Annotated in this window: 71 protein-coding genes and 1 tRNA gene (2 of these 72 running past the window's edge); 64 read left to right on the top strand and 8 right to left on the bottom strand. The window is 69.0% G+C overall.

Going from position 1 to position 54,401, the window contains the following annotated elements:
- Positions 1–455, top strand: partial view of a DsbA family protein gene (locus GB932_RS07305; protein WP_197517368.1) — the 3' portion only. It extends 457 nt beyond the left edge of the window; only the last 455 of its 912 coding nucleotides appear in the window; the start codon falls outside the window, past its left edge; the stop codon is at positions 453–455.
- Between the two features lie 26 nt (positions 456–481).
- Positions 482–554, top strand: a tRNA-Thr gene (locus tag GB932_RS07300).
- A 119-nt stretch (positions 555–673) separates the two neighbouring features.
- Here GB932_RS07300 and GB932_RS07295 read toward each other — a convergent pair.
- Both GB932_RS07295 and GB932_RS07290 read right to left on the bottom strand, forming a co-directional pair.
- Positions 674–1,981 (bottom strand): tyrosine-type recombinase/integrase, encoded by a 1,308-nt coding sequence (locus GB932_RS07295; RefSeq protein WP_156760023.1) that lies wholly within the window; start codon positions 1,979–1,981, stop codon positions 674–676.
- A 342-nt stretch (positions 1,982–2,323) separates the two neighbouring features.
- A complete protein-coding gene (locus GB932_RS07290) occupies positions 2,324–2,560 on the bottom strand; it encodes a hypothetical protein (protein ID WP_156760022.1) in 237 nt (78 codons plus the stop codon).
- A gap of 95 nt (positions 2,561–2,655) precedes the next feature.
- On the opposite strand from GB932_RS07290, the gene GB932_RS07285 reads away from it, so the two are divergent.
- From GB932_RS07285 to GB932_RS07275, 3 genes are read left to right on the top strand one after another with little or no spacing between them, the layout of a single operon-like run.
- Entirely contained in the window at positions 2,656–2,922 is a 267-nt protein-coding gene (locus tag GB932_RS07285; RefSeq protein WP_156760021.1) for a helix-turn-helix domain-containing protein, read from the top strand.
- The gene (locus GB932_RS07280; RefSeq protein WP_156760020.1) at positions 2,919–3,200 is read left to right on the top strand and encodes a helix-turn-helix transcriptional regulator; all 282 of its coding nucleotides are present in this window, start codon (positions 2,919–2,921) and stop codon (positions 3,198–3,200) included. The genes GB932_RS07285 and GB932_RS07280 overlap by 4 nt, the downstream gene beginning before the upstream one ends.
- On the top strand, positions 3,197–3,382 hold the full coding sequence (locus tag GB932_RS07275; protein ID WP_156760019.1) for a hypothetical protein: 186 nt from the start codon (positions 3,197–3,199) through the stop codon (positions 3,380–3,382). The genes GB932_RS07280 and GB932_RS07275 overlap by 4 nt, the downstream gene beginning before the upstream one ends.
- Positions 3,383–3,490: 108 nt before the next feature.
- Here GB932_RS07275 and GB932_RS07270 read toward each other — a convergent pair whose 3' ends face one another.
- The gene (locus GB932_RS07270) at positions 3,491–4,030 is read right to left on the bottom strand and encodes a hypothetical protein (RefSeq protein WP_156760018.1); all 540 of its coding nucleotides are present in this window, start codon (positions 4,028–4,030) and stop codon (positions 3,491–3,493) included.
- Between the two features lie 25 nt (positions 4,031–4,055).
- On the opposite strand from GB932_RS07270, the gene GB932_RS07265 reads away from it, so the two are divergent.
- From GB932_RS07265 to GB932_RS07030, 50 genes are all read left to right on the top strand, one after another.
- Positions 4,056–4,283, top strand: a complete 228-nt coding sequence (locus tag GB932_RS07265) for a hypothetical protein (RefSeq protein ID WP_156760017.1) — start codon at positions 4,056–4,058, stop codon at positions 4,281–4,283.
- Positions 4,284–4,343: 60 nt separating this feature from the next.
- On the top strand, positions 4,344–4,661 hold the full coding sequence (locus GB932_RS07260; protein ID WP_156760016.1) for a hypothetical protein: 318 nt from the start codon (positions 4,344–4,346) through the stop codon (positions 4,659–4,661).
- Entirely contained in the window at positions 4,658–5,017 is a 360-nt protein-coding gene (locus GB932_RS07255) for a hypothetical protein (protein ID WP_156760015.1), read from the top strand. Before GB932_RS07260 ends, GB932_RS07255 begins: the two co-directional genes overlap by 4 nt.
- Entirely contained in the window at positions 5,014–5,181 is a 168-nt protein-coding gene (locus GB932_RS19195; protein WP_197517367.1) for a hypothetical protein, read from the top strand. The genes GB932_RS07255 and GB932_RS19195 overlap by 4 nt, the downstream gene beginning before the upstream one ends.
- The gene (locus tag GB932_RS07250) at positions 5,178–6,179 is read left to right on the top strand and encodes a PDDEXK family nuclease (protein WP_197517366.1); all 1,002 of its coding nucleotides are present in this window, start codon (positions 5,178–5,180) and stop codon (positions 6,177–6,179) included. Before GB932_RS19195 ends, GB932_RS07250 begins: the two co-directional genes overlap by 4 nt.
- Positions 6,176–6,913 (top strand): hypothetical protein, encoded by a 738-nt coding sequence (locus GB932_RS07245; protein WP_156760013.1) that lies wholly within the window; start codon positions 6,176–6,178, stop codon positions 6,911–6,913. The genes GB932_RS07250 and GB932_RS07245 overlap by 4 nt, the downstream gene beginning before the upstream one ends.
- Entirely contained in the window at positions 6,910–7,350 is a 441-nt protein-coding gene (locus tag GB932_RS07240) for a hypothetical protein (RefSeq protein ID WP_156760012.1), read from the top strand. The genes GB932_RS07245 and GB932_RS07240 overlap by 4 nt, the downstream gene beginning before the upstream one ends.
- Entirely contained in the window at positions 7,347–7,973 is a 627-nt protein-coding gene (locus GB932_RS07235) for a hypothetical protein (protein WP_156760011.1), read from the top strand. Before GB932_RS07240 ends, GB932_RS07235 begins: the two co-directional genes overlap by 4 nt.
- A complete protein-coding gene (locus GB932_RS07230) occupies positions 7,970–8,317 on the top strand; it encodes a hypothetical protein (protein WP_156760010.1) in 348 nt (115 codons plus the stop codon). The genes GB932_RS07235 and GB932_RS07230 overlap by 4 nt, the downstream gene beginning before the upstream one ends.
- A gap of 155 nt (positions 8,318–8,472) precedes the next feature.
- Entirely contained in the window at positions 8,473–8,727 is a 255-nt protein-coding gene (locus GB932_RS07225) for a WhiB family transcriptional regulator (protein ID WP_231916055.1), read from the top strand.
- The gene (locus GB932_RS07220; RefSeq protein ID WP_156760009.1) at positions 8,724–9,116 is read left to right on the top strand and encodes an HNH endonuclease; all 393 of its coding nucleotides are present in this window, start codon (positions 8,724–8,726) and stop codon (positions 9,114–9,116) included. Before GB932_RS07225 ends, GB932_RS07220 begins: the two co-directional genes overlap by 4 nt.
- Positions 9,117–9,470: 354 nt before the next feature.
- Positions 9,471–10,151, top strand: coding sequence for a hypothetical protein (locus GB932_RS07215; protein WP_197517365.1), 681 nt, complete (start codon positions 9,471–9,473; stop codon positions 10,149–10,151).
- Between the two features lie 27 nt (positions 10,152–10,178).
- Positions 10,179–10,385 (top strand): hypothetical protein, encoded by a 207-nt coding sequence (locus GB932_RS07210; RefSeq protein ID WP_156760008.1) that lies wholly within the window; start codon positions 10,179–10,181, stop codon positions 10,383–10,385.
- The gene (locus tag GB932_RS07205; RefSeq protein WP_156760007.1) at positions 10,385–10,894 is read left to right on the top strand and encodes a single-stranded DNA-binding protein; all 510 of its coding nucleotides are present in this window, start codon (positions 10,385–10,387) and stop codon (positions 10,892–10,894) included. The genes GB932_RS07210 and GB932_RS07205 overlap by 1 nt, the downstream gene beginning before the upstream one ends.
- 195 nt (positions 10,895–11,089) lie before the next feature.
- Positions 11,090–11,929 carry a hypothetical protein gene (locus GB932_RS07200; protein WP_197517364.1) on the top strand — a complete coding sequence of 280 codons (840 nt, stop codon included), beginning with the start codon at positions 11,090–11,092 and terminating at the stop codon, positions 11,927–11,929.
- The gene (locus GB932_RS07195) at positions 11,926–12,105 is read left to right on the top strand and encodes a hypothetical protein (RefSeq protein WP_156760005.1); all 180 of its coding nucleotides are present in this window, start codon (positions 11,926–11,928) and stop codon (positions 12,103–12,105) included. The genes GB932_RS07200 and GB932_RS07195 overlap by 4 nt, the downstream gene beginning before the upstream one ends.
- A 2-nt stretch (positions 12,106–12,107) precedes the next feature.
- A complete protein-coding gene (locus tag GB932_RS07190) occupies positions 12,108–12,311 on the top strand; it encodes a helix-turn-helix domain-containing protein (RefSeq protein WP_156760004.1) in 204 nt (67 codons plus the stop codon).
- A 231-nt stretch (positions 12,312–12,542) separates the two neighbouring features.
- Complete coding sequence (locus GB932_RS07185; RefSeq protein ID WP_231916054.1) at positions 12,543–12,839, top strand: HNH endonuclease signature motif containing protein; 297 nt, start codon at positions 12,543–12,545, stop codon at positions 12,837–12,839.
- 266 nt (positions 12,840–13,105) lie between these two features.
- The gene (locus GB932_RS07180; protein ID WP_156760002.1) at positions 13,106–13,576 is read left to right on the top strand and encodes a hypothetical protein; all 471 of its coding nucleotides are present in this window, start codon (positions 13,106–13,108) and stop codon (positions 13,574–13,576) included.
- A gap of 75 nt (positions 13,577–13,651) precedes the next feature.
- A complete protein-coding gene (locus tag GB932_RS07175; protein WP_156760001.1) occupies positions 13,652–13,822 on the top strand; it encodes a hypothetical protein in 171 nt (56 codons plus the stop codon).
- On the top strand, positions 13,822–14,040 hold the full coding sequence (locus tag GB932_RS07170) for a hypothetical protein (protein ID WP_156760000.1): 219 nt from the start codon (positions 13,822–13,824) through the stop codon (positions 14,038–14,040). The genes GB932_RS07175 and GB932_RS07170 overlap by 1 nt, the downstream gene beginning before the upstream one ends.
- 71 nt (positions 14,041–14,111) lie before the next feature.
- A complete protein-coding gene (locus GB932_RS07165) occupies positions 14,112–14,948 on the top strand; it encodes a TIR domain-containing protein (protein ID WP_197517363.1) in 837 nt (278 codons plus the stop codon).
- 124 nt (positions 14,949–15,072) lie between these two features.
- Entirely contained in the window at positions 15,073–15,549 is a 477-nt protein-coding gene (locus GB932_RS07160; protein ID WP_156759998.1) for a hypothetical protein, read from the top strand.
- A 34-nt stretch (positions 15,550–15,583) separates the two neighbouring features.
- Entirely contained in the window at positions 15,584–17,035 is a 1,452-nt protein-coding gene (locus GB932_RS07155; RefSeq protein ID WP_156759997.1) for a terminase large subunit domain-containing protein, read from the top strand.
- Between the two features lie 18 nt (positions 17,036–17,053).
- On the top strand, positions 17,054–17,263 hold the full coding sequence (locus tag GB932_RS07150; RefSeq protein ID WP_156759996.1) for a hypothetical protein: 210 nt from the start codon (positions 17,054–17,056) through the stop codon (positions 17,261–17,263).
- Positions 17,264–17,273: 10 nt separating this feature from the next.
- Positions 17,274–19,280 carry a phage portal protein gene (locus GB932_RS07145; protein WP_156759995.1) on the top strand — a complete coding sequence of 669 codons (2,007 nt, stop codon included), beginning with the start codon at positions 17,274–17,276 and terminating at the stop codon, positions 19,278–19,280.
- Positions 19,281–19,356: 76 nt separating this feature from the next.
- Complete coding sequence (locus GB932_RS07140) at positions 19,357–20,142, top strand: HK97 family phage prohead protease (RefSeq protein ID WP_156759994.1); 786 nt, start codon at positions 19,357–19,359, stop codon at positions 20,140–20,142.
- A gap of 15 nt (positions 20,143–20,157) precedes the next feature.
- Positions 20,158–21,483: a phage major capsid protein gene (locus GB932_RS07135; RefSeq protein WP_156759993.1), complete on the top strand. Its 1,326-nt coding sequence runs from the start codon at positions 20,158–20,160 to the stop codon at positions 21,481–21,483.
- Between the two features lie 16 nt (positions 21,484–21,499).
- On the top strand, positions 21,500–21,766 hold the full coding sequence (locus tag GB932_RS07130; RefSeq protein ID WP_156759992.1) for a hypothetical protein: 267 nt from the start codon (positions 21,500–21,502) through the stop codon (positions 21,764–21,766).
- Between the two features lie 18 nt (positions 21,767–21,784).
- Positions 21,785–22,315, top strand: coding sequence for a hypothetical protein (locus GB932_RS07125; protein ID WP_156759991.1), 531 nt, complete (start codon positions 21,785–21,787; stop codon positions 22,313–22,315).
- Positions 22,312–22,653: a hypothetical protein gene (locus GB932_RS07120; protein ID WP_156759990.1), complete on the top strand. Its 342-nt coding sequence runs from the start codon at positions 22,312–22,314 to the stop codon at positions 22,651–22,653. Before GB932_RS07125 ends, GB932_RS07120 begins: the two co-directional genes overlap by 4 nt.
- Positions 22,653–22,907, top strand: coding sequence for a hypothetical protein (locus GB932_RS07115; RefSeq protein WP_156759989.1), 255 nt, complete (start codon positions 22,653–22,655; stop codon positions 22,905–22,907). Before GB932_RS07120 ends, GB932_RS07115 begins: the two co-directional genes overlap by 1 nt.
- A 2-nt stretch (positions 22,908–22,909) precedes the next feature.
- Complete coding sequence (locus tag GB932_RS07110; protein WP_156759988.1) at positions 22,910–23,305, top strand: hypothetical protein; 396 nt, start codon at positions 22,910–22,912, stop codon at positions 23,303–23,305.
- A gap of 70 nt (positions 23,306–23,375) precedes the next feature.
- The gene (locus GB932_RS07105; RefSeq protein WP_156759987.1) at positions 23,376–23,963 is read left to right on the top strand and encodes a phage tail tube protein; all 588 of its coding nucleotides are present in this window, start codon (positions 23,376–23,378) and stop codon (positions 23,961–23,963) included.
- A gap of 91 nt (positions 23,964–24,054) precedes the next feature.
- Complete coding sequence (locus tag GB932_RS07100; protein WP_156759986.1) at positions 24,055–24,354, top strand: hypothetical protein; 300 nt, start codon at positions 24,055–24,057, stop codon at positions 24,352–24,354.
- Complete coding sequence (locus GB932_RS07095; RefSeq protein ID WP_156759985.1) at positions 24,297–24,755, top strand: hypothetical protein; 459 nt, start codon at positions 24,297–24,299, stop codon at positions 24,753–24,755. The genes GB932_RS07100 and GB932_RS07095 overlap by 58 nt, the downstream gene beginning before the upstream one ends.
- A 4-nt stretch (positions 24,756–24,759) precedes the next feature.
- Complete coding sequence (locus GB932_RS07090; protein ID WP_156759984.1) at positions 24,760–27,192, top strand: phage tail tape measure protein; 2,433 nt, start codon at positions 24,760–24,762, stop codon at positions 27,190–27,192.
- Positions 27,189–27,965 (top strand): phage tail domain-containing protein, encoded by a 777-nt coding sequence (locus GB932_RS19190; protein WP_197517362.1) that lies wholly within the window; start codon positions 27,189–27,191, stop codon positions 27,963–27,965. Before GB932_RS07090 ends, GB932_RS19190 begins: the two co-directional genes overlap by 4 nt.
- 20 nt (positions 27,966–27,985) lie before the next feature.
- Positions 27,986–31,015 (top strand): phage tail spike protein, encoded by a 3,030-nt coding sequence (locus GB932_RS07085; protein WP_197517361.1) that lies wholly within the window; start codon positions 27,986–27,988, stop codon positions 31,013–31,015.
- Positions 31,012–31,194: a hypothetical protein gene (locus GB932_RS07080; protein WP_156759982.1), complete on the top strand. Its 183-nt coding sequence runs from the start codon at positions 31,012–31,014 to the stop codon at positions 31,192–31,194. The genes GB932_RS07085 and GB932_RS07080 overlap by 4 nt, the downstream gene beginning before the upstream one ends.
- A complete protein-coding gene (locus tag GB932_RS07075; RefSeq protein ID WP_156759981.1) occupies positions 31,191–31,691 on the top strand; it encodes a hypothetical protein in 501 nt (166 codons plus the stop codon). The genes GB932_RS07080 and GB932_RS07075 overlap by 4 nt, the downstream gene beginning before the upstream one ends.
- Positions 31,692–31,708: 17 nt before the next feature.
- On the top strand, positions 31,709–33,838 hold the full coding sequence (locus GB932_RS07070) for a glycosyl hydrolase family 18 protein (protein ID WP_156759980.1): 2,130 nt from the start codon (positions 31,709–31,711) through the stop codon (positions 33,836–33,838).
- A 68-nt stretch (positions 33,839–33,906) separates the two neighbouring features.
- Positions 33,907–34,764, top strand: coding sequence for a peptidoglycan-binding domain-containing protein (locus tag GB932_RS07065; protein WP_156759979.1), 858 nt, complete (start codon positions 33,907–33,909; stop codon positions 34,762–34,764).
- Positions 34,761–35,108, top strand: a complete 348-nt coding sequence (locus tag GB932_RS07060; protein ID WP_156759978.1) for a hypothetical protein — start codon at positions 34,761–34,763, stop codon at positions 35,106–35,108. The genes GB932_RS07065 and GB932_RS07060 overlap by 4 nt, the downstream gene beginning before the upstream one ends.
- Positions 35,109–35,144: 36 nt before the next feature.
- A complete protein-coding gene (locus tag GB932_RS07055) occupies positions 35,145–36,035 on the top strand; it encodes a M23 family metallopeptidase (protein ID WP_156759977.1) in 891 nt (296 codons plus the stop codon).
- Complete coding sequence (locus GB932_RS07050; protein WP_156759976.1) at positions 36,035–36,286, top strand: hypothetical protein; 252 nt, start codon at positions 36,035–36,037, stop codon at positions 36,284–36,286. Before GB932_RS07055 ends, GB932_RS07050 begins: the two co-directional genes overlap by 1 nt.
- A gap of 231 nt (positions 36,287–36,517) precedes the next feature.
- The gene (locus tag GB932_RS07045) at positions 36,518–37,519 is read left to right on the top strand and encodes a hypothetical protein (protein ID WP_156759975.1); all 1,002 of its coding nucleotides are present in this window, start codon (positions 36,518–36,520) and stop codon (positions 37,517–37,519) included.
- A gap of 11 nt (positions 37,520–37,530) precedes the next feature.
- Positions 37,531–37,749 carry a hypothetical protein gene (locus GB932_RS07040; RefSeq protein ID WP_156759974.1) on the top strand — a complete coding sequence of 73 codons (219 nt, stop codon included), beginning with the start codon at positions 37,531–37,533 and terminating at the stop codon, positions 37,747–37,749.
- Between the two features lie 502 nt (positions 37,750–38,251).
- Positions 38,252–39,973, top strand: coding sequence for a nitrite/sulfite reductase (locus GB932_RS07035; RefSeq protein ID WP_156759973.1), 1,722 nt, complete (start codon positions 38,252–38,254; stop codon positions 39,971–39,973).
- Positions 39,970–40,716 carry a phosphoadenylyl-sulfate reductase gene (locus GB932_RS07030; RefSeq protein ID WP_156759972.1) on the top strand — a complete coding sequence of 249 codons (747 nt, stop codon included), beginning with the start codon at positions 39,970–39,972 and terminating at the stop codon, positions 40,714–40,716. Before GB932_RS07035 ends, GB932_RS07030 begins: the two co-directional genes overlap by 4 nt.
- A 44-nt stretch (positions 40,717–40,760) precedes the next feature.
- Here the strand turns inward: GB932_RS07030 and msrB are convergent, their stop codons facing one another.
- A complete protein-coding gene (msrB, locus tag GB932_RS07025) occupies positions 40,761–41,162 on the bottom strand; it encodes a peptide-methionine (R)-S-oxide reductase MsrB (protein WP_156759971.1) in 402 nt (133 codons plus the stop codon).
- A 42-nt stretch (positions 41,163–41,204) separates the two neighbouring features.
- Between msrB and GB932_RS07020 the strand changes: the two genes are divergently transcribed.
- The 9 genes from GB932_RS07020 to groL all read left to right on the top strand — a co-directional run bounded on the left by GB932_RS07020 (position 41,205) and on the right by groL (position 50,643).
- Complete coding sequence (locus GB932_RS07020; RefSeq protein WP_156759970.1) at positions 41,205–42,179, top strand: DUF2332 domain-containing protein; 975 nt, start codon at positions 41,205–41,207, stop codon at positions 42,177–42,179.
- Between the two features lie 175 nt (positions 42,180–42,354).
- Positions 42,355–43,674 (top strand): ABC transporter substrate-binding protein, encoded by a 1,320-nt coding sequence (locus GB932_RS07015; protein ID WP_231916053.1) that lies wholly within the window; start codon positions 42,355–42,357, stop codon positions 43,672–43,674.
- A 131-nt stretch (positions 43,675–43,805) separates the two neighbouring features.
- Complete coding sequence (locus tag GB932_RS07010) at positions 43,806–44,660, top strand: carbohydrate ABC transporter permease (RefSeq protein ID WP_231916065.1); 855 nt, start codon at positions 43,806–43,808, stop codon at positions 44,658–44,660.
- A complete protein-coding gene (locus GB932_RS07005; protein ID WP_156759968.1) occupies positions 44,657–45,493 on the top strand; it encodes a carbohydrate ABC transporter permease in 837 nt (278 codons plus the stop codon). The genes GB932_RS07010 and GB932_RS07005 overlap by 4 nt, the downstream gene beginning before the upstream one ends.
- 25 nt (positions 45,494–45,518) lie before the next feature.
- Complete coding sequence (locus GB932_RS07000) at positions 45,519–46,859, top strand: NosD domain-containing protein (protein ID WP_156759967.1); 1,341 nt, start codon at positions 45,519–45,521, stop codon at positions 46,857–46,859.
- A 35-nt stretch (positions 46,860–46,894) separates the two neighbouring features.
- Positions 46,895–47,935, top strand: coding sequence for a LacI family DNA-binding transcriptional regulator (locus GB932_RS06995; protein WP_231916052.1), 1,041 nt, complete (start codon positions 46,895–46,897; stop codon positions 47,933–47,935).
- Between the two features lie 88 nt (positions 47,936–48,023).
- A complete protein-coding gene (locus GB932_RS06990) occupies positions 48,024–48,308 on the top strand; it encodes a DUF3263 domain-containing protein (RefSeq protein WP_156759965.1) in 285 nt (94 codons plus the stop codon).
- A gap of 23 nt (positions 48,309–48,331) precedes the next feature.
- Positions 48,332–48,880: a LytR C-terminal domain-containing protein gene (locus GB932_RS06985; RefSeq protein ID WP_197517360.1), complete on the top strand. Its 549-nt coding sequence runs from the start codon at positions 48,332–48,334 to the stop codon at positions 48,878–48,880.
- Positions 48,881–49,020: 140 nt separating this feature from the next.
- Complete coding sequence (gene groL / locus GB932_RS06980; RefSeq protein ID WP_156759963.1) at positions 49,021–50,643, top strand: chaperonin GroEL; 1,623 nt, start codon at positions 49,021–49,023, stop codon at positions 50,641–50,643.
- 69 nt (positions 50,644–50,712) lie between these two features.
- Here the strand turns inward: groL and GB932_RS06975 are convergent, their stop codons facing one another.
- The 4 genes from GB932_RS06975 to GB932_RS06960 form a co-directional block, all read right to left on the bottom strand.
- Complete coding sequence (locus GB932_RS06975; RefSeq protein WP_156759962.1) at positions 50,713–51,000, bottom strand: WXG100 family type VII secretion target; 288 nt, start codon at positions 50,998–51,000, stop codon at positions 50,713–50,715.
- 129 nt (positions 51,001–51,129) lie between these two features.
- On the bottom strand, positions 51,130–52,845 hold the full coding sequence (locus GB932_RS06970; RefSeq protein WP_231916051.1) for a HAMP domain-containing sensor histidine kinase: 1,716 nt from the start codon (positions 52,843–52,845) through the stop codon (positions 51,130–51,132).
- A 108-nt stretch (positions 52,846–52,953) separates the two neighbouring features.
- Positions 52,954–53,646 (bottom strand): response regulator transcription factor, encoded by a 693-nt coding sequence (locus GB932_RS06965; RefSeq protein ID WP_156759960.1) that lies wholly within the window; start codon positions 53,644–53,646, stop codon positions 52,954–52,956.
- A gap of 56 nt (positions 53,647–53,702) precedes the next feature.
- On the bottom strand, positions 53,703–54,401 hold the 3' portion of the coding sequence (locus tag GB932_RS06960) for a LacI family DNA-binding transcriptional regulator (protein ID WP_231916050.1). Its footprint extends 399 nt past the window's final position; only the last 699 of its 1,098 coding nucleotides appear in the window; its start codon lies off the right edge, out of view — the gene reads right to left on this strand; its stop codon occupies positions 53,703–53,705.

Raw genomic sequence — 54,401 nt, 5'->3', positions numbered from 1 at the left:
TGCTGTCCGGCGAATCGAACGGGACGCAGTATTCGACGCGCGCCGCGGGAGCCGTGCTCTGTGTCGTCACCGAGTCTCCCGAGGCGTTCCGCGACGTCAACTCCGAGCTGCTCACGAACCAGCCCGCGGAGGCGAGCGACGGATTCACCGACGCCGAGCTCGCCGAGAAGGCGGCTGACGCGGGCGCGGAGGGCGTGTCGGACTGCATCGAGAACCGCACCTTCGCGCCGTGGGTGAGCGACGCGACGGCCCAGCTCCTCGATGGCGACCTCGAGGGAACGGACGGCGTGCAGCTCACCTCCGACGCCATGGTGCTCGTCGACGGTCTGCCGTACGAGGGCGCCCTCGACAACGCCGCCGAGTTCAGCCAGTTCCTGCTCACCGTGCAGAGCGAGCAGTACTACGGCGGCACCGACCCGAGCACCGAGCCCGACGCAGAAGACGACTCCGAGTAGGGTGGATCCCGGCCCCTCGGGGCCACGCCGGCTTAGCTCAGTTGGTAGAGCACCTGTCTTGTAAACAGGGGGTCGTGGGTTCGAGCCCCGCAGCCGGCACCGTCAGCCCCTCGACTCCCGCGGAATCACGCGGAAGTCGAGGGGCTTTTTCGTTTCCACAGGCGTCTCACACGGCCACCGTCTCACATTCGTCTCACATTGCATCGCAGGTCCGCCCGTCATGAGGCCAGGGCGTGGAGCTTCGCGAGTGCCTCGTCGCGGTCCTTCTCGATGGCTGTGACGACCTCGTCGACGCGGTCGGGCCACAGGTGCGCGTAGGTGTTGAGCGTCTCGGTGGCGTCCTTGTGGCCGAGCATCCGCTGCACGAGCTTCACGTCCGCGCCCGACGCGATCGCGTTGGACGCAGCGACGTGCCGGAGATCATGCACGGCGAGCGGCGCAGCGAGGCCTGCGGCGGTGCAGGCGGGCGTCCAGACGCGGTTGCGCCACGCGTCGCCGGTGACGGCCATGCCTTGGATGCTGCGGAAGACGAAGTCCTCGCTGTCGCGGCCGTCGATGATCTGTCGCAGGCTGTCGACGACGAATGCCGGCAGCGGGAGCCAGCGCTTCTCCCACGTCTTCACGGGACCGAGCGTCCGCTTGCCGTTGCGATCGGTGGTCCAGGTGCGGTGAATGCGCGCCCGCTTCCCATCGAGATCGAGGTCCTTGATCTTCAACGCGGTCGCTTCGCCGATCCGGGGGCCGGAGTACGCCAGGGTCTGCACGAGCGCGCGGTCTGAGGCGTTGCCGGTCAGCTCGGATGCCATGTCGGCGAGCTGCTCGATCGTCGCGTAGGTGAGCGCGGGGAGGTCGGCCTCGATGTCGCCGGTGACGCGCGGGAACTCAACGTTCTGCAGAGGGTTGCGTCCGATCCACTGCTCGTTCACGGCGAAGCGGAGCGGGCCGCCGAACGTCGCGCCTGCCACGTGTCGCAGATAGGCAGGGCTCATCGGCTTCGGCTTCCGTGGCTTCTTGAGGTGCCCCTTCGTGTCGAACACGTGCACCGCCGTGCCAGCACGCAGCTGAGTGATCCATGAGTCGACGTCCGCGCGCGTGATCGTGCCGATAGCGCGGTCACCCCACTGGGGGAGCACGTACATGTCGAGCTCGCGCCGGTAGCGGTAGTAGCTCGACCCCTTGATGCGGTTCTTCGACGCGAGCCACGCCTCGGCGACGTCGCGATAGGTGCGCTCGCGTGCGGAGGGGTCGATGTAGCGGTCGGATCGGATGTCGTCCTCGATGCCGGCGATGAACGATTCGGCGTCCGATCGGCGTGCGAACAGTCGTTGGCGCTGGGTCCCGTCGGGCTCGTACCAACCGGCCACCCAGCGCGAGCCCTGACCGAACTTCGCCGTCCGGAAGTGCTCGGGGAGCGTCTTCATCGACCGGAGCTGTGCGCTCGAGGGGCTGATCTTCGTCGTCGTGCCGTCAGACATCTCGACGCGGGAGTCCTTCACCCAGCGGTCGCTGATCCATGCGCGAGCCATTGTGCGTCCTTCCTGTCGCTTCGGCCGACACGCCCGGAGTGTCGTGTATCGGGCCAGTTTGTTCGGACCGTTGCGTCCTGGTGACCCCTTGTAGGTAGGGGACACGTGAACGACTTGCCGTAGAGCAGTTGGTGGGATCTGGTCCGCGAGAGCGGTCCGGGCGGGCCTATATGAGTAGATCGCCTCCGTGACGCGATCGTGACCTCAGCTACCCGGACCCTCCGGGTAGCGTGAAGATCGAACATAAGTTCGAGGAAGCAGGGGAGAGCATGGACCAGATGACGGTCGCTGAGGCCAGCGCCTACGCGCGAGCAAACGGGATGTCTCTCGAGGAGCTCGTGGCTACATTCGTTGGCGCGCTCGCCGAATGATCTCGTCGGGTGCAACGTCGAGTGCGGAGCTCATCTCGAAGAAGATGCCGAACGGCAGCGCTCGTTCCTTGCGTAGATAGTTGCGCGTCGAGTCGTACGGGCGTCCCATCTTTGAGGCGAAAGCCTTCATCGTGAGGCCGGAGGCGCCGAGTTCTGCGTTGATCTGATCGACAACGGCAGCTTGCAGTCGCTCGTCTTCCTGGGTCATGCGCCCCATCATATACACCGTTTGACCAACTGAGTAGGGGCAATTGGCCAACTTGGGTGCTTGTGATTGGTCAAGTGACCATCTAGAGTTGTCGCATGACCAACCCAGAGAGCGCCGTCGACGAGGCGGCACAGATGGCCAGGCGCATCGAGCAGGCGAGGGAAGGCCAGGACCGTTCCGTCGCGTGGCTCGCTGAGAAGTCTGGCTTCGCCTACAAGACACTGCGTACCCGCCTGTACGGCAAGCCCGAGAAGTTCTCCATCGCCGAGCTCAACAGCATCTGTGCGGCCCTGGACGTGCCCCTCGAGTGGGTCGTCGCCGGCGTCGCGGCCGTGAGCGATCCGCAACGGAAAGCAACATGAGTGCGCAGCTCGCGGCCGTGGCGCCGCTGAACAACGCCGCGTCGCAGGACACGCCGGCGCACGAGGCGCTCGCCGGGTTCGAGGACATGCCGATGGTGATGTCTCCGAAGACTCTCGCCGAGATCCTCGACGTCACGCCGACCACGCTCGAGCGTTGGCGCGCGTCGAAGCCTCGCCGCGGCCCCGTCCCGCGACGTCTCCCCGGATCGAATCTCATCCGGTACATGCGAGCCGACGTCCTCGCCTGGCTCGATGAGTGCGCGGAGGCAAGCGCATGAGCACGCACACCCGAGGCGCGCTCTCCATCATCGGCGGGATCGTGCTCCTCATCGTCGCTGGCGTCGTTCTCGTCGGCCTGATCGTCGCTCTGTTCGCGGTGCTTGTGGTGCCTTGGCTCGGGCCGCTCATTGATCTGAACGGCGTGACGAGCACCGGCAACTACCAGTGGTGGGGGATGTGAGCATGACTGTCGAGATCCTCGTGCTCCTGGGCATCCTCGCCGTGAACAGCGTCCTTCACGCGATCAGCCAGGTGCTCCTGGTGCGACGAGTGAACGCGCTTGGCGAGCTCAGTAGCGTTCGGTCCACTCGAACCGCTGCTCACCCGCGGCCTTCGACGGATAGCGCCAGGTGATGACCGTGTGGATGTCGTCACTGAACCCCATCGGCGGGATGTTGGGGAGTTCAAGCGCGGTCGGGTCGAATCCCTGCAGGATGCCGCCGTACCGATTGGCCTGTTCCTCGCGTCGTTCTTCGGCTCGTCGAAGTCGCGATTCTTCCTCTTCGCGGTACTCCGTCACCGCATCCTCGGCACGGCGGACGTTCTCCGCGTGCCCCGAGCTCGCGACGAACACCTCTTCGCCTGCCGGCACTCGGTCCACTCGAACTGTCGAGACCTGCCCGTCGACGGTCACGACGGCCTGCACATCGCGCGCAATCGCGGACCCTTCGTGCCAGAACACGAAGCCGTCGTCTGTCCGCCGCCGCATCCACACGATGTCGCGTAACTCCGTGTCGCGCCTCCGTGACCCGTACTGCAGGACGATTCCCCACACGCCGACGGGCGTCGCGAGAGCGGCGATCGCGGTCAACAGCAGCACCCAGTCCATGCCTCACATCGTAGGAGCTACCCGCATGCGCCTCATTCGCTACGTGCTCGTCCTCTCGGCGGGTTTCTGTCTCGGCATCGTCGCCGCGACCGGGATCGTCAACGGCGTTGCGCTGCTGGCTCTGATCTTCCTCGCGGCCGCGGTCGCGACGTCGCGCACCGTTCGCGTGTGGTTCGGCCTCGCCGATGACGCCGAGCCCTCCGACGACTCCGGGTGTGACTGCCCGGGGTGTCCCGTCGACCACTCCATCTGACACCAGACACGAAGTAGCGCCGCCCCGCTGGAACCGGGACGGCGCTGGAAAGGCACCGCAATGCCCACGACCGAGGCTACCCACTCCGGCCCGACGATCACCCGGTCTCAGACCGAGAGCGTGATCGAGTTCGACATCCGCTTCGGCGCAACGACCGCGTGGGAGTCGATCCGCATCCGTCGCGACGACGACGGGCTGACGATCGACGGCCGCGCGACGGACGTCGCCCCGCTGCACATCCCGACGTCGATCCTCCCGAGTGTCCTCGCCGAGATGGACCGTCTCGCGACGGGCGACGACATCGCACCGTTCGCGCCGGTCGCGGCGATCGACCACGTCCGTCTCGCGGACGTCGGCCTCGGAAGGAGCGCGGCATGACCGGCCCGGCGATCCTGTCGCAGATCACGGGCGACTCGTCTCGTGCGCGCCGGTCGGATCCCGAGACGTCGCACGCGGCGGCCGACTCGATCGATGCCGACGCCCTCGAAGCATCCGAGGTCGAGGTGCTCGCGATCCTCGCCGCGGCGGGCCGCCCGCTGACCGCGGCCGCGATCGAACGAGAGAACCTCGAGCGCGCGTGGCAAGGCCGCACCGAGCGCGCGTGGTCGCCGTCACGGATCCGCACGGCGCTGCGCCAGCGGGCACGCGACGGCGACATCGTCCAGGACGGCGAGGGCCGCACCCCGTCCGGGCGTCGCGCGGCCGCGTGGCGTCTCGCCGGGAGCGCATCATGACCGGCCGGTTCGCGACGACGTTCCCGTCGGGCACGACGCACGTCATGGCGTCCGCCGACCGGACGGAGTGCGGGAAGCAAATTCCCGCCTTCGTCCCGAAGACCACCAGCCCGGGCCGGTTCATGTGCTCGCGCTGCGAGACCACCAGCGAGGAGTCGAAGTGAGCATCGAACAGCAGATATTCCGAGCCGCGCTCGCGGCCGTTCCGGTCGCGTCGCAGGCCGAGGACGAGGACGCGTGGCTCGACGCGCGCGCCGAGGGCGTGACCGCATCCGAGGTGCCGGGCGTGTCGCCGACGACCTACGCGCGGATCCTCGACGAGAAGCTCAACGGTTCGACGTTCACGGGCAACGTGCACACGCGCCGTGGCTACGAGCGTGAGCCGGAGATCATCGCCGACCTGACGTGGATCCTCTCCGCGCCGATCATCCCCAACGCGCACGTGTGGGCGAGCAGCGCGAACGCCCGCCACCTCGCGACACCCGACGCCTTCGTGACGATGCCCGGCGGGATGGTCGCGGGCGTCGAGGTGAAGTCACACGAGCACGGCTGGACGCCGCCCGAGTCGGGGATCCCCGCGGATCACTACGACCAGGTGCAGTGGGGCATGCACGTGACCGGGCTCGACCGATGGGTCTACGCGTGGGAGGTCATGGGCGCCGGCGACGTCGCCCCGACAGCGGACCCCGACCACATGATCGTCTGGCGCGACGACGAGCGGATCGCCGAGCTCGTCGAGCGTGCGGACGCGTTCCTCGCGTGGGTGGACGACGGCGCCCCGGTTGCGGAACTGTCGACCGAGCTCGCTGACGCGAAGGCGCGCGTGCTCGCCGCGACGCATGCGGCGAAGGCCGCGGCCGAGCTCGAGAAGGCGGCGCGCGCGGATCTTCTGCGGATCCTCCGCGACGAGAACCCCGCCGCGGAGCGCATCGGCTGGAAGCACGCCGACGACGCCGGGACGGTCACGCTCGCACGTCCTGCGCGCCGCCGCGCGCTCGACGAGGACGCGTGGGAGATCGCGGATCCCGAGGCGCACTCGCAGTACGGCCGCAACCGCGACGCCGCCGACAAGCTCGCCGCGCTCGCACGCGAGAAGTACACGAAGACGACCTACGCGAAGCCTGCGCTGCGCGTGACCCTCCCGAAGGAGTCGAAGAAGTGACCGAGCAGAAGATCACGGCCGACGACGTCCAGCAGACCCTGCAGGGCTACCTCACGGCCGCGACGAGCACCGGCGCGCTGCGCGGCGCGCACGTCCAGTTCGCCGCCGACTTCGGAGAGGGATTCGCGGTCGGCCCGGCCTGGGCGGACGCACTCCCGCCGGGCACGCGGCCGGTTGCCGCGCGCGCGACGGTGCACCGCGACGGGTGGGCGATACCGACTGTCGTTACGGAGCTGTGGGATGAGGTCGTGCCCGCCGAGGAATCGTGGCGCGCCCTGTGGGAGGCACGCCCGCACGTCCTGTTCGGCGCGCACGCGCTCCGCTCGGCGCTGCGCCGCACCTTCGCCGACGTGCTCGGCGATCGCCGCGAGCCCGACGACGCCCCGAGCGCGCCGCGGGAGACGGCCACGCCCGCATCGCCCACGGAGCCTGTCGCGCCCGTGTCGGAGCCGGTCGATTGGTCGGCGCGCATCGCCGCGGCCGCGACGCTCTCCGAACTGAATGACGTACGCCGCGAGGCGCGCGCCGCCCGCGCGGTCGACCTCAAGTTGAAGGATCAGCTCGACGCCCGCCGGGCGGAGCTCGAGGCCGCGCAGGAGCCGAAGCCGCGGACGTCCGGCAAGAAGCGCCGCGCGCGCCGCGTCCAGAAGCCGACACCGGACGGACCCGTGTCGACGTCGGTCGCGGACGCGATGCGTGAGGCGCTCGCGAAGCAGGACGGGGAGACATCGTGACGGCCGCGGATCCCGCAACGGGAGAGGTGCTCGACCTCGAGCTCGTCCCGCTGAACATCGCGCGACTGAACGAGGACGAGCTGGCGCAGTCGTTCCCGTCCCCGGTGCAGGTCGCCGGCGCGCTGATGATCGCGCGCGAGCGGATCTCGCGCGCCCCGAAGGCGCTAGAGGAACTCTCCGCCGAGGTGAAGGCCCGCAAGCGCGACGCGTCGCTCGCGCGCGGGAAGGCGTTCGTGAACGCCCGCAAGGCCGGTTTCTCGATCGCCGACGCCCGCGCCTACGCGGAGATCGACGACACCACGGTCGCGGCCCTCGAAGCCGTCGACACGGCAGAGCTCGCGCTCGAGTACGGCCGCGATCTGCGCCGCACCCTCACGACCGAGATCGACATCCTGCGGTCGCTGAACGCGAACTTCCGGGCGGAGGCCCACACATGAGCAACGTCACCGAGATCAACGCGCACGACATCGTCGTCGCACGCGACCTGAAGATGCCCACGCCCGAGATGGGGTGGCTCGCGCGCGGCCTGATCGCGGCTGCGGCCAAGGACGAGGTGTTCGGCGTGAAGTGCCACGCTCACCTCGTCGCCGACGGCCTGACCGGCGTCGCGTCGTCCACGGACGGCTACCGGATCCACCAGCTGCACCTCAACCTGCAGGCCCCAGTCGATCCGGTCGACGTCGTCATCCCGCGCGCCGCGGTCGCGAACGACGACGGGAGCCGCGACGGCTGGGTGTCGGTCATCTTCCGCGAGTGGGACGAGGAGACCGCGCCGTCGGCGCGCTTCGACGCGCCCCTGGTGTCGACGGAGGAGTACCCGCCGCTCGCGCGCGTGCTCGACACGGCGCGCATGGGCGTGCACTCCGAACCGGTCCCGGTTGCACTCGACTACCTCGCCGACGCACGAGCGCTGCAGATGCCCGAGACCACGACGCCGACGCTCGAGTACATGGCCGGCACAGGCGACAAGCCCGGCCCCGTGATCCTCGACTTCTGGGAACGCGGCGTGCTCCGCGCGACGGCGCTGATCCAGCCGACCCGGACGGAGGACGACGAATGAGCAGCGATCTGCTGGACCTCCTCGGAGGGGAATGGGCCGACCTCGGCAAGACGGAGGACAAGACACTGCCGCCGGCTCCGGACCAGGAGTGCACCTGCTCGCGTGACGACCGCTCGCGGGTGACCCATGGATGCCGCGCGTTGGGGATCGCGCCGACGCGCTGGGACGAGGTGTTCGGCGGATATGTCGATGGGATGGGCCGCCCGGTTGGGTGCGCCTATTGCTTCTCGTGTATGTCCAGCGGACGCACCGCCCTGAGGGACCCGTGGACGGACGCGCTCCTCGACTGGCGCGGTGCACCCTGCGCGCAGTGCTGGGGGACCGGATATCACCATCACGGCTGAAAATGTAGCGGCGACCACGCCCACCTCGAGGCACGGCCGCAGCTGCAGGAGATCGCGACGTTCGGCGTCACGTTCGATGGGCGCGTGTTCGTGCCTGGCGAGCGGAGCCCGTGGGCGGACTTGCAGGCGAGCTCCGTGGTCGAGGCGGTGGCCGCGTGAGCGAGTGGACGGAGCGCGCCGCGTGCAGCGGGATGGACACGGAGCTGTTCTTCCCCACGAGCGAGCTGCATGACGCGGGCCTCGCGAAGGCCGTGTGTGAGGAGTGCCCGGTGCGGCAGGACTGCCTCGAGCAGGCGCTGCGGAACCGGGAGACGGACGGAGTTTTCGGCGGGCAGACCGCGGCGGAGCGCCGCGCGATGGCCCGGAAGCTCGGGATCCCCGAGCCGCGACGGAAGAAGGCTGACCGATGACGGTGACGGTGCGGACGAAGAAGGCCGTGATCGAGCGCGACGGCGGGTTCTGCCTGCTGATGCTCCCGGGGTGCATCGGCGAGGCGCAGACGACGGACCACCGCGCGAACCGCGGAGCCGGCGGGACGCCGCGCGCTGTGCTCGACCACCCGGCGAACCTGATCTCGGCGTGCTCGCTGTGCAACGGCGCGAAGGCGGATGCGCACGAGTTCGTGCTCGATGGTCTCGAGCGGCGCGGCCTGTACATCCGGAAGGCGGCGACGAACGCGGAGACGCTCGAGATCGCGAAGTCGCGCCCGGTCGAGGCGATCGACGGGTCGCTGTGGTTGCTGGTCTCGGCGACGAAGCGCGTCCCGTACGAGCTCGTCATGTCGGAGGTGCCGTTCTGATGGGCGCGATGCCGAAGTACGCGATGACGTACGTCGCCGTGTGGGCGGACGAGCGCGGCTATGGCCGCCACATCCTCAAGGTCGGCCGCGCGTGGCGGTACTCGCGCGTGCAGATGTTGGTGCGCTCGGGCGCGCAGATCATCGTGCTCGCCCGCGGCACCGACTGGACATGGGAGGCGGAGGCGCTGCGGATCCTGCGCCGATGGTTCCCGCCGGCGTTCGAGAGCGACGACGAGGCCCGTGACCTGTTGTTCATGGGGCGCGGGTGGACGGAGTGCTTTGAGGTCGACGAGCACCACCTGCAGCTGGCGGTCGATCTGTGTTTCGAGGGATTCGCGAAGGGAAGCGATCAGGGTGTTAACGAAGAGCGTGCAGCGGAAGATCAGCGCGGAGGATCTGCGGTGGCCCGGGTATCTGCGCGCTCCGCACGAGGCGAGGCCGACGGCGCTGGGCCTGTGGCTGACAACAGACGGCCTGGGTCGGTGCGAGCTGGTGCCGGAGCTGATCGCGGCGGCGATCTACCCGGGAGAGGCCGCAACGGAGACGGTGATCGAGCACGTGCTGATGCTCGAGGAGTGCGGGTTCCTGACGACGTTCGAGGAGGACGACCGGATGTGGATCGCGCTCCGGCGCCCGCTGAAGACGGATGCGCGCCTGGCGTGGTCGGAATGCCCGGAGCCGCCCGAGGTGCCGGTTCGCGAACGTTCGCGAACGTTCGCGGCTGTGGGGGGAGCGCGGGAGCGGGCGAGCGAGAGAGTGCGGGCCGAGAGCGCCGAGCGGGCGAGCGAGTGGGCCACGTGGGCGCAGGAGCAGGAGACCCGGCCCCGACCGCCGAAGCGACCCCTGCTGATGGATGCCCCGCCGATCGGATGCCCGGACCACCCGCACGGCCGAGTCGAGAACTGTGGACCCTGCGGGACTGCGCGCCGTCGTCACGACCGGTGGGTGGCGGAAGCCCGATACGGCGAGCAGATGACCGAGTACGAGCAGACCGTCGGGAACGACGACGGGTGGGATCCCCGCGACGCGTTCTGACCGTCCAGACCGGGAGGAGGCCTCGCGATGCCCCAGTACCGGCTTGATCTGGCGACGGAGTGGGCCGACGAGCACATGCGACGCCTGATGCGCTCGCCGAAACGGAAACGGCAGGTCGCCCGGGAACGGTTCACACCGACCCCGGAACACCTCGAGGCACAGGCGTACGACGAGAAGACAGAACACCTGAGACGACTGATCCGCTACCACGCGGAACAAGAGGAGGCGGCCTGATGGCTGGGGAAACGATCATCACCGTCGTGGGGAACCTCACTGCGGACCCGGAGTTGCGTTACACGCAGTCGGGGATCCCGGTGGTGAACTTCACGATCGCGTCGACGCCGCGCACGTTCGACAAGCAGGCGGGCGAGTGGAAGGACGGCGAGGCGCTGTTCCTCCGGTGCAGTGCGTGGCGGGACTTCGCCGAACACATCGCCGGGTCGATGACGAAGGGCATGCGCGTGATCGCGCAGGGCAACCTCCGTCAGCGCAACTACGAGACCCGCGAGGGCGAGCGCCGCTCGTCGATCGAGCTGGACGTGCAGGAGATCGGCCCGAGCCTTCGCTACGCGACCGCGGCGGTGACGCGGTCCGCTCCGCGCGGGCAGGGCCAGCAGGGCGCGCCGAGCGCGGCGCCCGCTCCGGCTCCGCAGGGCGGCGTCGCGACACAGGCCACGGATCAGTGGCACCAGGAGCCCCTCGCGAACGAGTGGACGCCTGACGAGGGAGAGGTGCCGTTCTGATGGCGGGGTGCTGCGCGAAGTGCAAGGTGCCGTTCGCCTGGTGCGGGAACACGGCCTGCGGGTGTCACGCGAAGGCGGCGGGCGCGCCGTGGTGGGGAGAGCACGATGGCTGACCGGATCTGTGCCTGCGGGTGCACCGTGCCGGACGTCCACTACGCGACGTGTCCCGACTTCGGGAAGGACGAGGGTGACTGTATGGGGTGCGCACCGCGCGAGGCGCGCGACGGCGCCCTGATCTGCGAGCGCTGCTACCGGACCCTGCGGCGATGCCTCGAGGACGCCGGCGACGTCGTCGGCCTCATCCGCTCGATCGCGGATCCGTCGAAGGCGGCCCGGTACGACGCCGTGCGCGTGCAGTCGTCCAGGCCGGATCTTCCCGCGCCGGTCGCGGCGGACCTCGTCGACGCGTCGGACGACATCGTGCGTGTCCTGCGCATGTGGGAGATGCACGTCGCGGGCGAGGTCGTGCCGGACAGCGTGCCGGGCCTCCCGGCGGGCACGTGGGCGGGGGAGGCGCACACGATCGCGCAGTCCGCCGCGGACGCGGTGCTCGAGGTGCTCGACGAGCTCGTCAACGACCGTGACGAGGTGCTCGCGCTCTGCGCGGGCGTCATCGAGCGGCACACGGAGTCGTCGCCGGCGGTCTGGTCGCTCGCGGACGCGCTCACGCGCTGGTCGTTCGAGGATCGGCCCCGGTGGGCTGACGCGCCGTGCCCGGACTGCGACATGAAGACGGTGCGGGTGCAGCCGCCGCGTCGTCGCGGCACGGCGAGCCGGTACGGGTGCACCTCGTGTGGGTGGCTCGCCAACAGCGATGACGACGGCGGCCTGTGGGCCGCGCACTTCCGCGAGGAGGTGCCCCTCGGCGAGGGCGCCCCGCACGAGCCGCGGTGGCTCACGCTCGCGGCCGCAGCCCGGCACGCGCGCGTCACGACGGGCACGATGCGCCGCTGGGCGGAGAAGGGTCTCGTCGCCACGAAGGACGGCCGCTACTGGCAGCCCGACATCAACGAGAAGACAGGAGACGCAGCATGACGCCTGAGGAGCAGCTCAAGTTCATCGAGGGCGTGTCGTCGGTGTGCGACATCCTCGACAGCTTCAAGAACGGCTTGGAGGAGCGCGGATGGCAGCCGACGCTCGCGGCTCAGGCGGCGATCCAGGTCGGCGGCCCGGTCATTCTCGCCGGCCAAGCGCAGAACGGGAGGCGGTAGGCATGGCCGACCGGTGGCTGACGATCAGGGATGCGGCCGAGCGCGTGGGGCGCTCGCCGCGGACGATCAAGGCGTGGCGGCAGCGCGGCGAGCTGACGGTGCTCGCCGGTCGTGTGCGTGAGTCGCACCTCCTCGAGGTGGAGAAGCGGATGCGGGGCCGGACGGGTGGACGCCCGAGGAAAACCCCTGCAACCTCTGCACATTGAGGTGATAGGCTAGCGCCAGCGCGATAATTGCGTAGAAGGCCCGGACCGGATCGGTTCGGGCCTTTCGCATGCGCCGAGACCTGGCCCGCCGACCGAGAGCGCTGCGAGTGTCTCGGCGCGGGCTCGACCGTGAGGGGGCGCGACGATGCATCCCTGTCCGGAGTGTGGAGCCGAGTGGCCGTCGACGCTCGCAGCCGCGGAATGCTGCGATCCGGCCTGGGAGAACGACGCGTGAGCGCCGGCATCCCCGGCCGGTCTACCGCTCAGCACCGCAGGAACCGTGCCGAGCTGCGCAAGCTCACCGCCGAGCACAACTTGCCGTGCGCGATCTGCGGCCAGGCGATCGACACGACGCTCCCGAGGACGAATCCCGACTCGTTCGAGTACGACCACCGCAAGTCGATCAAGACGCATCCTGAGCTCGCCGACGACCCGGACAACGGCCAGCCGAGCCACAAGCGGTGCAACCGCAACAAGGGAGCAGGCGACCAACGGCCTGGCATCGGTGACCCGTCTGAAGTTTGGTGACCGATCGGCCGAGGGAAGATATCCAATCGGCCACAATTCCCGCCATAAGGTCGCATACCGGTCAGGCGTGCTGTCAGGATCGACATATGTTGATCCGTTCCTCGAAGATCTTCGCGCTCGCCGCAGTTGCGGCGTTGACGTTGTCGGGCTGCGCCACGAACGCTGAGCCCGAGGCCGCTGCAGAGACCCCTACACCTGTCGTCACGGAGACCGCGACGCCGGACCCCGTCGAATCGCCAGATCCGACAGAGGAGCCGGCACCGGTTGTGACTGAGGAACCAGAGGAGCCCGCTTACGCGACGTGCTCCGACATCGCAGCACCGACGCCCGTCGATTCTGTCGATGCGGAACAGCTCGACGGGCTCGTTCCCCAGTACCTCGTGGACAGCGGTCCTCGTGCGGGTGCGCAGGGCGAGACCGAGACCGACGCTGACGGCAACCCGGTCGCGTACCACGCGGTCGAGGGTGACTCCTACGCGAGCATCGCGGCCCGCTTCTGCACCACCATGTTTGGTGGAGGCGACGGAACGCGGCACCTCGACATCCTCAACATGGTCCGCCGGAACACGATGTTCAGCGCGGGCGGCGAGAAAGTCTCGACCGTCTACGCGGGCGACACGATCAACCTGAGCCCGTGGACGATCGCCACTGTCGGTGACGAGAACGGACAGGTCTACAGCTTCGACCCGGCGTCGAGCTTCAACAACAGCCCCGTCACGATGCCAGCTCAGCACTGACGGCAAGAGCCCGGAAGGCCTCGCTCCCACTTCGTGGGGCGGGGCCTTCGTCGTACCCACTGAACGGAGATCCTCATGGCCATTCGACGCATCACCTGCAAGGGCGGGCCTCTGCACGGCAAGCGCTACGACGTCCCGGTCGGGCTCGGTGAGTTCCGCGCCGAGGGCGGCACGTACAAGATCACCGAGAAGCAGGGCACGTGGAACGCCGACGACGAGAAGGCGCCGGCGAAGGCGAGCGAGTGATGGCTGGCGCGCACATCGACGTCGGGATCCTCCTGCGCGTGGGAGACGGCAAGCCCGCCGAAGTCGGCTCGTTCGAACTGCCGCTCTCGCTGCGCGTCACGAACGACACGGGAAGGAACCACCCGACGGTCGTCGTCGAGCACAACGCGCTCGGCCGCGAGATCGCCGATGGGCTCCGGGGACTCGCGGACGCTATCTCGAGGGGGCGGCGAGTCTGAGCAACGTCGTTCACTCGTCGGTGAGGTGGGTAGGGCTTCGCGATCCGCATGCGATGCGAGATCATGAGCGCATGCCTACGAAACACTCCTACGTTGCCCATCGCTACCCGGATGCGCAGTTCGTGCGCGAGGTCCGAACGATCGTCGAGGCACTGGCATCGGGTGGGATGGAGGAGACCGAGCACATCACGGCGCGAGTTACGCGCGGACTCACGACGTGGGATTGGGACACGCTGGATGAGCTGATCCAGGACTTGGACCGGGTGCGTGACGCGGATGTCATCAAGATCGGAGCGACGGTATACCCGAAGGATGGGGCCAAACTGCTTTCGATACCGATGTGGATGACCGGCCGGGTCGAAGTCAGCGTCGAAGCAAACGCCGGGGCGAGCCGAGTATCGGTCACGGCACCAACTCCGTCCGAGACGGACCGACTGCACAACAAGCTCGAGAGTTTCCTCGCGAGCGCCACGGTTGTGGAGCGAAGCGACACCTTGCCGCAGATCTTCGTCGGACATGGCCGCAGCAACGCATGGCGTGAACTCAAGGAGTATGTGCAAGATCGAATGGAGCTCAGGACCCGAGCGTTCGAGTCTGCATCTCGTGCAGGTCACACCATCCGCGACATCCTCGACGAGGAACTGTCACGAGCGAACCTCGCGATCATTGTCATGACTGCCGAGGATGAGCAAGGAGATGGCGAACGCCGCGCACGCCAGAATGTGATCCACGAAGCCGGCCTATTCCAAGGGAAGCTCGGCTTCGACCGGGTCCTGATGCTCGTGGAAGACGGCGTCGAGAACTTCTCAAACGTAGCGGGCTTGCAGTACATCCCTTTCGCGAGGGGGAACATCCGAGAAGCCCTCGGCGATGTCGCCGTGGCTATCAAGGAGCGCTTCGTCCTCTGACATTGGGTCCCGGGGAGGGGCGTTCAGATCGCTGGCACCCTTCCCGAGGGCCGAGCGCCGGCAATGATCTGTCCCCCTCCGGGTACTGATGTCCCATGTCCCGCCCTCGGAGGAGGTGGTCGCGATGGCGATGACTCCGGAGGAGAAGCGCAAGCGAGACCGGGAGCGCAAGGCGCGGTATCGCGCGGTGAAGAGGGAGAAGGCGCAGCTCGAGGCTCTCCCGCAGATCGGGCCGGACACGACGTCGAAGCGTGGGACAGATCGCGGGACATCCGCAGGGACGAACGACGACAACGTGGCGCTCACGAACGAGCAGGCCGCGCGCGCGGTGATCGCGGATCTCGAGATCCCGGCGACGGCTGCGTGGCGGGCCGCTCTGGTGATGCAGCTCGCGCGTGATCTCGACGTGCCGGGTGCGATCCCACAGCGCGCGGGGCTGGCGCAACGGTACGCCGAGAACCTCGAGGCGCTGATCGCGGCGGCCAAGCCGCGGGAGAAGGACGAGCTCGACGACATGCGCCGCGCGTTCTACACCGGGAGGACGAGTGGCATCGACGACGACCCGGAAGCGAGGGGCCGCAAGACGCGGAAGAAGGCGTAGCGCGACGCGTGTGTACGGGCACGAGTGCCCGCGCGTGTTCACGCCGCCCCGTCGGCCGCTGACGCCGACGACGAGCGCCGGGTACGCGGCGATCCACTTCGCCGAGTGGCTTCATGAGAAGCTCGCCGGCACCCGTAACGAGGAGCTCGCGCCGGCGCTGAACCCGTGGCAGCGGTGGTTCCTGATCCACGCGCTCGAGCTGAATCCCGACGGCACCTACCGGTTCAAGACCGTTCTGCTGTGGGTGGCTCGACAGAACGGGAAGACGTTCCTCGCGGCGCTGCTGATCTTGTTCCGCATGGTGATGGACGGCGACGCGCAGGTGCTCGGCGTCGCGCAGAAGCTCGCCACGGCCAAGAAGCCGTGGGAGCACGTGCGCGAGCTCATCGACGCGATCCCGCGCCTGAAGCAGGAGGTCGCGGACGAGTCGAACACGAACGGCGAGCTGTGGTTCGAGCTCGTCGGCGGCCAGCGGTACTGGGTCGACAGTGCCGACAATGGCGGCCGCGGGCTCACATTCGATCTCGTCTTCATTGACGAGATCCTCAAGCACAAGAACTTCAAGGCCTGGTCGGCGCTGTCGAAGACCACGAACGCGCGCCGCCGCGCGCAGCGGATCGTTGCCGCGAACACGGGCGACATGGACGCGATCGTGCAGCGCCACCTTCACAAGCAGGCGACGGACGCCATCGAGGCGGACGACGACGAGACCACGATCGGACTGTTCTGGTGGTCTCCGCCGCCGGGAATGCCGCTGGATTCGCCAGAGGCATGGGCGTACTCGAACCCGTCGATGAACTACAACCTCCCAGAGGAGAATCTGCGCGATGCGTGGGCGTCGGACCCGGCGCCCGTGTTCGCCTCCGAAGTGGGGAACCTGTTTGTCGACGCGGGCGTGGGCGGCCCGTTCCAGCCGGGCAAGTGGGCGGCCGCGACCGATCGCCTCTCGAAGCGCCGCGACGGCGCGCCCGTGTACGTCTGCGTCGATGTGTCGCACGACCGCACGTGGGCGCACATCGGATTCGCCGCCGAGCGTGTCGACGGGAAGGCACACGTCGGGATCATGGCGTCCCGTCCGGGCACCGACTGGATCGTCCCGTGGCTCACGTCGCCCGAACGCACGTTCACACCGGCCGGGATCACCTTCCAGACGCGCGGCGCGCCCGTGTCCTCGCTCGTGACCGAGTTCGACGACGCCGACCTCGACGTCGTCGAGTGGGGCGGCCCCGATCTCGGGCGGGCGACAGGCCTGCTGCTGGACGGCGTGAACCTCGACAAGATCCGACACCGCACGCAGCCGGTGCTCGACGTCGCCGCCGGCACGGCGGTCATGAAGAAGCTCGGCGACGGCTACGTCGTCGACCGCCACGGATCCCCCGGGGATGCATCGCCGCTCATGGCGGTCAAGGGCGCGTATTGGCTGCTGAAGAACCCGCCGGAGACATTCGAGTCGGCGTATGAAACGAACGACCTCATGGTCGTGTGACGAGCAGGGGAGGCGAGCGTGGGCGCATTCCGACGCGTGATCTACCGACGCCGGGTCGTCGTCAATCTGGCCGACGGCACATCAGTGGACGGGATCTTCTACAAGCAGGACGGGCCGTTGCTCGTCATCAAGAACGCGACGTTGCTCGAGGCGGGCGCGGAGCCGGTGGAGCTCGACGGCGACACCGTGATCGAGCGGGACAGGGTGCTGTTCATTCAGGCACCGTGAGGGGGCGGCAATGGCTTTCGCGGTTTCTGAAGGCAAGATCCGATCGGTTCACAAGCCGACCTACTCGGCGCCCGCGTCGGTGCGGCTCACCGACGACCTGACGCAGGACTACGCGCAGATCTATCGGTCGCAGCAGCCTGTGCGGACGGTGGTCGACTTTCTCGCGCGCAACATCGCGCAGCTGTCCTTGCACACGTTCCGGCGCGTCGGCGAGACAGACCGCCAGCGCCTTCGCGACCATCCACTGGCGACCCTGCTCGGAGCACCCAACGCATGGACGACGAGCTACCGGCTCATGCGTGGGCTCGTGTCGGACCTCGGCATCTACGACCGCGCCCTGTGGCTGAAGTCGCGTACGTCGTCCGGCGGATGGGAGATCGTGCGCGTCCCGCCCGGCATGTGGAAGGTCGCGAACACGGACAACTGGCTGCGCCCCGAGGCGTTCATCATCACGGGAGCGCGAGGCAAGATGACGGTTGCCGCGAAGGACGTCGTGTACTTCCGCGGCTACAACCCGGACGACGACCGGAACGCGACGTCGCCGATCGAGACGCTGCGCCGCGCGCTGTCGGAGGAATACTCGGCGGGACAGATGCGCGAGCAGGTCATGCGCAACGGCGCCCGTCACTCGGGCTACATCACACGCCCGAAGGAAGCGAAGGAATGGTCGGACGCGGCGGCGCGCCGCTTCAAGACCGGCTGGCGCGAGCAGTACGCGGGATGGTCCGCAACCGAGGGCGGCGGCACGCCAGTTCTCGAGGACGGGATGACGTTCGTGCCCGCGTCGCAGTCGGCCACCGATCTGCAGTACATCGAATCCCGCAAGCTGACGCGGGAGGAGGTCGCGGCGGCGTACTTCATCCCGCCGCCCATGATCGGGATCCTCGACAACGCCTCGTTCTCGAACATCACCGAGCAGCACAAGATGCTGTACCAGGACACGCTCGGGCCTCGTCTGAAGGAGATCCAGGAGGAGATCGCTCTGCAGCTCCTGCCCGATCTCGGAGACACCGAGGGCGTGTACGTGGAGTTCAACATGCAGGAGAAGCTGCGGGGCTCGTTCGAGGAGCAGGCCGCCCATCTGCAGACGTCGGTCGGCGCGCCGTACCTCACCCGGAACGAGGCCCGCGCCCGCGCGAACCTGCACAGCGTGCCCGGTGGCGACGAGCTCGTCACGCCGCTGAACGTCCTCGTCGGCGGTCAGGCCTCCCCGAGCGACTCGGGAACGCAGAACGAGCGCGCCGCGGGGGGCGCGCTGACGAAGGACGCGGTCGACATGCTGCTGAAGCTGTCCGAGACGCACCCGGACGCCGTAGGCCGCGTCATCCGCGAGATGGATCGCAAGTCGATGCGCATCCGCGCCAAGGAGCAGGCTCCGCCGACGCACGAGGCGAAGGTCGAAGAGGTCATGGCGGCGTTCTTCGAGCGTCAAAGCCGCTCGGTCCTCTCGGCACTCGGGACGAAGGCCCCGAAATGGTGGGACGAGGAGCGGTGGGATCGCGAGCTCGCGGCGGACTTGCTGGCGCTCGCGCTCGAGACGACGAAGGCCGCGGCCGTCGCCGCGCTCGTCGCGGTCGGATTCAGCGCAGACGACTACGACCTCGCGCGCACTGAGGCGTTCCTCGCGGAGGTCGCGAAGTCTCGCGCGGCGATGATCAACGCGACCACGCGTGAGCAGGTCGGCGCGATCGTGTCAGGAGCCGGCCCGGCCGGGGTGACGGATCCGGCGCACGCGTTCGACGTGGCGAAGGACTCGCGGGCGGGCTCGATCGCGACAACGCTCGTGACCACGTTCGCCGCGTTTGCGACGACCGAGGCGGCGCGCCAGAACGGCGGCAGCCAGAAGACGTGGCTGGTGACGTCGGGCGATCCGCGCGCGTCCCATGCGTCTATGCACGGCGAGACGGTCGGCATCGACGAGTCGTTCTCGAACGGCGCGAACTGGCCCGGTGACCCCGTGCTCGGCGCGGAGGGCGTCAGCAACTGCCGGTGCGACGTCGAGGTCACGTTCGGCTGATCGCCGTCACGACATCCACTCACGACAGGGCCGCCCCGGCGGGGCGGCCCTGTCTCATGCCCGGAGGAGGGCCGCCATGAAGATCAAGTCCCTGCCGGTCAAGTTCAAGACCGGCGACGACGACGGCCTCGAGGAGGGCCAGTTCCTCGTCTACCCCAGCACGTTCACTCGCACGCCCGACAGCTACGGCGACGTCGTCGCGCCCGGTGCGTTCGCCGACGACATCGCCAAGCGCAAGGAGTCCGGAGCGGTGCTGTCGGGCCTCTACGGGCACCGGATGGACGACCCGCACCTGAACGTCGCGTCGGCGATCGATGAGGGCGAGGACGACCACGGATGGTGGGTGAAGGGCGAGTTCGACCTCGACGAGCCCACCGCGGCGAAGGTCTACCGGCTCGTGAAGTCCGGACGGATCCGCGAGCTGTCGTTCGCGTTCGACGTCCTGGACGAGGGCCAGGTGACCCTCGAGGACGGGACGAAGGCGAACGAGCTGCGCAAGCTCGAGGCCTTCGAGTTCTCGTTCGTCCCCGTCGGCGCTAATCGCGACACCTCCATCGTCGCGGTCAAGGCTCTCGCCGACGAGATCGTCGCCGACGTCAAGGCGGGGCGCGCGATCTCCGCGAAGAACGAGACCACGCTCCGCGAGGCGGCCGACAAGATCGCCGCGGCCGCAGTGGACATCAAGAACGTCCTCGCCGTGATCGACGGCGAGGGAACCGAAGGCGCTGGGAAGGCCAGCGGTCACGTGACGGTCAAGACCGAGGAGCCCGCCGGGGCCAAGGCCGAGGAACCCGAACGCGCGCCGTCCGCTCGAACGCGCCTGCAGATCGCCCTGGCAACCGCCGAGGGCGCAACTCTCTGAACGGAAGGATCCAGCATGGATCTCAAGGAGAAGATGCGGGCCGAGCTCAAGGCCGCCCGCGACATCGCATCGAAGGCGGAGGCCGAGAACCGCGACCTCACGCCCGACGAGATCGAGCAGGCCTCGACCCACCTGAAGGCATACGAGTCGGCGAAGGCCGACATGCAGAAGGTCAAGGAGTCCGACGACGTCAAGTCGGCGCTGAAGGACATCGGCCTCGACCTCGGCCTCGAGTCGAACGACGACCCGAACTCGGCATCCAGCTTCGTGACGCCGTCGCGCGGAAAGTCGCTCGGCCAGCTGTTCATCGAGTCGGCGCAGTACGTCGGCTTCATGAAGGCGCACGGCAACCGTGCGCCCGGCGACCGCGCGCGCGTGCAGTCGGAGCCGATGGGCCTGAAGGGCATCTTCCCGAAGCGGAAGTCGCTCGTCACCGGCGCCTCCGACACCTCCGGCGGCGCGTTCGTGAACCCCGACGTCACGGGCATCTACGAGGCGCTCGGACGCCCGACGCTCACGATCCGCGATCTGATCTCGGTCCGTCAGACCGACTCGGACACGGTCGAGTTCGTGCAGCAGACCTCGCAGCCGACGGCCGCGGCCCCGACCCCGGAAGCCACGACCGCCGATGCCCCGACGCACGACACCACCACCGGCGAGCCCATCCTCGCCGCCGGCGGCGGGTACAAGCCCGAGGGGTCGATCGCCTTCAAGAAGGTCACGGCGCCCGTGCGCACGATCGCCGAGTGGATTCCCGCCACCAAGCGCGGCATCGCCGATGCCTCGCAGCTGCGCGGACTCATCGACGACGAGCTCCTCGCCGACCTCGCACAGACCGAGGAAGACCAGGTGCTCAACGGCGACGGAACCGGCGAGAACCTCACCGGCATCCGCAACACCACGGGCATCCAGTCGCAGGCCTACTCGAACACGGTCACCGACCTCGATCCGCTGCTTGAGACGACCCTGAAGGCACGTACGAAGGTGCGCACCGTGGGGCGCGCCATGCCGACCGCCTACCTGCTCAACCCGGTCGACTGGGAGAAGATCCAGCTCGCCCGACTCGCGAAGAACCCGCAGAACGAGGCCCTCGCGGCCGGCGTCCCGACCCTTCACGGCCTCCCGGTCGTCGAGTCGGAGAACATCGCGCCCGGCGTCGGCCTCACGGGCGACTTCCGCAAGGCGGTCCTCTGGGATCGCGAGCAGGCGTCGATCTCGGTGACGGACTCGCACAGCGATTTCTTCATCCGCAACCTGGTCGCGATCCTCGCCGAGGAGCGCGCCGCGTTCGGTGTCCGCCGCCCGGCGGCGTTCGTCGAGATCGACCTCACCGCCGCGTGATCGAAAGGGGGCCGTCGTGGGTACATGCAAGGTCTGCGGCGCGGCGCACGCGTCGTGCGGCCCGCGCACCACGACGGTCCCTGTCGATCTCCGCATCGAATCGCAGGAGCACAACGACATGGCACTGAAGAAGTACGTCGTCCGCGTCGGACGACACAACGTCGAGACCGTCATGAAGCTCACCCCCGACGAGGCCAAGCGCCTCGGCGCGAAGGAGCATCAGACGCCGGCGAACAAGGCTCGCCAGCCGAAGAACAAGTCGCGCACCGCGACCGAGAAGTAGCGGACGGAGGTGGTGGCGATGGCATCGTTCGCGACACCGCAGGACATGCAGAACCGGACGCAGGGGGCCATCGCCGCCACCCACCCGTTCCTGCAGACCGAGCTCGACGCCGCGACGCGCGCGATCCGCGACCACTGCGGATGGCACATCGCGCCGAACGAGCAGAAGACATTCAGGCGCACGTCACCTTGGCCCGAGCGCGTATGGCTCCCCGCCATGCGCATCACGTCGATCGACGCCGTCACCATCGACGGTGCAACGATCTCCCCCGCGACCGTGGGGTTCGATCCTGACTCGGGGTGGACGTCGCTACGGGGGTGCACTGCCGAGGTGACCTTCACCGCCGGATTCGCCAGTGTCCCCGAGAGCATTCTCACGCTGACGCTTGCGATCGCCGCGGGCGGGCTGGGCGCACCGCTTGGGCAGACGCGCGAGCAGGCCGGAGGCGTGGCTCTGACGTTCGGGCGTGCCGGCGGCGCGCTTCAGACGGCGCCCGGTAGCTCTGACGTGGCGACGCTCGCTCCGTACACGATCGGGTATGTCCCGTGATCGGCGGGCAAGTCGACCGGAACCAGATCGTGCGGCTCCGCGCGCCGCTCGTCGACGACGGCCGCGGCAACCAGGCCCGCGACTGGGAGAAGGCGACCGAGACGCCCCTCGACGGGTGGGCGATCGACGCGGGCGCGACCGGCGAGGACACGACCAACCGCGACGGATCATCGACCGCGTACACGCTCCGCGGCCCGCTCGAAGCCGACATCGAGGCCACCGACCGAGTGCGCCTGTTCGGCGAGACGTTCCACGTCGACGGCGGCGTCGGCCGACAGCCGGGCGTGACTGCGCGCACATCGCACTGCATCGTGCAGCTGATCCGCTGGGAGGGCTGATGGCAAACGTCAAGGGGCTCCGGATCAAGCGGAACCCGAAGGGATTCGCCGAGTTGCTGCTCTCGCAGGAGGTGCAGGACGACTTCGCGGCGCGTGCGTCGCGCATCCAGTCGGCCGCGGGCGAAGGGCACGAAGTCGAGGTGACCCGCAACCGTGACCGTGTAGTCGCATTCGTGAATACCGCGACCTACGAGGCACGCGAGGCCGAGGCCGAGGATCGAAATCTGACGCGCGCGATCGACGCCGGGAGGTGACCGTGGCCGAGGTGCTGATTCCCGCGGACGACGAAATCGCCGCCGTCGACGAGCTGAACGCGCGCATGACTGTCCCGATCGGGACGCGCGTGCCGAACCCCAAGCCGTCCGAGTTCGGGCGCGTCGTGGGCACGGGCGGCGCGGAGCGCGACCTCGTCACCGACGGCGCAACCCTCGCGCTCGAGGGCTTCGCCGGGACGGAGACCCGCGCACGCCGCATCTGCGCGGAGATGATCGCCCATCTGCAAGCCGCGGGCCGCGCGGGGTCTGTCGGCGGCGTCACCTGCTATGGGGTCCGCGCCGTGTCCCTGCCCGCGAATCTCCCTATGCCGTCGGTGCCCGACAGGTTCCGGTTCACGGCGACCGTGACCGCCGATCTGCGGCGGTCGCGCATCTGACCGTTCCCCGACTTCCGCGCGGCCCCGCCCCGGGGCCGCGCTGTTCGCTACGCCCGAAAGGAGCGCTCGCATGAGCGTCAACAACAAGAACGTCTACATCGGCGCACCTGACCAGGAGGTCACGGGCGCGATCCTCACCGGCCCCGAGACGGACGTCGTCCCGGCCACGATCGACGACGTCGTCACCGACGGGCTCGACGACTCCGGCTACGTCAACGAGGACGGCGTGACGATCACGCCGTCCGAGTCCACCGAGACGATCAAGGACTGGGCGCTGCGCGTCATCCGCCGGATCATGACCGAGTTCGACGGCACGCTCGCTTGGACGCACCTCGAGCTGTCCGAGGGCGCGCTGAAGAACTACATGGGCGACGGCAACGTCGACACGACGGCCGCCGACTCGACGCACGGCACGCAGACGCGCGCCGCGATCGCCGGGACCGAGCGGCCGATCAAGGCCTGGTACTTCAAGATCAAGGACGGCGAGCGGCGCGTGCTGGTCATGGTCCCGCACGGCCAGGTCACCGAGCGCGGGGAGATCCCGCTGCAGGCATCGGCCGCGATCACCCTTCCGGTGACGCTGTCGACCTACCCCGACGCCGCCGGGAACAACATCTACATCTTCACCGACGACGGTGTCGTCGCGACGGGCGTCTGACCGGCCCGTCTCTCTGACCGCAGCGCCCAGCCGAACGGGGAACCGGCTGGGCGCTGCGCTGTTCCCCGTTCCCCGAAGTGGAGGTACGCGCATGGGCTACAAGGTGCCCGACTGGAAGAAGTCCGTCGATCAGAACCAGTTCGAGGTCGAGACCGACAACGGCACATTCCTGATGCCGAAGGCCGAGTATCTGACCGGCCGTCAGGTGCAGCGACTCAGCAAGGCCGACGAGGTCGAGGGCGGTATCTACACCGTGCTCGACGAGATCGCGCCCGGGCTGGGTGAGGCGCTGCTCGATGTGCCGGTGGCGGTCGTGAAGGAGATGGTCGCCGAGTGGCAGAAGGACGCCGGGATCGAGCTGGGGGAATCTTCGGCCTCTGCGAGCTCCTAGACGAGCACGCGGAGGCGATCGAGGCCGATCTCCTCGGCCGCGGGTGGCGGCTCGCCGACATCGGCGTCCGCTACTCGTGGCGCGACCTGCTGGTGATGGTGCGTGCATTCCAGCGCGACCCCGAGACGGCGACCTCTCGGTCGATCAACGGGCCGCAGTGGACGGTGCGCGACCAGCTCCTCGCGCTGATCGCGGACGCCCTGAACTGGGGCAACTGGCAGCGGGCGGGCAAGAAGTCCGCGCCGAAGCCGAAGCCGATTCCGCGCCCGTGGGAGAAGCCGAAGGGCAAGCAACTCGGCTCGAAGCCGATCGCGATGAGCAAGTTCCACGACTGGTGGGACTCGAAGAAGAGCGGGCGTGGAGCCCGCAAGGCGCGCAAGGAGCGCAGGACCCGGGGGTGAGCGCATGGCCGGAGTGGAGCTCGCGACAGCGTGGGTGCGACTCGTGCCCTCGATGGAGAACGCGACCGACAGCATCGTCAAGTCGCTCGCCCCCGGGACGGCCGCCGCCGAGAAGGAGGGCACCAAGGCCGGGAAGGGCTGGTCGTCGAACGTCAAGAAGGCGATCGGCGCGGCCGCGATCGGCGGGGCCGTCGTCGGCGCGTTCAAGGGGCTGTACTCAGTCGGCGACACGTTCGACACCGTCACCGACACGATCCGTGTCGGGACTGGCGCGCAGGGCGAAGCTCTGACGGGCCTGGTCGATGTGGCGAAGTCCGTCGGTAAGCAGGTGCCTGCAGAGTTCGAGCAGGTCGGCACTACGGTCGCGGATCTCAATACGCGCCTCGGCCTGTCCGGTGAAACGCTCGACACCGTCGCTCAGCAGTACCTCGAGGCCGGGCGCATCCTCGGCCAGGACGTCGATATCGCCTCCACGTCGGCGGCGTTCAGCGCTTTCAAGATCGAGGGTGACGCCGTCGTCGGCGCGATGGACAGCCTGTTTCAGGTCTCGCAGGCCACGGGTGTCGGCATGAACGATCTGGCATCGGGTGCGCAGCAGAACGGCGTCGCCCTGCAGGAACTCGGCTTCGGATTCGAGGACAGCATCAGTCTGCTCGGCTCGCTCGACAAGGCGGGCCTGAATGCGAACGGCATGATGTCGGGTCTGTCCCGCTCGCTCGTCAACCTCGCGAAGGACGGCGAGCAGCCCGCTGACGCGTTCCAGCGCGTCATCGGTGAGATGCAGGGGTACATCGACAAGGGCGACAGCGCGGCCGCGCTCGACATCGCGGGATCCGTGTTCGGCACCCGCAACGCCGCACAGTTCATCGGGGCGCTGCAGTCGGGCGTTCTCAGCATGGATGACCTGATGGCCGCAACGGGAGCGACCGGGGACACGATCCTCGGTGTCGGCGAGGAGACGATGAGCTTCTCCGAGCGATGGCAGCAGACGATGAACACGGGCATGACAGCGCTCGAGCCTCTCGCGACCGGCCTGTTCACCGCCCTCAGCGACGGCCTGACCGCGGCGATGCCAACCCTGCAGGCGCTCGGCGAGTGGGTGTCGCAGAACACCGGAACGATCGGCGTCATCGCGGGCGTGATCGGCGTGACGCTCGTCGCGGCGATGGTCGCGTGGACAGCGTCGATCTGGGCGTCCACGATCGCCCTGCTTGCCAACCCGGTCACATGGATCATCCTCGCAATCATCGCGCTCGTCGCCGCGGTCGTCCTGCTGGTGATGCGGTGGGACGAGGTCGTCGCGTTCATCTCGGACATCTGGGGAAGTTTCGTCGACTGGCTCGTCGCCGTCGGTGACGGCATCGCGACATGGTGGAACGATCTCTGGGGCGGTATCGGTCAGTGGATCCGCGATGTGTGGGACGGGTTCATCACGTGGATCACCGACGTGTGGAGCGGCTTCATCGGCTGGCTTCAGGGCATCGGCGACGGCATCGCGACCTGGTGGAACGGCCTCTGGTCGGGCATCGGTCAGTGGATCCGCGATGTCTGGGACGGCTTCACCTCTTGGGTGCGCGAGAAGTTCGAGTTCTGGGTCGCCGTGATCCAGGGCGTCGGCGCGCTCTACGTCCAGTGGTGGAACGACTTCTGGTCGGGCATCGGGAACTTCATCCGCGACATCTGGAACGGGTTCACCTCTTGGGTGCGCGAGAAGTTCGAGCTGTTCCTGCTCGGCGTGCGCATCATCGGCGACGCGATCGCGTCCTGGTGGCACGGCCTCTGGTCCGGCATCGGATCGTTCGTGGCCGACACGTGGAACGGCTTCATCGGCTGGGTGCAGGGCATCTTCGGCGGCTTCGCGTCGTGGATCCGCGGCGTCGGCGACGGCATCGCGTCCTGGTGGAACGGTCTCTGGTCCGGGATCGGCGGATTCTTCGAGTCCGTGTTCGGCGGGCTGGCGGGCTTCGCGCAATCGGCGTTCAACAACGTCGTCGGTGCGATCAAGGCCCCCATCAACGGAATCATCGGGCTCGTCAACGGCGCGATCAGTGGACTGAACTCGCTGTCGGTCACGATCCCCGACTGGGTGCCCGCCGTGGGCGGTCAGACGTGGGGGCTATCACTTCCGCAGATCCCGTATCTCGCGAAGGGCGCGACGATCTTGCCTCGCTCGGGAGGCACCCTCGCGGTGCTCGCCGAGGCGGGACGGCCCGAGTCGGTCGTGGACACCGGTCTGATGAACCGTGCCCTCGAGGAGGGGCTTGCGGGCGAGGACGGATCCGGAATGACCGTGCAGGGCGCGCTCGTGCACATCGAGCACATGACCGTCGACAGCGACCGGCGCGTCGAGGAGGTCTCGCGCGACCTGCACCAGCGCATTCAGCGCGCCGAACGCGCGCGCGGCAAGGTCAACCTCGGAGGGGCGGTGACGGCATGAGCTTCACGTATGGGTCGTTCACGACCGACTCGCTCGGGCTGATCGCGACCCTGACTGCCTGGCCGTCGCTCGCGGGCCTCCAGCTCGAAACGTTGGAGGCCCCGGGCACGGACGGGCTCATCCTCGGCGGCGCGACGCGGTCCTCGACTCGCTTCGCGTTCGACGTGATCGTGTCCGGCGAGACGCCCGAGGATGCCGCGACCAAGCGCGACAGCCTCGTGCTCGCCCTCGACCCCGCCCGCGGCGAACGGCAACTGCAGATCGATGCGATGCCGGGCTGGCAGTGGCGCGCGATCGCCGCGGGTGGGATCGACTGGGAGCGCCTCACGTGGGATACCGGGCTTGGCTTCCAGTTCCGCGGCGAGGTCGCCTTCGAGGTGCTCAGCGCGTACGGCCGCCCGACGGCCGATGAGACATGGAGCTACGCCGCGCCCGGCTCGCGGCAGATCACCCGGCAGGAGGGCAATGCGCGCTCGTTCCCGACGGTCGAGATCGAGGGCACGCTGTCCTCGTCGGAGACGGTCACGGTGCGCGTCGGCGACGTCGTCACGACAATCCCCGGGCCGCTCACCTCGGCGCAGGTGCTGCGCCTGGACTACGACACGTTCGACTTCGCGCGCTGGAACGGATCGACGAAGGTCGCGTCCGTCGTGCGGCCGATGACGTCGCTCGATCGGGCCGAACTCTGGCCGCACGAGGCGGCCACGTTCGCCGTGTCGACGACCGGGACGGTGTCGGCGGTCCGGCTCTACGCGAATTCGCGGCTGCAGTAGGCCGCAGGAAGGAAGGCACCGTGCCCGTTCAGACGCTGTGGAACGATCGTCTCGCATGGTCGGGAGAGGTGCCGCTCGATTACCCCGGCCTGAACCCGGTGACGCTCACGCGGTTCCACGAGATCGCCATTTGGGCTGCTGGACCCGCCTACGAAGACGTCGCCGACACGGTGAACACTGCGAGTTGGCGGCTCTGGTACGAGAGCGGCGGGTCGGCGAACGCGTTCACCGAGGCGGGCCAGTGGGGCGAGGGCGCGCGGCTGAACGCGACCGATCCGTCGGCGTCACAGTCGTGGATCGGCCGGGGCGGTAGCGGCGGACACGCCCCGCCGCAGGGCATGACGAGCGGGCGCTACCTCGTGGGCATGTGGTACGACCACGCCTACACGATGGCGCATATCCCGCTGATCACCACCCGCGGCGACGGCACGGCGACACCGCTGTTCCACCTCGCGACGGTCAACTATGGCTCGCTGCGACACCAGGTCTACGACGATGCCGGGACGGCACTGCTGGATCAGTTCGAGGGCACGCCTCCGTGGGGCACGCCGACCACGTCGCAGTGGGTCGGACAGCTGATCGACTTCGACGCGGGCACGTCGCAGATCCTCGCGGCGAACTTCGCTACCCACGAGTGGTGGATCTCCCCGGCGCGCGCGATCGGCGGCACGCCGAACACGGCTCCTGGCGCGCAGATCCGCGTCTATGGGATGGGTGACGCCGCGGCGTACTGGGCCGGTGGCGGCGTCGACGAGTTCCTCACCGCCCGCCCGGACGCCACCTTCGACGCCGAGACGTTCCTCGACGCGCTCGCGCGCGGCACGTTCTCGACCGGCCAGGCGGCTGGGCACGGCGACGTGCTGGCCGTGACCGACGCGGAGGTCACCGGCCCCACGGGCGGCACGGGCGGATCCGACCGCACGTTCTACACGGGCGCGGTGCCGCTGCGCTGGCAGGACGGCGCGACGTTCGCGCCTCTCGCGGGTCACTCCCACAGCTGGGCCGCGCAGGGATCCACCGACGACGGCGCGACATGGGCCGACCTCTCGGACCCGCCGCCCGCGTCGTTCGACGGGCTCGTGCGCTTCCGCGTCTACCTCGCCGATGACACGAAGTCGTTCGCGGGGATGGACGTGGACATCGCCGAGGTCGGCGCGCCCGTCATGGATCCGATTTCGGACGTGACGATCGGCGAAGGGACGTCGGACACGGTCGAGGTGTCCTCGACCGACGGATGGCGACCGGTCACCTACTCGGCGGCGTCCAGCGACGAGGCCGTGGCGGCCGTGTCCGTCTCGGGAACGACGCTCACCATCGACGGCGGCACGCCCGGATCCGCGACGGTGACGGTGACCGCGACCGATGCCGACGGGCAGACGGGCGAGACGACGTTCACGGTGACCGTTGAGATGATCGCGCCGGATCCGCCGGTCATCGACCCGATCATGCCGATTGACCTCGAGGCGGGGACCGCGGAGACGGTGACGCTGACCGCGACCGGTGACGGCGGCCCGTTCTCGTGGTCGGCCGTCGAGGACGACCCCGGCTCGCTCGTGTCGGTGTCGATCAGCGGCGATCAGATGACGGTCGGCGCAGGATTCGGCGAGGGCACCGCACAGGTCGACGTGACGGTCACCGACTCGTACGGGCAGACCGACACGGTGACTTTCCCGGTGACGGTGTTGCTCCCGCCGACGCCGGAACCGGTCATCCCGAGGTATGCGCGCGAGCCGATCATCGTCGGCGACGGCGCGGACGCGGCGGCGATCGTCGACCCGGTGGCGGGCGTCGTCGTCCGCGAGGTCAACGGCGAGCAGACGCTCACCTTCGGTCTGCCCATCAAGCACCGGCACGGCGGCGCGATTCTTCCCGAGGCTCCGGTCGAGCACGCGGGGATCCCGTACCGGGTGCGGCGGATCGAGACGGGCCGCGAGGCCGGGACACCGGTCATGTCCGTGTACTGCGAGGAGGACTTCTACGACCTCGCCTACGCCGGGCAGCTCGACGCGCGCGAGTACCGCCAGGTGACGGCTCTGCAGGCGATGACGGACGCGCTCGCGGGCACCGAGTGGAGCATCGGGACGGTGAACGTCGCCACGCGCCGCACCTATGCGGTCGAGGTGACCAACCCGCTCGAGCTACTGCGCACGGTGCAGGCGAACCACGGCGGCGACCTGCTGTTCGACAGCGTCGCCCGCACGGTGTCGCTCGTGACGAAGTCCGGGCGCGACGTCGGCGTGGCGTTCGTCTACGGGCGCGGCCTGACGGAGTCGAAGCGCGTCGTCGACACCACGTCGCTGGTGACGCGCATCTACGCGCGCAATGCCGACGGGCAGACGATCGCGAGCGTCAACGGCGGGGAGGCGTACGTCGAGGACTTCACCTACACGTCGGAGGTGCGGGAGGCGACGTACGACTTCGCGGCGGGCACGTCGCCGTACACGATGCTGTCGATGGCGTCGGCGACGCTCGCGAATCGCTCGCGGCCGTCGTACTCGTACGAGTTCACGGTGGCGGATCTGTCGTGGCAGACGCGCCAGGAGATCGACCGGTTCGATGTCGGCGACGTCGTGACGGTCGTAGATGACGAGCTGGGGATCCGCGAGGCGCAGCGCATCGTCGCGATCGAGCACGACATCGTGCGCCCGGCGCGCACGAAGATCACGCTCTCGGCGAAGCTGCGCGAGCTCGGCTCGTCGACGGGCGACGAGGGCGGCGTGACCACCGGGTCGCAGCAGTCGACGTTCGATCTCGTCCCGTACAACCTGCTCAAGAACTCGCGTTTCGATGGCGGCCTGCAGCACTGGGGATCCCTCGGCGTCGACGCCGTCGAGGCGGCGCAAGGCACGGGCGACATGGCGGCGCGGTTCACCGGCTCCGGTGAGCGGTGGATCGAGCAGACCGTCCAACCCGACAACCGCGACGCCTACAGCTTGTCGTTCGACATCGAGTCGTCGGGGCCGCAGGGGTGGACGCCGGACGTGCGCGCGATCGCCGAGGTGACGTACGAGGACGGTTCCACAGAGACGATCACGCTGGAGCTGACATGAGGGCAACCTTCCGGCCGGGCGCGGGGCGCATCGCGACGCTCCGCGTCCGCGTGAGCGTCCCGAACGGCGAGGCAGGCTCAGAGGTGACGATCACCGACGTGATCCTGCAGCCGGGGCCGCCGTCGGCGTGGCTCCCGCACGTGTCCGAACTGCCCTGGTCGCCCGGGGTGACGCCATGAGGCTGCGCGGTGCGTACCACACGCCGCGCGGCCGCGTCGCGCAGATCACGCTCCGGCTCCTCGCAGGCGACCTCCCCGAGGCCGCCGAGGTGCTGATCACCGACCTGCAGCTGCAGGAGGGCGAGCAGCCGACCGGCATCGTCCCGAACCCGGCCGAGGCGGGCACCCCGACGGGGAAGACGACCTACCGCAACGGCGTCATCCACGGCGGGCGGCCCGTCGTCCTGCTGGCGAACATCGACGCCGCGACACCGACGCAGATCGCCGTCGAGCGCGCGCACGGCGACACCCGCGTCGGCAGCTACCGCTTCGGGGATCCCGTGGGCGCGCGCGTCGAGGCTGACGGGGCCGCCCTCACCGCCACCGCCGGGTGGGGGCGCGTCCCGGTCGTTCCCGAGCGCTCCGATCTGCACCTGAACATCCGAACCGCCGGGCGCGCGTTCCTGCGCGCCGGGTGGACCGACCGTGCCGAGGACGACTCGAACGCCCCCGGCTGACACGAGGAGGCCCGGCCATGGCAGACGGCGAGGATGTGTGGGTGTGGGTCGGGCACCTCGGCATCTCGGCGCGCATCGATCTGGTGCTCACCGAGTACGGCGACCGGCTCACGGACGTGTCGATCTTCGGGTGGTACGTCTCCACCGACGGCACGCTGACCGAGACGCTCGACCCGGCCGTGATGGACGGCTACCGGGCGCGGTGGCCGCACATCCGATGGTGGGCGGCGTTCCGCAACATGGACAACCCGAGCGAGGCCCCGCGGGCGATCTTCGACGCGCTGCGCGGATCCGCGGCCGCCCGCGCCAAGCTCGCCGATCAGGTCGCCGCCGTCTTCGCGGAGTATCCGTGGCTGCACGGCGTCGACATCGACCTCGAGCAGGGCGGCGCGGGCGACCCGGCCCAGTCCGAGGCGATCTTCGAGGCCGTCGCCGATCGCGCGCACACGCTCGGCCGGAAGTGCGCGTGCGCGCTGCCGCCGCTGACCGCGTCCGGATCCGTCGGCGGCGAGGACTGGGTGCGGTACTACGAGCTCGGGCAGATCGTCGACCACGTCGAGATCATGACGTACGACTTCGCGTGGATGGGATCCGCGCCCGGCCCGATCGCGCCGGGCTTCTGGGTGCGCGAGGTCGCCGGGTGGGTCGCCTCGCAGATCGACCCGCGGAAGGTGTCGCTCGGGATCCCGCTCTACGCCTACTTCTGGACGATCCACGCCTACCCGACGAACTCGAGCGGGTGGCGTGGCGACTCCGGCACCTACTACGCCGCGTGGCAGCACTTCACCGGCTTCCGGACCGGCGACGGCACGCAGGGCTCGCCGCAGGGCGACGGCTCGCACGAGCGCATCGGGTGGGTCGTCTACCGCGACGTCGACTCGCAATCCCTCTGGGGCTACACGGACGTGTACGACTGGCTCGAGCCGTCGATGTTCGACGCCTCGACGGGCATCGTGTCAGCGTCGTTCAGCGGCCGCGAGTACACGACCCGCTACGGCCTGCCCGTCGCGCCGACCCGGTGGGACGTCGTCGACAACCGGCCCACCGATGAGGAGGCGGTCTACACGATCGAGCCGCGCCGCGTCGTCTCCGAGGCCGGGGCGCTCGTGGAGCCGTCCACCGGGTACGGGCTCACGGTCGACCTGCTGCAACGCGAGCCGGTCGCCGCGACGATCCTCGACGACTACATCACCTCCGAGACCGCGTACGTCGCGGATCCGGCGTGGGAGGTCGTCGAACCGCTCGACGGCTACCGTCAGTGGCGCGGATCCGGGCCGCTGGCCTACGACCACGACTTCGGCGAGCGGCCGCTGTACGTGCAGGCGCGCGGCCAGTTCGCCACGAGCGGCCGCTTCTCGATCTACTCGCAGGGCTGGGGCGTCCGATACACCAACGACTCGGGCCTGCTCGAGCTGGTGCGCTCGGGCTCCGTCGAGGCGACCGCGTACGTGACGCCGCGCGCGGCCGGGGCCGCCCCGCAGGAGCAGCGGTTCGTGCTCGGGCTGCGCGTCCGCGAGAACTCGGCGCGCGCGTACTTCGGGCTCACCGAGGAGGGCCGCATCCCGACGATCCTGTCGGCGTCCGGGACGGCGTTCCCGGGAGGCGTGACGCAGTTCGACACCGGACTTGGCGCGGAGATGTGGCTCGATCACCTCTACCTCGGCGACGGCTGGTGGTACATGCCGCGCGAGCGCGTCACCGTGCAGATCGACGCGCCGGGCGTGACCGAGCAGTTGGAGCTCGGCGGCATCGCTCGCACGGGCGTCACCTGGCGCGACGACGGCGCGCAGTTCCGGCCGGACACGGACGTCGATGAGCACGAGACCCGCACCGCGAGCATCTCGCGCGACTGGGCCTTCCACCACTGGAACCCCTCGCCGCTGGTCTCCGACGTCGCGCACACGGTGACGGTGATCCCGACCGACATCGACGTGTGGGTCGGCCGCCTCGTCGCGTGCGACGCCGACTACGCGCGCATCATCTACGTCCACGACCCGCAGGGCGTCCTCCACTGGCGCGCCGCGGCCGCGTTCGAGTTCGGCTTCGCCGGGGTCGCGATGTGGTCGCTCGGGCAGGAGGACGTGCGCCTCTGGGACCTGATGCAGGGCGGTCTCCTGCCGTCCGACACGAAGCGACTGAACGCCTGACTCACCTGATCGAAGCGCCCGCTCAGCATCGTCCTGGCGGGTGCTTCGCCGTACCCGAAGGAGACCACATGCCTACCTGGGCACCGATCACAGACCAGATCGTCGACACCCCGTGGGGCCGCTCGCGCGGCGACGCGCCCGTCGTCGGCCTCATGGCTCACCACCAGGCCAATGGCGACGGCCCCGACTCGGTCGCCTACATGGTTGGGCCGAACGAGCGCGACTCGCACCCGACCTACGCCACCGACAAGACCGGCCGCGTCGTCGGCATCGTCCCCCCGGACCTCTGCCCGTCGTCGACCGGCTACGACCTGGACCGCGGCGCGGTCACGATCGAGCTCGCGAACATCGGCGGCGCGCCGGACTGGCCCGTCGCGGACGCCTCGACCGAGACGCTGGCGCAGCTCATCGCGCACCACGCGGCCGAGTCCGAGCGCGCAGGGCACCCCGTCGAGGTGAACGAGCCCGGCCGCACGCAGGCCGGTTTCTGGGTCGGCTGGGACTCGCAGTACCGCGCCACCGAGTGCCCCGGAAACGACGTGCGCGCACTGATCCCCGCGGCCGTCGCACGCGCGAACGAGATCCTCGCAGGCGGCCCCTCCGCGATCCCCGCGGACCCGGCCGCCCCGCCGTTCCCGCTCCCGAGCGGCTGGTACTTCGGCCCCGAGAACGGCCCTGCCGAGTCGGTGAGCTGCAAGCACGCGAACGCCGCCGGGACGGTCGACGAGCTGCGCAAGATGCTGTGGCGCTGGCAGCAGCGCATGGAGGACCGCGGATGGCAGTTCCCCCTCTACGGCTCGGACGGGATCTACGGCGACGAGACGCGCGAGGTCGCGCTCACGTTCCAGCGCGAGAAGGGCCTCGTCGCCGACGGCCTCGTGGGGTCGGTCACGTGGGCCGCGGCGTGGACGGAGCCCGTCACGTGACCGGTATCCCCACGGAACTGGTCGGGGCCGCGGGCATCGCGCTCACGGCGCTCGGGGGCGTCATCGGTGCATGGATCGCGGCGCGCGCGAAAGCGCAGCAGACGGCCGCACAGGCATCGGATCGCCTGATCGACCAGCTGCAGGAGGAGCGCGACGGCTACCGCGAGTCGCACGAGGGGCGCATCACCGCCGCCGAGCAACGCCTCACGGAGGTTGAGCGGCGGAACGGGATCCTCGTCGATCGCAACGACCGATACCGCGACCTGCTGCACAAGCACCGGGCGCACATCTGGGATGGCAAGCCGCCGCCCCCGCCGGAGTGGCCCGACGACCTACCCCGATAGACCCGCCGCGCATGCGCGGCACGAGAGGAGAACAACATGACGGTCATCACGCAGTGGCCGGTCGGTCCGACGCCGGAGAGTATGGAGGCGAACGCGATCCCTTATCCGGCGGTCGACAGCGGAGGCCTGTACGGCGCGCCCCGATCCGGTGGCCGCATCCATCGCGGCTACGACTTCGCCGCTCCGAGCCAGTGGAATGTCCGCGCGATCGCGGACGGATTCATCTACTTCCGCCCGCCGTACATCGACAATGGCGACGCGCTTTACCCGTCGGGGTACGCGGCGGGTGGGGTGCAGGTGTGGCTCCAGCACGACGGCTTCCAGAGCCGCTACTTCCACATGTACGAGCACTCGCCCAACACCGTCGGTCTCCCGATCCCGGAGACGCCCGAGGAGCGTCCGATCTACTACGGCGGTCAGGGCCAGTTCGTGAAGCGCGGTGACCCGATCGGCACCGTCAGTGGGACGAACTACGCGGGTGCACCGTACGGGATCCACCTGCATCTGGAGACGGTGCCCGGAACCCCGGGCCTCTCGAACTCGGGCGTCGACCCGATCCCCTTCGTCCGCGAACGACTCGCGGTGAACAACCCCAACAACCCCAGCGGGGAGAACGGAGACGACATGTATCTCGTCAAGGACAAGGCCCTCGGTCACGTCTACCTCATCGGTAACCAGTTCATCAAGCACGTCACGAGCTCGAACGCCGTCGGCAACCTCCGGCAGGCCGGCGTGCCCTACATGGAGGGCAACAACGGCTTCACGGTCACGAACGTCGGCTATGGGATGGGCATCCCGATGGGGAGCGTCTACCGCTCGTCGGACGGCATGATCCGCGACGCCCTCACGCACGACTTCGGGTCGGGCAAGGTGTGGTCGGCCGAGCGTCGCCTCGCGCGGATCCTCGGGAAAGGGAGCAACTTCTGATGAGCAGCAAGGTCATCCCCGCCGACGTACGCCTCGCCGCGAAGCGCGGCTTCGTGCGCACCGCGACGCAGGCCCTCTCGAGCGTGATCCCGCTCGGCGCAATCGCGATCCCGACGACCGGGGACGCGCTCCTCGGGGTCGGCCTCGCAGTCGGCGGCGCGATCGTCTCGGCGACGCTCGCCGGTACGGCGTCGGCGCTCGCCATCATCTCCAAGGGCGTGCCCGAGGAGTACCAGGCCGCCAAGGTCTGACCGTGGCGACGCTCGCCGTCGCCACGGCCCTGACCGTCGTTGTGATCGCTCTCGCGGTCACGCGATCCTGACAACGCCCCTCCTGGGTGAGTCCCTGACGCTACGGCGGCGGGCTCCCCGGGAGGGGCACTTTCGTCGTGTCAGCAACTGTCCGCACTGTCCGATTTCCTCGACATTTGTCCCCCAAAAGGGGGACAGACAGGCCCTCCAGGCGGGCGGTACCGTGGCGCTATGACCCACAACACAGCAGAACGACGACCACAGGCACAGTCTCCGTCCAGGAGATTCGCTACCTCCACGAAGCTCGGAGCGGCAGTCATGCTCGTCTCGTCCCTCGTCCTCGGTGGAAGCGTGGGAGCGAGCGCCCAGCCGAGTGCCCCTGGTACCGAAGATCCGCTGAGCGTGCTGCGCGGGCTGACGGAATCTTCGACGTCCGCAGAGTTGCGCGTGCTCGACGCTCGTGCGCAAGCCTCAGAGCATCGAGAAATCGTCCCGTCCACGTCGCACGAGCCCATCTCGTTGGAAACGCCCGACGGGACGCTGTCAATTCGAGTCGGCGATGCGGCCGACGACGGGCGTGATGTCGGAGATGGCCTCACCTCGTACGACGTTCACGGTGCTGAGGTCGTACCGATCGCGAAATCCGACGGTGGCGTCCAGATCGTCAGCATCAGCGAGGACGGAGATCCGCTGGCGTTCGCGTACGAGTTCGACGTACCTGACGGAGCTGACCTCCATCCGCTCGATGGCGGTGGCATTGCCATCGGCGCGGACGTGAGCGACCCAATCGCTGTGGTGGCCGCGCCATGGGCCGTCGACGCTGCCGGTGAAAGCGTCAGCACTGAGTACGTGATCTCCGGCACGACGATCACGCAGCACGTGTATCCGACGGCGGCGACCGAATTCCCCATCGTCGCCGACCCCTATGTCGGGTACACGTGGTTGAGGTCCTACACATGGGAGAACTCGTCGCGAGTCCGCGTCGAACCCACAGTACTTCTCCGCGCCGCCTGCCCTCCGGGAAACATCCCCTGCTGGAAACTCCCGACGGATTGGCTCTGGAACGAGCTCCGCGACGTACAGTCAGCCACCAACCGAAGCAAGCTGGGGTCCTCCGAATACAACCAGCTCTACTGCCACACAGTCGCAGTACCATACAAGTCGACCTACAACCTCGACACGCCCACGCCTGACCGCGGGCTCGCTGGTTTTCTCGCGAACGGGTGCAACTGAGAGGAGTGCCTATGAATACACAGATGAAAATCGGAATCGGTGCGATCGCGGGGGGAGTCGTCGCTGTTATCGCAGGCATCGTGCTTGTGTATAAGGGCTACATCGATGCGGTCTACGCGGAGGCGGGTTGGCATCCACAGATTGGTCTGCTGACGTTGCCGACGATCGGCCTGCTGCTGATTGTCGCCGGGGCCGTGGCAATGCTGCTGTCGCGTCGGCGCAACGCGTAGCTGGCTCGGCTCCCTAGAAGTCGCGACAGTTGCGGCCTCGTCGTCGGTCGATCGGAGGTTGCTTCGTCACTGCGCCGAGAGCGCCCCTCCTGCTTCGGCAGGAGGGGCGCTCTCGGCGCACCGGGAGCCAGTACCTTCCGCGGTGCTCTCCGCCGGCGCGTTCGCGGCCCGGCTGTGCGGCGTCGGGATCTTCCATCGGATGAAGGGGGCGTCGTCTCACATTCGTCTCACATGTCGTTGTTCGCGGGCGACGTTCGATGTATGTCGATGTGCGTTCGCAACGGTGCTAAATGCCTGACCGGGGGGAGTAAATGTGGTCAGAAGCGGCTCCCTGTCGGCGCGTGTGTTTCAGACCGAAGCCGACAGGGGGTCGTGGGTTCGAGCCCCGCAGCCGGCACCTCGCGTATTACGTCGTGTGATGTCGCAGGGCGTCACATTGGAGCCGCCTCGTCCCGGGCGTCTTTAGGCTCGTACTCACATCCGAGCAGGGAGTGGGGTGGCCATGAGCGTCGACAGCAGCCAGACGGCGGCGAATCGCGGAGCGCGCACGCGTGCCGCACGTGGGGCGAAGAAGCCGCACGGGCAATGGAAGATCGACGGCACCGAGCCGCTCAACGCCAACGAGGAATTCAAGCTCGAAGACGGCGGCCTCAATGTGCGCGAGCGCATCGAGAACGTCTACGCGAAGGGCGGCTTCGCGTCGATCGACCCGACCGACCTGCACGGCCGGTTCCGCTGGTGGGGCCTGTACACGCAGCGCAAGCCCGGGATCGACGGCGGCAAGACCGCGACCCTCGAGCCGCACGAGCTCGAGGACGAGTACTTCATGCTGCGCGTGCGCATCGACGGCGGGCAGCTCACGACCGAGCAGCTGCGCGTGATCGGCGAGATCTCGACCGACTTCGCGCGCGGGACCGCCGACCTCACCGACCGGCAGAACATCCAGCTGCACTGGATCGAGGTCGAGTCGATGCCGGAGATCTGGCGGCGGCTGGAGGCCGTCGGGCTGGGCACGACGGAGGCGTGCGGCGACGTGCCGCGCGTGGTCCTCGGATCCCCGGTCGCGGGCATCTCCGTCGACGAGCTGATCGACCCGACGCCGCAGATCGACGAGATCACGGATCGTTTCATCGGCGATCCCGAGCTCGCGAACCTGCCGCGCAAGTTCAAGACGGCGATCACCGGCCACCCGAGCCAGGACGTCGTGCATGAGATCAACGACGTGTCGTTCGTCGCGATCGACCACCCCGAGCACGGCATCGGCTACGACGTCTGGGTCGGCGGCGCGCTGTCGACCGTCCCCCGCCTGGGGGAGCGGCTCGGCGCGTGGGCATCGCCCGATCAGGTCTCCGAGGTCTGGCATGGCGTCGTGCGCATCTTCCGCGACTACGGATACCGCCGCCTGCGCAACAAGGCGCGCCTGAAGTTCCTCCTCGCCGACTGGGGCCCCGAGAAGTTCCGCGAGGTGCTCGAGACGGAGTACCTCGGCTACGCGCTCGCGGACGGCCCCGCACCGACCCGCCCGACGGGTCCCGGTGACCACGTCGGCGTGCACAAGCAGAAGGACGGGCGCAACTACATCGGCGTGACGCCGATCGTGGGCCGCATCTCGGGGGATCTGCTGACGAAGCTCGCCGACCTGCTGGAGGACCACGGATCCGCTCGCCTGCGCACGACGCCGCACCAGAAGCTCGTCCTCCTCGATGTGGATGAAGAGCGCACGGAGTCGCTCATCGCCGGGCTCGACGAGCTCGGCCTGAGCGCCCGCCCGAGCCTCATCCGCCGCGGCACGATCGCGTGCACGGGAATCGAGTACTGCAAGCTCGCGATCGTCGAGACGAAGGAGACGGCGAAGAACGCCGTGCTCGACCTCGAGAAGCGGTTCGAGCAGACAGATCTCCCGGCGCCGCTCAGCCTGCACATCAACGGCTGCCCGAACTCGTGCGCCCGCATCCAGACTGCCGACGTCGGGCTCAAGGGCCAGATGATCACGGACGACGACGGCAACAAGGTCCCGGGTTTCCAGGTGCACCTGGGTGGTGGGCTCGCCTCCAGTGATCGCGACGAGGCGGGGCTCGGCCGCACGGTGCGCGGCCTCAAGGTCACGGCCGACGGCATCGCCGACTACGTCGAGCGCGTCGCGCATCGGTTCGCCGAGCAGCGCGACGGCGACGAGACCTTCGCGCAGTGGGCGCACCGCGTCGATGAGGAGGCGCTGATATGACCGTCAGCCTCGCCCCGCGCGCCGCGACGCGCCGCACGGCGGAGGAGCTCGAGGAGATCGCCCGGCAGGGGATCGCCGAGCTCGGCAGCGGCACCGACCACGAGGTCGACGCGCGCGCCGCCCTCGAATGGGTCGCCCGCACCTTCGATCCCGGCGCGGTCGCCGTCGCGTCGTCGATGGCGAACACGGTGCTTCCGCACCTCGTGTCGCAGAGCGTGCCCGGCGTCGACGTGCTGTTCCTCGACACCGGATACCACTTCGTCGAGACGCTCGCGACGAGGGACGAGGCGCAGCGGCAGCTCGACATCCGCGTCGTCGACGTGGCGCCGCCGCTGAGCGTCGCCGAGCAGGACGCCGCGTACGGCAAGGAGCTGTTCTCGCGGAACGCCGAGTACTGCTGCGCGATGCGCAAGGTCGAGCCGCTGCGCGATTCGCTCCGCGGGTACGAGGTGTGGATCTCGGGTGTGCGCCGCGACGAGTCGCCCACGCGGGCGTTCGCGCCGCTCGTGACGTTCGACGCGAAGAACGGCCTCGTGAAGGTCAACCCGCTCGTGCAGTGGACGAGCGACGACCTGTACGGCTACGCGGCCGAGCACGGCGTCCCGATGAACCTGCTGCTCAGCGCGGGCTACCCGTCGATCGGATGCGAGCCGTGCACGCAGCCCGTCGAGGACGGCGCCGATCCGCGTTCCGGTCGCTGGGCCGGCAGCACCAAGGTGGAGTGCGGGATCCACGTGATCTGACCCGCACGTGATCGGCCGGAGGCGATCGCCTCCGGCCGATCCGCTCATTCGCTCGGCGTGAAGTCGAGCGAGAGCGAGTTCATGCAGTAGCGGTCGCCCGTGGGGGTGCCGAAGCCGTCCGGGAACACGTGGCCCAGATGCGAACCGCATCGCGCGCAGCGCACCTCGGTGCGCCGCATGCCGAGGCTGTCGTCATCGAGCAGCTGCACCGCGTCGGGCCGCACCGACTCGTAGAAGCTCGGCCAGCCGCAGTGCGAATCGAACTTGGTTCCGCTCTGGAACAGCTCGGCGCCGCACGCCGCACAGGTGTACAGTCCGGCGCGTTCCTCGTCGAGGAGCTCGCCTGTCCATGCGCGTTCGGTGCCGGCCTCGCGCAGCACCGCGAACTGCTCGGGAGTGAGCTCGGCCCGCCACTCCTCATCGGTCTTCTCGACGTCGTATCCCATGGATCCAGGGTACGTCCGCGCGGGGTGCACGAGACTGGGACGATGGATCCCGACGATGTGCGCGCCCGCTACGCGCGATTCGCCCGCGACGAGGCGCCCGGCCGCAGCGAGGTCTATGCGGAGTGGGCGGCCGGCGTCGCGGACGACGCCGGCATCGCGCTGATCCTCGCCGGGCTCCCGTCTCCGCACCGGCAGCCGCCCGTCGTCTTCGCCGTGACGCGCATGCTCGGCGCTCCCGTCGGCGACTATCCCGGGTGGGCCCGGTTCGTCCGCGAGAACGCCGAACGCATCGTGGACGAGTGCCGTGCGCGGACGACGCAGACCAACGAGCCGCTGCGGTGCGCGCCGCTCGTCATCGCCCTCGAACGGGTGCGCGGGCCCATCGCGCTCATCGAGGTCGGCGCCTCGGCCGGCCTGTGCCTCTTCCCCGATCGCTACGCGTATCGATTCCGGACCGGCGACGACGTGATCCAGCTGGGCGGCGGCCCCGTGCGCCTCGACTGCGAGCTGCGCGGCGGGATCCGCGCACCTCGGCGCCTGCCTGACATCGTCTGGCGGGCGGGGATCGATCTGCAGCCGCGCGACGCGCGCGACGGCGACGACCGCGCGTGGATCGAGGGCCTCGTCTGGCCGGGGGAGACGGAGCGGGAGGCGCGGATCGGCGCCGCGCTCGACATCGCCGCGGCGGATCCACCCCTCCTGATCGCAGGCGACGCGACCGAGCCCGGCGTGCTCGCGGACCTGGTGGCGCGCGCTCCCGCGGACGCGACCGTCGGCATCACGACCCCCGGCGTGCTCCCGCACATCCCGCGCGCGGCGCGCACGCGCCTGATCGATGAGATCCGTCGGCTCCCCGCGCGGTGGATCACGATCGACGGCCCGGGCCTGCACGACGCGTGGGCTCCGCCGATCGACGCCGATGCGTGGGACGGCTTCGTGCTCGCGCTCGACGGTCGCCCGATCTCAGCCGTGGACCCGTTGGGCGGCTGGACCGCGCCCGCGTCCACGTCCGCATAGCTCGGCGTCGCGGGGCGGCGCAGGCCGGCGGCGTCGGGTCTCCCGTGCGGTCGTGGAGGATCCGGGTCGAAAGCGTGCCTTGACGCAGTGCGGTGCGTCCGCCATACTCGTGCCAAGACGTTTTGCCAATACGTTTTGGCATGCATGATCCGAATCGAAGGAGATCGGGGACGAGATGATGGCCTTTCAGAGGAGAACTGCCGGTGCTCGCCGGGGAATCGCGCTCGTCGGGGGCGCGGCCGTCGCGGGCCTCGCGCTCAGCGGATGCGGTGTCGGGGGAGATGCGGGCGACGCGGACAGTGCAGGTGGGATCACGGTGGTCGTCGAGGGCGGGGGCAAGGCCGAACTCGAGCCGATCGCCTCGCTCTACGAAGACGAGACGGGCACAGCGGTGACGCTCGTCGAGCTCCCGTACGACGGACTCTACGACCGCGTCTCGTCGGAGCTCCAGGCGGGGACGCCTTCATTCGACGTGGCGGCCCTCGACGCAATCTGGCTGCCCGCCTTCGCCGAGGCGCTCGTTCCCCTCGACGAGCTCTTCACGCCGGAGGTGGAATCCGACCTGTTCGACGGGCTGCTGGCCGAGGCGAAGGTCGGCGACCACTACGTCGGGATGCCGGCGTGGACGAACGCCGAGGTGCTGTTCTATCGCACCGACCTCTTCGAGGATCCGCGGAATGCGGAGGACTTCGTCGCGGAGTACGGATACGACCTCGCGCCGCCGACGACCTGGGAGGAGTACCGCGACGCGGCGGAGTTCTTCACGCGCGACACCGACGGGGATGGATCCATCGACATCTACGGAACCGACGTGAAGGGCGCCGTCGAGACCGAGTGGCTGGCCACGGTTTCGCAGGCGGGCGAGGAGCACATGGTGATCGATGCGGGCACCGGCGAGGTGACCATCGACAGTGACGCGCACCGTCAGGCGCTGGACTACTACGTGAGCCTGCTCGACGTCGCGCCGTCAGGCGCAGCGCAACTCGACTGGGCGGGCGCGCAGAACCTGTTCTATCAAGGGAACCTCGCCATGATGCGCTTCTGGGGGCACGCCTACCGGCAGACCCCGGCTGATTCCCCCGTCGCCGACGACATCGGCGTCGCGCCGATGATCGCCGGTCCTGGCGGCGCGGCGGCGGTTCCCGGCGCGTGGTATCTGGCCGCGCCCGTCGCCGGCACCCAGCAGGAGGCCGCCTCCGACTTCATCGCGTTCGCAATCGAATACAACGCGCTCTCGGCCGATACGTCCCTCGGGCTCGTCGCCAGGAAGAGCGCGTTCGAGGAACGTGAGCAGGAACCGGGATTCGAGAACTACGGCGCGCTGCTGGAGACGCTGGACGCAGCGCAGTCGCTGCCGCGCCCGGAGTCGAAGAACTGGCAGGAGATCACCGACAGCGTACTCATCCCGCTCGTGCAGAAGGCCGTCGAGCCCGGTGCGGATACGGCGGCGCTGCTGTCCGAGGCGAAGATGAAGATCGAGGACATCGTCCGCTAGGGCGCGGGGACATGGTGATGACGACGACGCGCAGCGAGGCGAGAGCCGTGCCCGCACCGAGGCGGAGAGCTCTGCGGACGCCTCACGGGCGGCGCCACGGACTGACGGATCGACGGTTCGCACAGCTGCTCATGCTTCCGGCCGCGATCTTCCTGACGGTGTTCGTGCTGGTGCCCCTGGGGAAGTTCATCGCAGACGGCTTCTTCGACATCTCCCCGTTCGCGGGAGGTGCACGCGCCTTCGTCGGCTTCGACAACTACGTTCGTGCGTTCGACTCGGAGTCGTTCCAGAACGCCTCGATCCGGACGATCGCCTACACGGCCATCGTCGTCATCTGCGAGTTCGCGCTCGGCCTCGCCGTCGCGCTGCTGTTCTCCGCGCTGGGGCGGCGGTCTGCGATCTTCCGGACTCTGTTCATGTACCCGCTGATGATCGCGCCGGTGGTCGCGGGGCTGCTGTGGAGGTTCCTGCTCATCGACAACTTCGGCATCGTCAACGAACTGCTGGTGCGAGCCGGCGTTCTGTCGTCGAGCGGGCAGATCCCGTGGCTCAGCGACCCGGGTATCGCCCTGTTCGCCGTGGCGATCCCGGACATCTGGCTCACGACCTCGTTCATCACGCTGGTGCTCTTCGCAGGCCTGCAGAACATTCCGGCGGACGTCATCGAGGCGGCGCGGCTCGACGGCGCACGGTATCCCCGGATGCTCATCAGCGTGATCCTGCCGCTGCTGCGGCCGGTCATCGCCGTCGCGCTCATCGTCCGGGGCATCGACGCCGCGCGGGCCTTCGACATCATCCTCATCCAGACCGGCGGCGGGCCGCAGGAGTCGACCACGACGCTCAGCCTGCTGATCTATCGCACCATGACACGGTTCGGCGACCCGGGACTCGCAAGCGCCATGGGAACCGTATACCTGTTCGCGATGCTCGCCGTCGCGATCGTCGCCATCCTCACCATCTGGCGTCCAGGGAGCACAGCACGATGAATCCCCTCGAAGTCCGCGGCCGAGGCCGCCTTCTCCTCTGGCTGCTGCTCGCCGCCACCGTCATCCTCTATGGATTCCCGTTCCTGTACCTCCTGCTGACGTCGTTCAAGACCCCGCTGGACACGATCGCGGTGCCGCCGACGCTGCTGCCGGATCCGTGGACGCTCGAGAACTACGTCGCGGCGCTGAGCAGGGACGGGGTGATCGCGTCGATCGCGAACAGCACCATCACGGCGGTCATCTCCACGGCCCTCTCCCTCGTGCTCGCGGTGCCGGCGGCCTATGCGATCACGCGGTTCCGCACGCCGAGCGGGCGGGTCTTCGTGATCGCCGCGCTCGTCACCCGCATGGTTCCGCTCATCGCCGTCGGCGCTCCGCTGATCGAGGTGATGCGAGGGATCGGTCTCACAGACACGTCGTTCGGACTCGCGATCGCGCACACGACCATCTCGCTCCCGCTGTCGATCTGGCTCATGACCAGCTTCTTCGAAGCGGTCCCGGACGAACTGGACGAGGCGGCGAAGATCGACGGTGCGGGGCGCCTGCGCGCGCTGTGGAGCGTAGTGCTGCCGGTCGTGAGCGGAGGCCTGTCGGTGACGGCGATCTTCGCGTTCCTCGCGAGCTGGAACGAGTTCCTCTTCGCGCTCCTGCTGACCTCCGTGCGGGCGCAGACGACACCGGTCGTCATCGCGAACTTCCAGAGCCAGTTCGGGCTCGATTGGGGCGGGATGACCGCACTGGCGGCGCTCTACTCGATCCCCGTCGTCCTGCTGACCCTTTTCCTGCAACGGCACATCGTCGCCGGCCTCACTCTCGGCGCGGTCAAGGGCTGAACGCATGAGACACGAACGGAGGAAGATGTCCCGCGACAACCACTACGACGTGACGGCGTGGCCGCACGGAGATCCGTATGACGACATCGGCCAGGTCATCAACGGGATCATCGCCGACGTCAGATCGCGTCAGCCGCACGTCGGCGCCGGAGACGGCGGAAAGCCGGGCGCGGTGATCTACATCCCGCCCGGGGACTACCGACTTCGGACGCAGGTCCTCATCGACATCAGCTACCTGAGGATCCAGGGAGCGGGGCACGGATTCACATCGTCGAGCATCCGCTACAACGTCCCGGAGGACGAGTGGTCCGCGCTCCACGAGCTGTGGCCAGGCGGCAGCCGCATCCTCGTCGACGGTCCCGTCGGCGCCGGAGACGACCAGGCGCGAGGGGCGGCGTTCCTCGTGGCGCGTGAGGGGAGCCCGAGGATCAGCTCCGTCGAGTTCGCCGAGTTCTGCATCGACGGGCTGCACTTCACGGGCGACACCCCGTCAGGCGAGGCGGAGAACTCCTATGCGAACGGAAAGACCGGCATCTTCGTCGAGGACGCGAACGACTCGCTTCGGATCACGGGCATGGGGTTCGTCTACCTCGAGCACGCGCTCACCGTCCACAAGGCGGACGCGCTCTCCGTGCACGACAACTTCATCGCCGAGTGCGGGAACTGCATCGAGCTCTGCGGGTGGGGTCAGGCGTCGAAGATCACCGACAACCTGATCGGCGCCGGACCGTGGGGGCATTCGATCTACGCCGAGAACCACGGCGGACTGCTCATCGGCTCGAACAATGTCTTCCCGCGCGGGGCGAGCTGCGTGCACCTGCATGGTGTCGCGCGATCGAATGTGACCGGCAATCGCCTGCATGCCTTCTACCCGGGCATGGTGATCCTGTCGGGTGGCAGCTCGGAGAACCTCATCGGGTCCAATCACCTGCTGCGCGATCACGAGCCGTGGTCGCCCTTCCTGGACGTCGACAACGGCAGGGACGACGCGTACGGCCTGCTGCGCGTGACAGGCAGCGGAAACTCCGTGATCGGAAATCACTTCTCCGAGATCGTCGACGCGCAGCGGATCAGACCGGCGGGGGAGCCACCTGTGATCGTCCGGCTGGTCGAAGGCAGCGGCAATCACATCGCCGCCAATCACGTCGTCGCGCGCGACGTGAGCTCGTCGGCGAGCGAATCCTGCTTCGAAGCGCAGGTGGGTGCGCTCCTCGCGGATCGCGACGCGCGCAGCCTCCCCGTCGCGGCCGTCGTGGTCGATGCGGCGGCCGTGCGCAACACCGTCCTCGACTCCGGTACCGAGGACCAGGTCATCCTCGACCGTGCCGTCAACGCGTTCCGCGCCACTCCGTCGGCCGCTCTCTGATAACAAGGGGAGGGATGACAGAGATGGGGAGTCGAGTGGCTCGGAGCAAGACCGGTATCCGCGACGTGGCGAAGCGCGCCGGCGTGTCCGTGACGACGGTCTCGCATGTGCTCAACGAGACCCCTCACACGCGTGTCAAGGACGAGACGGTCGACCGTGTGCGGGCCGCGGCGAAGGAGCTCGGATATCGGCCCAATCGGCTCGCACAGGGCCTCCGCACACATGCTTCCGGGATGATCGGGCTCGTCGCCGAGGAGATCGCGGCCACCCCCCACGCCGGGCGCATCCTTCTCGGCGCCCAGAAGCGCGCCGATGCGGATGGGCTGGCGCTCGCCATCATCAACTCCGACCTGCAGGTGGAGCCCTTCATCCCCCCGCGGTCCGTTCACGCCTTCCTGGATCGCCAGGTCGATGGGATCGTCTATGCGACCGTCTATCACGACGAGGTCGTCGCGCCGCCGATCATGCGGGGCGTCCCCGCCGTCCTGATCGGTGCGCGCGATCGCGACGGGAGCATTCCGTCTGTGCTGCCCGACGAGCGCACGGGAGCCGCTGACGTCGTGCGAATGCTCATCGAGCACGGGCACCGGCGGATCGCCTTCGTCGGAAGTTCGGACGATATCCCCGCCACGCGCGGGCGCGTCAGCGGATATCGAGACGCCATGGCTGCCGCGGAGATGGCGGACGAGGCGCGGGTCGTCGACGACACATCGGACGCCGCGGGCGGCTATCGCGCCGCTGTGGAGCTGCTCGACAGTCAGGACTCGCCGACCGCGCTCTTCTGCTATGACGACCGGATGGCGATGGGGGCCTACCGTGCCGCCGCGGAACGCGGACTCCGGATCCCAGATGACGTATCGATCGTCGGATTCGACGATCAGGCCCCGCTGCCGACCAGCATGTATCCGGCTCTGACCACGGTCGCCCTGCCCCACTACGAGATGGGGGAATGGGCAGTGGAGACGCTGACGGCGCTCCTGGGCGCAGGGGGTGCAGAAGTCGAACCCTCCTCGCCGATGCTCATGCCCTGTCCTGTCATCGTGCGCGACTCTGTGGGGCCTCCGCGCGACGAGTGACGCCGTCGCCGTGCACCGGCGACCTTCGCTTGTCCGCACAGCGGCATGTCTCAGCGGATGTTCGGTGGGAGCCGCCTACTCTCGTGGCATGTCGAACGTGCATGTCGATGGTTCCCGCACCGGATCCGAGCCCGCGGCGTTCGACGATCTGTCGCGCGCGATCCTGACATTCGAGTCCGAGTGGCCGAAGCACACGGGCGACAAGGAGGATGCGATGCGGGTGCGGCTCTCGCTCGAACCCGCGCGCTATTACCAGCTGCTGGGGCGCCTCGTCGACGATCCCGCCGCGCAGGCGCACGCGCCGCTGCTGATCGGACGGCTGCGGCGCCTCCGCGAGGCACGCAGCGCCCGGCGGGCGCGGATGCTGCGATAGCTTCGCCCGCTACGATGAGCCGAATGCCGCAGCCGACCTTCCCGCGCGACCGCTTCGACGACGTTCCGCACGACCCCGCTCGCGTCGGCGCGCATCGCGCGCCGCGGCCGAAGATGCGCTGGCTCGTCGTGGTGCTGTGGTGGCTCCTCGCGGTCGCCGTCCTGACGGGGGCGGGCATCGTCGCGTTCCTCGCCCTGTCGAACACGAACATGATCGACCTCCCGGCGCCGCCGACCTCGTCGCAGGGGCCCGCCGAGGAGGAGGCCGTCGTCGACACCGACTACGTCGTGCTCGTCCTGAACGGCACGGGTGACGCCGCCGCGGCCGAGGCGGTGGCCGCCGGCGTGCGCGAGGCCGGCTGGGGAGAGGACGACGTCGTCGAGCTCGACGCGGACAGCGATGACTTCGAGGCGACGACGATCTTCTACGTGAACGACGGCGACGCCGCGGCGGCACGGGGCCTGGCGGCGGAGCTCGGCGTGGAGAACGTCGCGCAGAGCGGTGACTTCGCCGAGATGAGCGAGAACGGCCTGACCGTCGTGGTCGGCCTCGATCGCGTCGACGCGCCGTAGTCGACGCCGGACGCGCCGCCGCCGACGCTCAGACGCGATGGGGTTTGCACTCGCAGGGGTCGAGTGCCAGAATGCTGTTAGCACTCAGCATGATTGAGTGCTAATGACCACACGCCTACGTCCGGGAGGGACGACAACACATGGCAAAGATGATCGCTTTCGACGAGGAGGCCCGCCGCGGCCTCGAGCGCGGCCTCAACCAGCTGGCCGACGCCGTCAAGGTGACGCTCGGCCCGCGTGGCCGCAACGTCGTGCTTGAGAAGAAGTGGGGCGCTCCCACCATCACGAACGACGGTGTGTCGATCGCCAAGGAGATCGAGCTCGACGACCCGTTCGAGAAGATCGGCGCGGAGCTCGTCAAGGAGGTCGCGAAGAAGACCGACGACGTCGCCGGCGACGGCACGACGACGGCCACCGTCCTCGCCCAGGCGCTGGTCCGCGAGGGCCTCCGCAACGTCGCGGCAGGCGCCGACCCGGTCAGCCTGAAGCGCGGCATCGAGAAGGCAGTCGCGGCCGTCACGGCCGAGCTCCTCGCGAACTCCAAGGAGATCGAGACGAAGGACCAGATCGCCGCCACGGCGTCGATCTCGGCCGCCGACACCGAGATCGGCGAGCTCATCGCCGAGGCCATCGACAAGGTCGGCAAGGAGGGCGTCGTCACGGTCGAGGAGGCTCAGGCCTTCGGCACCGAGCTCGAGCTCACCGAGGGTATGCGCTTCGACAAGGGCTACCTGAACCCGTACTTCGTCACGGACCCGGACCGCCAGGAGGCGATCTTCGAGGACCCGTACATCCTCCTCGCGAACCAGAAGATCTCGAACATCAAGGATCTCCTGCCCGTCGTCGAGAAGGTCATGCAGTCGGGCAAGGAGCTCGTCATCATCGCCGAGGACGTCGAGGGCGAGGCGCTCGCGACGCTCGTGCTCAACAAGATCCGCGGCATCTTCAAGGCCGTCGCGATCAAGGCTCCCGGCTTCGGCGACCGCCGCAAGGCGCAGCTGCAGGACATCGCCATCCTCACGGGCGGCCAGGTCATCACCGAGGAGGTCGGCCTCAAGCTCGAGAACACCGACCTCGACCTGCTCGGTCGTGCCCGCAAGGTCATCGTCACGAAGGACGAGACGACGATCGTCGAGGGCGCCGGCGAGGCCGGCCAGATCGAGGGTCGCGTGACCCAGATCCGCCGCGAGATCGACGCGACCGACAGCGACTACGACCGCGAGAAGCTCCAGGAGCGTCTCGCGAAGCTCGCCGGCGGCGTGGCGGTCATCAAGGCCGGTGCGGCGACGGAGGTCGAGCTCAAGGAGCGCAAGCACCGCATCGAGGACGCCGTCCGCAACGCGAAGGCCGCCGTCGAGGAGGGCATCGTCGCCGGTGGTGGCGTGGCCCTCATCCAGGCCGGCACGACCGCGTTCGAGAAGCTCGAGCTCGTGGGCGACGAGGCGACGGGTGCGCGCATCGTGCGCGTGGCCATCGAGGCGCCGCTCAAGCAGATCGCCCTCAACGCCGGCCTCGAGCCGGGCGTCGTGTCGGCGAAGGTCGCCGACCTCCCCGCGGGCCAGGGCCTCAACGCAGCCACGGGCGAGTACGTCGACATGCTGGCCGCCGGCATCATCGACCCGGCCAAGGTGACGCGTTCGGCGCTGCAGAACGCCGCGTCGATCGCCGGCCTCTTCCTCACGACCGAGGTCGTCGTCGCCGACAAGCCCGAGCCGGCCGGTGCCGGTGCGGGTGGCCCCGAGGCCGGCGGGATGGACTTCTGATCCACTCCGGCTGACGCCTGAGCCAGCGGCCCCTTCTCCGAAGCATCGGAGGAGGGGCCGCTTCGCGTCTCAGCGGAACATGTTGGCGACGTCGGCCTCTACCTGCTGGTAGCCCGCGCCGGCCATCTCGAGCCGGTGGGCGAGGTTCTGCAGCGATTCCTCGACCTGCAGGTGCAGCGCCTGCCATTCGGCGGCGATGCCCTGGAAGGCCTGCGATGCGGTGCCCTGCCACGCCGCCTCGAGCTGCTGCACGCGGCCCATGATGAAGGCGACCTCTCCGCGCAGGCGGTCGGAGCCCGCCTGCACCTCGGCCTTCGTGCTGATGAGGGATTCGCTGTCTACTGTGAACTGGGCCATGTCGGCTTCCTTTCGTGTGGGAGTCCTCACGCTAGGAAGAACGGCGCCTGTCCCGCCGGGCCGCGGGGCCGGATCCTCAGATAACTTCGCGAGGTCGGCGCCTGTGCACACGCTGACCCCCGCAGGCGATCAGCCGGCGGCCTGCGCGAGCGGGAACGCGACCTGGAACGTCGCGCCGCCGCCGGGGGTCTCGAACACCGCGACGGATCCGTCGAGCCGCTCGACGATCGAGGCGACGATCGCGAGGCCGAGGCCGCTTCCGCCCGTCTCGCGCGTGCGCGAGGTGTCGGCGCGCCAGAAGCGCTGGAAGATCTTCTCCCGGATCTCCGCGGGGATCCCCTCGCCGTGGTCGACGACCGAGATCCACCCCATGTCGGTGTCGACGTCGACGCCGACCTCGATCTCGATGGGCGAGTCCGGGGGGCTGTAGCGGCGCGCATTGCCGAGCAGGTTCGCGACGACCTGCTGGATCTTCTCCTCGGCGCCGCGCACGACGGGAGGCACGTCGACGGGCTTGCCCTTCTCGGGCTCCGAGAAGTCGAGCGGGGCGATCGACGCCCCGGCCGCGGGCGCCGCGTCGCCGGTGGTGGGTCGGCGCCGCCAGAAGCCGCGCGTCGCCTGCGCAGCGCGGGCGCTCGCCGCGCCCGTCAGAGCGCCGAGGATCCCCGTCGGCGGGCCGGCGTCCCGCCGCGGCGCGTCGGGGTCCTCGTGCGGTGCGGGCGGCTGAGCAGGAGCCGCCGCCGGACCGGGCGCCTCGAGCTGGCCGCGCGCGCCCTCCGACAGGATCGTGATGGGGCCGGTGAGCGCCTCGAACGTCGTGTCGTTGACCGCGACCTGCCTCGTCTGATCCGCGGCGCGCACGTCGAGCGCGGCGTCATGCGCGATCCGCCTGAGGTCGACGTCGACGATCTCGAGCTCGCGCCTCTCGTCGAGACGGGCGAGCGAGAGGAGGTCCTCGACGAGCGAGGCCATGCGCTGCGCCTCCTTCTCGATCCTCTCCATCGCGCGGGCGGTGTCCTCTGGCGTCTGCATCGCCCCCATCCGGTACAGCTCCGCGTAGCCGCGGACGCTCACGAGGGGTGTGCGCAGCTCGTGGCTCGCGTCGCCGATGAAGCGACGCATCTTCTCGACCGTCGCGTCGCGCTCCGCGAACGAGTCGTCGAGGCGATCGAGCATCGTGTTGATCGCGATCTTGAGGCGCCCGACCTCGGTCGTCGGCTCGATGTCGGTCATGCGCTGTGCGAAGGCCCCGTCGGCGATGCTCATCGCCGTCGACTCGACCTGGCCGAGGCGGCGGAAGGCGAGCGTGACGAGCCAGCGGGTGCCGAGCGCGCCAACGATGAGGGTGAGGACGGTCATGGTCGTGAACACGCCGATGTACGTCGTGACGAATGAGTCGACGTCGTCGAGCGGCAGCGCGACGAGCTGCGCATAGAGCGTGCTCGACGACGATCCGTCCACTTGGATCGGAATGACGGCGGCGCGGTACTCGGCGCCCTTGAGCGCGTCGAGCGTGAAGGGGTGTCCCTGGCTCAGGAACGCGTCCTGCACCGTCAGCTCGGTGGGGAAGAGGGGATCGCGCGCGGCGCTCTCCGCGCCGCCCGCGACGTTCGTCAGCTCGCCGGACGCGTTGTAGAGGGCGATGACGTATTCGGTGCGGGGCTCAGGTGACTTCGATGCGAACGAGATCTCGCCCGTCTCCGGGTCCTCCGCCACGTCGAAGACGGTCTCGTACACGTCGGTGCCGACGAGCTGCAGGACCGACGAGTCCACGTAGCCGCGGAGCATGGACTGCAGGACGGGCATCGCCCCGAGGCCGGCCGAGATGAGTCCCGCCGCGAGCACGCCGACCGTGACGCCCGTGATCTTGGCGCGCAGGCTCGTACGGCGCCACCAGCGGGTGAAGGCGTCGGAGCGGGCGGCCAGGGCGGGATCCCTTCTGGCGGGCGTGCGTCAGGCCTTGTCGACCTTGAGCATGTAGCCGAACCCGCGCTTGGTCTGGATGAGCGACTCGGTCGCGTGCGGGTCGATCTTGCGGCGCAGGTACGAGATGTAGCTCTCGACGATGCCCGCGTCGCCGTTGAAGTCGTACTCCCACACGTGATCGAGGATCTGAGCCTTCGACAGCACGCGATTGGGGTTCAGCATGAGATACCGCAGCAGCTTGAACTCGGTCGGGCTGAGGTCGATCGCCGTGTCGCCGACGTACACGTCGTGCGTGTCCTGGTCCATCGTGAGCTCGCCGGTGCGGATGACCGACTCCTCGTCTTCGGACTGCATCGTGCGGCGCAGGACGGCCTGGATGCGGGCGACGATCTCGTCGAGGCTGAACGGCTTCGTGACGTAGTCGTCGCCGCCGACGTTGAGGCCCTTGATCTTGTCGTCGGTCTCGTCCTTCGCGGTGAGGAAGATGATCGGCGCCGTGTATCCGGCGTCGCGCAGACGCTTGGTCACGCTGAAGCCGTTCATGTCGGGGAGCATGACGTCGAGCACGATCAGGTCGGGCTCCTCCTCGAGCACGGCCGAGATCGTCTGTGCGCCGTTGATGACGGTCCTCACCTGGAAGCCCGCGAATCGCAGGCTCTGCGAGAGCAGGTCGCGGATGTTGGGCTCGTCGTCGACTACGAGGATGCGCGGTGCGGTCATGCCCCCCATTATGTCGATGATGCGGCGGTTTCGGGTGACCCACTCCCGATTCGGGGTCAGGTCGGCGGCGCGGCGGTCGCGCCGGCGACGAGCTCCACCGGCATCAGCGTGCCTTCGGGGCGCCCCCCGTCGAGCAGCTCGCGGACCAGACGGCCGGCCTCGCGCCCCCGCTCTCGCAGGGGTTGCCGCACGGTGGTGAGAGGCAGATCGATCCAGGGGATGTCGATGCCGTCGAAGCCCGTGACGGTGAGGTCGTCGGGGACGCGGATCCCGAGTTCGCGCGCCGCGTCGATCGCACCGGCGGCGAGGATGTCGTTCTGGGCGAGCAGGGCCGTCGGGCGGTCCTCGCGGGCGAGGAGCACACGGGCGGCGTCGGCTCCCGCGACGGCATCGCGCCCGCCGGCCTCGACGCGGACGGCGTCGGGGAAGACCTGCGCGACGGCGTCCAGACGGCCGAGGATCGTCCGGTTCGTGATCTCGTCGCGGCGCGCCCCGATCGGCTCGGCCGGGCCCGGCGGGAGTGAGGCGCCGAGCTGAGTGGTGCGCATGATGACACCGACCCTCGTGTGGCCGAGCGCCGCGACCCGCTCAGCGAGACGCCTCATGCCGCCGCGGTCGTCGACCTCCACCAGGGTCACGTCGTCCGCGTGCGGCCCCTCGATCCCCACCATCGGCACGCCGCGGGCGCGCATGATCGCCAGGAGGTCGTCGAACTGCTCGCCGCGGGTGGCGAAGACGACCGCGTCGACGGGCAG

It is taken from the genome of Microbacterium karelineae (genome assembly GCF_009745985.1).
GTDB lineage: Bacteria > Actinomycetota > Actinomycetes > Actinomycetales > Microbacteriaceae > Microbacterium > Microbacterium karelineae.
Note: the sequence above shows the minus strand (reverse complement) of the source record. Positions and strands in the feature narration are given on the sequence as shown.

Coding starts and splice junctions, on each gene's coding strand:
- GB932_RS07295 (WP_156760023.1), bottom strand. CDS start 1,981: ATGGCTCGCGCATGGATCAGCGACCGCTGGGTGAAGGACTCCCGCGTC.
- GB932_RS07290 (WP_156760022.1), bottom strand. CDS start 2,560: ATGACCCAGGAAGACGAGCGACTGCAAGCTGCCGTTGTCGATCAGATC.
- GB932_RS07285 (WP_156760021.1), top strand. CDS start 2,656: ATGACCAACCCAGAGAGCGCCGTCGACGAGGCGGCACAGATGGCCAGG.
- GB932_RS07280 (WP_156760020.1), top strand. CDS start 2,919: ATGAGTGCGCAGCTCGCGGCCGTGGCGCCGCTGAACAACGCCGCGTCG.
- GB932_RS07275 (WP_156760019.1), top strand. CDS start 3,197: ATGAGCACGCACACCCGAGGCGCGCTCTCCATCATCGGCGGGATCGTG.
- GB932_RS07270 (WP_156760018.1), bottom strand. CDS start 4,030: ATGGACTGGGTGCTGCTGTTGACCGCGATCGCCGCTCTCGCGACGCCC.
- GB932_RS07265 (WP_156760017.1), top strand. CDS start 4,056: ATGCGCCTCATTCGCTACGTGCTCGTCCTCTCGGCGGGTTTCTGTCTC.
- GB932_RS07260 (WP_156760016.1), top strand. CDS start 4,344: ATGCCCACGACCGAGGCTACCCACTCCGGCCCGACGATCACCCGGTCT.
- GB932_RS07255 (WP_156760015.1), top strand. CDS start 4,658: ATGACCGGCCCGGCGATCCTGTCGCAGATCACGGGCGACTCGTCTCGT.
- GB932_RS19195 (WP_197517367.1), top strand. CDS start 5,014: ATGACCGGCCGGTTCGCGACGACGTTCCCGTCGGGCACGACGCACGTC.
- GB932_RS07235 (WP_156760011.1), top strand. CDS start 7,347: ATGAGCAACGTCACCGAGATCAACGCGCACGACATCGTCGTCGCACGC.
- GB932_RS07230 (WP_156760010.1), top strand. CDS start 7,970: ATGAGCAGCGATCTGCTGGACCTCCTCGGAGGGGAATGGGCCGACCTC.
- GB932_RS07220 (WP_156760009.1), top strand. CDS start 8,724: ATGACGGTGACGGTGCGGACGAAGAAGGCCGTGATCGAGCGCGACGGC.
- GB932_RS07210 (WP_156760008.1), top strand. CDS start 10,179: ATGCCCCAGTACCGGCTTGATCTGGCGACGGAGTGGGCCGACGAGCAC.
- GB932_RS07205 (WP_156760007.1), top strand. CDS start 10,385: ATGGCTGGGGAAACGATCATCACCGTCGTGGGGAACCTCACTGCGGAC.
- GB932_RS07200 (WP_197517364.1), top strand. CDS start 11,090: ATGGGGTGCGCACCGCGCGAGGCGCGCGACGGCGCCCTGATCTGCGAG.
- GB932_RS07195 (WP_156760005.1), top strand. CDS start 11,926: ATGACGCCTGAGGAGCAGCTCAAGTTCATCGAGGGCGTGTCGTCGGTG.
- GB932_RS07190 (WP_156760004.1), top strand. CDS start 12,108: ATGGCCGACCGGTGGCTGACGATCAGGGATGCGGCCGAGCGCGTGGGG.
- GB932_RS07175 (WP_156760001.1), top strand. CDS start 13,652: ATGGCCATTCGACGCATCACCTGCAAGGGCGGGCCTCTGCACGGCAAG.
- GB932_RS07170 (WP_156760000.1), top strand. CDS start 13,822: ATGGCTGGCGCGCACATCGACGTCGGGATCCTCCTGCGCGTGGGAGAC.
- GB932_RS07165 (WP_197517363.1), top strand. CDS start 14,112: ATGCCTACGAAACACTCCTACGTTGCCCATCGCTACCCGGATGCGCAG.
- GB932_RS07160 (WP_156759998.1), top strand. CDS start 15,073: ATGGCGATGACTCCGGAGGAGAAGCGCAAGCGAGACCGGGAGCGCAAG.
- GB932_RS07145 (WP_156759995.1), top strand. CDS start 17,274: ATGGCTTTCGCGGTTTCTGAAGGCAAGATCCGATCGGTTCACAAGCCG.
- GB932_RS07140 (WP_156759994.1), top strand. CDS start 19,357: ATGAAGATCAAGTCCCTGCCGGTCAAGTTCAAGACCGGCGACGACGAC.
- GB932_RS07135 (WP_156759993.1), top strand. CDS start 20,158: ATGGATCTCAAGGAGAAGATGCGGGCCGAGCTCAAGGCCGCCCGCGAC.
- GB932_RS07125 (WP_156759991.1), top strand. CDS start 21,785: ATGGCATCGTTCGCGACACCGCAGGACATGCAGAACCGGACGCAGGGG.
- GB932_RS07115 (WP_156759989.1), top strand. CDS start 22,653: ATGGCAAACGTCAAGGGGCTCCGGATCAAGCGGAACCCGAAGGGATTC.
- GB932_RS07105 (WP_156759987.1), top strand. CDS start 23,376: ATGAGCGTCAACAACAAGAACGTCTACATCGGCGCACCTGACCAGGAG.
- GB932_RS07100 (WP_156759986.1), top strand. CDS start 24,055: ATGGGCTACAAGGTGCCCGACTGGAAGAAGTCCGTCGATCAGAACCAG.
- GB932_RS07090 (WP_156759984.1), top strand. CDS start 24,760: ATGGCCGGAGTGGAGCTCGCGACAGCGTGGGTGCGACTCGTGCCCTCG.
- GB932_RS19190 (WP_197517362.1), top strand. CDS start 27,189: ATGAGCTTCACGTATGGGTCGTTCACGACCGACTCGCTCGGGCTGATC.
- GB932_RS07080 (WP_156759982.1), top strand. CDS start 31,012: ATGAGGGCAACCTTCCGGCCGGGCGCGGGGCGCATCGCGACGCTCCGC.
- GB932_RS07075 (WP_156759981.1), top strand. CDS start 31,191: ATGAGGCTGCGCGGTGCGTACCACACGCCGCGCGGCCGCGTCGCGCAG.
- GB932_RS07070 (WP_156759980.1), top strand. CDS start 31,709: ATGGCAGACGGCGAGGATGTGTGGGTGTGGGTCGGGCACCTCGGCATC.
- GB932_RS07065 (WP_156759979.1), top strand. CDS start 33,907: ATGCCTACCTGGGCACCGATCACAGACCAGATCGTCGACACCCCGTGG.
- GB932_RS07055 (WP_156759977.1), top strand. CDS start 35,145: ATGACGGTCATCACGCAGTGGCCGGTCGGTCCGACGCCGGAGAGTATG.
- GB932_RS07050 (WP_156759976.1), top strand. CDS start 36,035: ATGAGCAGCAAGGTCATCCCCGCCGACGTACGCCTCGCCGCGAAGCGC.
- GB932_RS07045 (WP_156759975.1), top strand. CDS start 36,518: ATGACCCACAACACAGCAGAACGACGACCACAGGCACAGTCTCCGTCC.
- GB932_RS07040 (WP_156759974.1), top strand. CDS start 37,531: ATGAATACACAGATGAAAATCGGAATCGGTGCGATCGCGGGGGGAGTC.
- GB932_RS07035 (WP_156759973.1), top strand. CDS start 38,252: ATGAGCGTCGACAGCAGCCAGACGGCGGCGAATCGCGGAGCGCGCACG.
- GB932_RS07030 (WP_156759972.1), top strand. CDS start 39,970: ATGACCGTCAGCCTCGCCCCGCGCGCCGCGACGCGCCGCACGGCGGAG.
- msrB (WP_156759971.1), bottom strand. CDS start 41,162: ATGGGATACGACGTCGAGAAGACCGATGAGGAGTGGCGGGCCGAGCTC.
- GB932_RS07020 (WP_156759970.1), top strand. CDS start 41,205: ATGGATCCCGACGATGTGCGCGCCCGCTACGCGCGATTCGCCCGCGAC.
- GB932_RS07015 (WP_231916053.1), top strand. CDS start 42,355: ATGATGGCCTTTCAGAGGAGAACTGCCGGTGCTCGCCGGGGAATCGCG.
- GB932_RS07010 (WP_231916065.1), top strand. CDS start 43,806: ATGCTTCCGGCCGCGATCTTCCTGACGGTGTTCGTGCTGGTGCCCCTG.
- GB932_RS07005 (WP_156759968.1), top strand. CDS start 44,657: ATGAATCCCCTCGAAGTCCGCGGCCGAGGCCGCCTTCTCCTCTGGCTG.
- GB932_RS07000 (WP_156759967.1), top strand. CDS start 45,519: ATGTCCCGCGACAACCACTACGACGTGACGGCGTGGCCGCACGGAGAT.
- GB932_RS06990 (WP_156759965.1), top strand. CDS start 48,024: ATGTCGAACGTGCATGTCGATGGTTCCCGCACCGGATCCGAGCCCGCG.
- GB932_RS06985 (WP_197517360.1), top strand. CDS start 48,332: ATGCCGCAGCCGACCTTCCCGCGCGACCGCTTCGACGACGTTCCGCAC.
- groL (WP_156759963.1), top strand. CDS start 49,021: ATGGCAAAGATGATCGCTTTCGACGAGGAGGCCCGCCGCGGCCTCGAG.
- GB932_RS06975 (WP_156759962.1), bottom strand. CDS start 51,000: ATGGCCCAGTTCACAGTAGACAGCGAATCCCTCATCAGCACGAAGGCC.
- GB932_RS06965 (WP_156759960.1), bottom strand. CDS start 53,646: ATGACCGCACCGCGCATCCTCGTAGTCGACGACGAGCCCAACATCCGC.